Here is a 56,594-nt window from a genome sequence, read left to right on the forward strand (position 1 = left end):
GTGGGCGGCGGGCGGCCCTCGGCGCTCGGCCGATGGGCGCGGGCCAACCCTGACGCGCGACTCCAACTCCGGTACGGCATAGTCTCGCCGCGTGACTCCTGAGGACTTCGCAGACGCCAGGTACATCAGTGTGACCACGTTCCGCAAGGACGGAACGGGCGTCGCCACGCCCGTCTGGTTCGCGGTGGACGACGGTGAACTGGTCGTTTGGACCCGCTCCGACTCCTGGAAGGTCAAGCGGCTGCGCAACGACAGCCGCGTCGTCGTCACCGTCTGCGACGCACGCGGCCGGACGGCGGAGGGCGCACCGAGCGCGGAGGGCACGGCGCGACTGCTGGACGCGGCCGGTACGGCCGCGATCCGCAAACTGCTCGCCCGCAAGTACACCTGGCAGTTCTGGCTGGTCGACTGGCCGGCGATGGTCGTCCGGCTGGGCAAGCGGCCGCACACCGGGATTGCGGTGACTATCTGAAAACAGCGCGTAGCAGCGCCGTAACACGCCTGGGGTCGAATACCTGCGGACCGGAATGTTCCGGGCGGCGGTGGGGCAGGGGCGGCGATGGCGGTGCATCAACTTCCGGTAGAGGCCGGGGTGTTCGCGCGGTACCTGAAGGGTCTGACCGCGCTCCTCGACCGGAGCAACGGCTGGTACGGCATCTTCTGGCAGCGTGACCCCGGCGGTATGCGCGCCTGTCTGGACGGCTTCGAGATCCCGCCCTGGGACGTGGTGGAGGCGCTGATCCACGACCTCGGGGCACGGAGCGGGGCGGCGGTCGCGGAGCAGGAGTACGTCCGCGCGAGACACCTCCACGCGGCGTCCGCGGCGGCTCACGACCGGCGGCCGGGCGGCCGCGAGGCGCTGGGGGAGCGGCTGGAGCTGATGCTCCGGGAAGAGGTGTACGCGACGGGCCGGGCGGAGGAACTGCTGCGCGGCCTGGCGGGCGAGCCGGAGGGCACGCCCGCGGCGGAGCAGCTGGCCAACGAACTGCAGTGGACCCGCGACGACTACGCGCGAGCGACGTCGCGAGTCGCGGAGCTGCGTTCGAGGCTCGGCGCGCTGGACGCGTCGACGCGGGGCCGACGCGGGGCGCCGGGCGTCGCGGAAGGCGGACACGGTCCGGGGCCCGCCGGGAGGGGGACGCCCGAGGGTTATGTTCCCGCGCAGGCCGGTCCGCTTGACGGCTCGTACGGGGCGGACGCCGGGTGGCCCGCGGGCGGGGACGTTTCTGCCGCGCCGGACGCCGGGTACGGTCCGGGGCCCGGGACGCCCGAGGGTTATGTTCCGGCGCAGGCCGGTCCGGTTGACGGCTCGTACGAACCCGACGCCGGGTACGGGCCGGGGGCCGGGTCGCCCGAGGGCTATGTTCCCGCGCAAGCCGGTCCGGCCTCCGGCTGGTACCAGCCGGAGGCAGGCACGGACGTACGGGATACGCCCGCCTCGGACCGCCCGTACGAGGCGTACGAGCGCCCCGGCGAGCCCGTCGTCCCCGACGGCTGGTTCCGGCCCGAGTCGGAAGCCGCCCCGGGCCCGGACGCCCCGAGCGTGCCCGCCGAGCCGCCCCCGACGCCCCCCGCACCCACCGAATCCCCCGCACCCGTGAAGAAGCGGCGTCCCCGTGGCGCCCGGTTCGCCGGGGTCGAGGACGACGGCGAGGAGATCGCCGCCGTGCCCGCACTGCCCGTCGCCGGTGATGCGCCGCGAGGGGCGCGCTACGGCGGCGCGGCCCCCGAAGAGCAGGCGCCCGTCGCCCCCGCCCCGCCCCCCGGAGCGGGCCGGGCCGCCCGGGAGACCGTCGCCGAACTTGGGCGGCTGAGGGCGGAGGGCCGCAGCGGTGAGGCGCACGCTGTGCTGTGCGAAGCCGCCGCCCGTCCCGCCCCCTGGCTGCCCCTCCTCGCCGCTGAGCTGCACCGCGCCGGCCTCGCCGCCGACTGGGCCACCCTGCTCTGGGAGACCGCGTCACAGCCCGCCTTAAGGCTCGCGGCCGCAGCCGGCGCACTCGCCGCGGCCGGCCGCACAGAGGACAGCCGGCAGTTGCTGCGCCAGGGCGTCACCCGCCCCGCCGACGACATCGCCGACGCCGTCCTCACCCTCGAGGACGAGAGCCGGGCACCGGAAGCCCGGGCTCTACTGGCCGCCTTCGTACAGATCCACGCCGCCGAGGACACCGCACATATCGCCGACCGCGACCCCCGTCGCCTCGTGCCGTGGCTGCTCGACGCCGCCCGCGCGATCTCCGCGGATCACGAGCGCGATCTCGTCCATGCGCTGCGCGTCGCAGGTCACCTCGGCACCTGAGGCTTTTCGGTGTGGACCGCTCGGGTGTGAAACAAGATCGACTCTGCGGGTTAACGACGATGGTCTTGCCCCAGTGTGTGACGGGGCTTACGTTCTCCTCCTACGCACGAGTGTCTACGTGCGTAGAGGCTCTCTGACGCCCCGCCGAAGGAGCAGCTCATGGCTAACGTCGTACGCGCCGCACTCGTCCAGGCGACCTGGACCGGCGACACCGAATCCATGATTGCCAAACATGAGGAACACGCCCGCGAGGCCGCCCGCCGGGGCGCCAAGGTCATTGGTTTCCAAGAGGTCTTCAACGCCCCCTACTTCTGCCAGGTCCAGGAGCCCGAGCACTACCGATGGGCCGAGCCCGTCCCGGACGGTCCCACGGTCCGCCGGATGCAGGAGCTCGCCCGCGAGACCGGCATGGTGATCGTGGTCCCGGTCTTCGAGATCGAGGGGGCCGGCTTCTACTACAACACCGCCGCCGTGATCGACGCCGACGGCTCTTATCTCGGCAAATACCGCAAGCACCACATCCCCCAGGTCAAGGGCTTCTGGGAGAAGTACTACTTCAAACCGGGGAATCTGGGCTGGCCCGTTTTCGAGACCGCTGTGGGCAAGGTCGGGGTATACATCTGCTACGACCGGCACTTCCCGGAGGGCTGGCGTCAACTCGGCCTGAACGGTGCCCAGTTGGTCTACAACCCGTCCGCCACCTCGCGCGGCCTCTCGGGGTATCTCTGGCAGTTGGAGCAGCCCGCGTCCGCCGTCGCCAACGAGTACTTCATCGCCGCCATCAACCGCGTCGGCCAGGAGGAGTACGGCGACAACGACTTCTACGGCACCAGTTACTTCGTCGACCCGCGAGGGCAGTTCGTCGGCGACGTCGCCAGCGACAAGGAGGAGGAACTGCTCGTACGGGACCTCGACTTCGACCTGATCGACGTCGTACGACAGCAATGGGCGTTCTACCGGGACCGCCGCCCCGACGCGTACGAAGGGCTGGTGCGGCCGTGACCAGCCTGTACGACCGCCACAAGGCCGTCATCCCCGACTGGGTCGCGCTCTACTACAAGCAGCCCATCGAGATCACCCACGGCGAGGGCCGCCATGTCTGGGACGCGGAAGGCAACCGCTACCTCGACTTCTTCGGCGGCATCCTCACCACGATGACCGCCCACGCCCTCCCCGAGGTCACCAAGGCGGTGAGCGAGCAGGCCGGGCGGATCATCCACTCCTCGACGCTCTACCTCAACCGCCCGATGGTCGAACTCGCCGAGCGGATCGCCACCCTCTCCGGCATCCCCGACGCGCGGGTCTTCTTCACCACCTCCGGCACCGAGGCCACTGACACCGCCCTGCTGCTTGCGACCGGCCACCGCCGCTCCAACCAGATCCTGGCGATGCGCAACAGCTACCACGGCCGGTCCTTCTCGGCGGTCTCCATCACGGGGAACCGCAGCTGGTCGCCCACCAGCCTGTCCCCGGTGCAGACGCTGTACGTGCACGGCGGCGTCCGCACCCGCGGCCCCTACGCCCAGTTGTCCGACGCGCAGTTCATCGAGGCGTGCGTGGCGGACCTGGAGGACATCCTCGGCCAGACCCGTGGCGGAGTCGCCGCGCTGATCGCCGAACCCATCCAGGGCGTCGGCGGCTTCACATCCCCGCCCGACGGTCTGTACGCCGCGTTCCGCGAAGTCCTCGACCGGCAGGGCATCCTGTGGATCTCCGACGAGGTGCAGACCGGCTGGGGCCGCACCGGCGAGCACTTCTGGGGCTGGCAGGCGCACGCCGAGAACGGGCCGCCGGACATCCTCACCTTCGCCAAGGGCATCGGCAACGGCATGTCCATCGGCGGCGTCGTCGCCACCGCCGAGATCATGAACTCCCTGGACGCCAACTCCATTTCGACCTTCGGCGGCTCTCCGGTCACCATGGCGGCAGGCGTCGCCAATCTCTCGTATCTGCTGGAGCACGACCTCCAGGGCAACGCCCGCCGCGTCGGCGGCCTGCTCATCGAGCGGCTGCGGGCCATCGGCGCCGGTGTTCCCGCCGTCCGGGAAGTACGCGGCCGGGGCTTGATGATCGCCATCGAGCTGGTCAAACCAGGCACCGACGAGGCGAACCCCGAAGCGGCATCGGCCGTCCTGGAGGCCGCCCGCGAGGGCGGGCTGCTGCTCGGCAAGGGCGGCGGCCACAACACCAGCGCCCTGCGTATCGCCCCGCCGCTCTCGCTGACCGTCGCCGAGGCGGAAGAGGGCGCCGTGATCCTCGAACAGGCCCTGCACAGCGTATAGATCGACTGCACAAGAGGGAGCGCACAAGCATGAGCAGCACCCGCACCCTGATCCGCGGCGGCCTGGTCATCACGGCCGCGGACGAGGTCCATGCCGACGTACTGATCGAGGACGGCCGGATCGTGGCGCTCGCCGCGCACGGCTCAGCCGTCGCCGACGCCTGGACCGCTGACCGCACCATCGACGCGGCCAACAAGTATGTGATCCCGGGCGGCGTCGACGCGCACACTCATATGGAGCTGCCGTTCGGCGGGACCTTCGCCTCCGACTCCTTCGAGACCGGCACCCGGGCCGCGGCCTGGGGCGGCACCACCACCATCGTCGACTTCGCCGTGCAGTCGGTCGGGCACGCCCTGCGCGAAGGACTGGACGCCTGGTACGCCAAGGCCGACGGCAAATGCGCCATCGACTACGGCTTCCACATGATCCTCTCCGACGTCAACGAGTCGTCGCTGAAGGAGATGGATCTGCTGGTGGAGGAGGGCATCACCTCCTTCAAGCTCTTCATGGCCTACCCCGGCGTCTTCTACAGCGACGACGGGCAGATCCTGCGCGCCATGCAGCGCTCCGCCACCAACGGCGGGCTGATCATGATGCACGCGGAGAACGGCATCGCCATCGACGTCCTGGTGGAACAGGCGCTCGCCGAGGGCCGCACCGACCCGCGCTACCACGGCGAGGTGCGCAAGGCCCTCCTGGAGGCGGAGGCAACCCACCGCGCCATCCAGCTCGCCCGGGTCGCCGGCGCCCCCCTCTACGTCGTCCATGTCTCCGCCGAGGAAGCCGTCGCCGAACTCGTCGCCGCGCGCGACAAGGGGCTCAACGTCTTCGGCGAGACCTGTCCGCAGTACCTCTTCCTCTCCACCGACAACCTCGCCGAGCCGGACTTCGAGGGCGCGAAGTACGTGTGCTCAACTCCCCTGCGGCCCAAGGAACATCAGGCCGCGCTCTGGCGCGGACTGCGGACCAACGACCTGCAGGTCGTCTCCACCGACCACTGCCCCTTCTGCTTCGTCGGCCAGAAGGAACTGGGCCGTGGCGACTTCTCCAAGATTCCCAACGGGCTGCCGGGCGTGGAGAACCGGATGGACCTGCTCCACCAGGCGGTCGTCGACGGACACCTCACCCGCCGCCGCTGGATCGAGGTCGCCTGCGCGACCCCGGCCCGGATGTTCGGCCTCTACCCGAAGAAGGGCACCATCGCGCCGGGCGCGGACGCCGACGTCGTCATCTACGACCCGCACGCCGAGCAGACCCTCTCGGCCGAGACCCACCACATGAACGTCGACTACTCCGCGTACGAGGGCAGGCGGATCACCGGCCAGGTGGAGACCGTGCTCTCGCGCGGCGAGGTGGTCATCGACCAGCGGAAGTTCACCGGCCGGGCGGGACACGGGCAGTACACCCCCCGAGGCACGTGCCAGTACCTGAACTAGGAGCCCCACGTCATGGACTTCGGACTCGTCCTGCAGACCGACCCGCCGGCCTCCGCCGTCGTCTCACTGATGCGACGCGCGGAGCGCAACGGCTTCCGCTACGGCTGGACCTTCGACTCGGCGGTGCTCTGGCAGGAGCCGTTCGTCATCTACAGCCAGATTCTCGAACACACCCAGAAGCTCCACGTCGGACCCATGGTGACCAACCCCGGGACCAGGACCTGGGAGGTGACCGCCTCCACCTTCGCGACGCTCAACGACATGTACGGCAACCGCACGGTGTGCGGCATCGGCCGCGGCGACTCCGCGATGCGCGTCGCGGGCCGCAAGCCCAACACCCTGGCCAGGGTCGGCGAGGCGATCGACGTCATCCGCGACCTCGCCGAGGGCCGGGAGGCCGTCGTCGACGGGCAGCCGCTGCGGCTGCCGTGGGTACGCGACGGAAAGCTGCCGGTGTGGATGGCCGCCTACGGGCCCAAGGCGCTGGCGCTCGCGGGGCAGAAGGCCGACGGGTTCATCCTCCAGCTCGCCGACCCGTATCTGACAGCGTCGATGGTCACGGCGGTACGCACCGCAGCGTCCGACGCCGGGCGCGACCCCGACTCCGTCACCATCTGCGTCGCGGCGCCCGCGTATGTCGGGGACGACCTCGACCACGCCCGCGAACAGTGCCGCTGGTTCGGCGGAATGGTCGGCAACCACGTCGCCGACCTGGTGTCCCGGTACGGCGAGCACTCCGATCTGGTGCCCGAGGCCCTCACCTCGTACATCAAGGCGCGCGAGGGTTACGACTACAGCCACCACGGCCGCGCCGGGAACCCGTCCACGGACTTCGTCCCGGACGAGATCGTCGACCGCTTCTGTCTGCTCGGGCCGGCCGAGGCGCACATCGAGAAGCTGAAGGCGCTGCGCGAGCTGGGCGTCGACCAGTTCGCGGTCTACGACATGCACGACGCGAAGGAATCGACCATCGACGCGTACGGCTCAGTGATCATCCCCGCGCTGAACCGCTGAACCACCGAACCACCGAACCGCCGAAGGAGCCGCCAGCCATGACCGCGACCCTCCCGCCCAGCCCCTCCGAGGGCCCGATAGCCGGCGTGGCGGGTCGCGTCGAGCTCCCGCCCGGCTCGGTACCCGCCGACAGTCGCTTCGTCAACGATGACCTGCTGCCCGTCCCCGTCGCGCAACGCCGCTGGACGACGTACAACTTCGCCGCGCTGTGGGTCGGCATGGCCCACAACATCCCGTCCTGGCTGCTCGCTTCCGGCCTCATCGCCCTCGGCATGGACTGGAAGCAGGCGGTGTTCACCATCGCCCTCGCCAATCTGATCGTGCTCGCACCGATGCTGCTGACCGGGCACGCGGGACCGAAGTACGGCATTCCCTTCCCCGTCCTCGCACGCTCCTCCTTCGGTCTGCGCGGAGCGAATCTGCCGGCGCTGGTGCGGGCCGCGGTGGCCTGTGCCTGGTTCGGCATCCAGACCTGGATCGGCGGGCAGGGCATTTTCATCCTGCTCGGCAAGATCTTCGGCGGCTGGACGAAGGCGGCCGAGGTCGGCGGGCAGCCGTGGACGCTGTGGGTGTGCTTCGTGGTCTTCTGGGCGCTCGAACTGGCCATCATCTACCGGGGGATGGACACGCTGCGGCGGTTCGAGAACTGGGCCGCGCCGTTCGTCATCGTGGGCGCGCTGGCCCTGCTGGTGTGGATCACCGCCAAGGCTGGCGGCCTCGGACCGCTCCTCGACCAGCCTTCGAAGCTCGGCTGGGGCTCCGACTTCTGGCCGGTCTTCTTCCCTTCGCTGATGGGCATGATCGCCTTCTGGTCGACGCTGTCCCTGAACATCCCGGACTTCACCCGCTTCGCCGCCGGCCAGCGCGCCCAGGTCTGGGGCCAGACGCTCGGCCTGCCGACGACAATGACCCTCTTCGCGCTGCTGTCGGTCTTCGTCACCTCCGGCTCGCAGGCGGTGTACGGCGCGGCGGTCTGGGACCCGGTCGCGCTCGCCGCCAAGACCGACAACGTCTTCGGCCTGCTCTTCGCCCTGGTGACCGTGTTGATCGCGACGATCTCGGTGAACATCGCGGCCAACGTCGTCTCACCCGCGTACGACCTGGCGAACCTCGCCCCCAAGCTGATCAACTTCCGTAGGGGAGCGATGATCACGGGCGTCGTCGGCGTCCTGATCATGCCGTGGAAGCTGACCGAGACACCCGAGCTCTACATCTTCACCTGGCTCGGTCTGGTCGGTGGTCTGCTCGGCACGGTCGCGGGCATTCTGATCGCCGACTACTGGATCGTCCGGCGCACCGTCCTCGACCTGGCCGCTCTCTACACCCCGGGCAGCCGCTACTGGTACACCTCCGGCTGGAATCTGCGCGCCGTCGCCGCTTTCGCGGTCGGCGGAGTGCTGGCGGTAGGCGGCTCGCACTCGGCCAAGGGGAAGGGACCGTTCCCTGAGGAGGGACTGATCCCCCTGCTCAAGCCCCTCGCGAACTACGGCTGGGCGGTGGGCCTCGCCGCGGCGCTGGTGCTCTATGTGGCGCTGATGCTGCCGGTTGCGCGCGAGGCCCGGGACTGAGGCCCGGCGCGAGGCGTACGGGCCGCCAGGGGTCAGCGGCTTTCGCGTTGTGCCTCCACGATGTGGCGGAGCGTACGGTCCGCGCCGCTCGCGCGCCGCTGGACGCGTTCGGAGAAGCCCGGGAACTGGCCGCCGATCGCGGTGAGCACCTTCATCTCGGCGGGGGCGACGTTCACTTCGGCCCTGTTCTGCTCGATGGCGCGGACGACGCCCGCGACGACCTGCCGGGGTGAGACCGTGCGCAGCCCCGCGGGCGGCTCCGCTCCGGTCGCCGCGAACATGCCCGCGTCCCGCACGAATCCGGGCTGGACGATCGACACGCCGACCCCGTGCTCGTGCAGATCCTGGCGCAGCGAGAGCGCGAAGCCACGCAGGCCGAACTTTGTGGCGTCGTACAGCGCGGAGTACTTCGTCGCCGTCTTGCCCGACATCGAGCCGACGAACGCCAGATGGCCCCGCCGCGCCTCGACCATCGCCGGGGCCAGCAGCCGCGCGAGGATGGCCGGGGCGCGAAGGTTGACCGAGAGGGCGCGGTCGATCTGGTCCGGGGTGTAGTCCAGCAGCTCACCGCTGGAGGGCAGGGCGGCGTTGGCGATCAGGATGTCCGTGCCGGCGGCCTCGCGGGCGAGCCGTTCCACGTCCCCCGGGTCGGCGAGATCGGCGACGACCGTGCGGGCGCCGTAGCGTTCGGCGAGCGGCTCAAGCGCCTCGGGGCGGCGACCGCTCAGTATCAACTTCGTGCCCATGGCGGCCAGTTCAGCGGCGAGTGCGCCGCCGATGCCGCCGGTGACGCCGGTGAGCAGAACGGTTGCTCCGGTGATGCGCATCTGGTTACCCTCCAGTTCTGTTCGTTCGAACGAACAATAGGGAGGCGGGGCGATCGTGTCCACAGATGAATCCGGCGGACTGGCAGAGCACACACGGGAGTTGGCCGACGGCCGGACGACGTCCGAGGAGCTGGTGAAGAGCGCGTTGGAGCGCATCGAGGCCAGCCAGTCCACCATCAACGCCTTCCGCTGGGTACGCGGCGACGCGGCGCTCGTGGAGGCCAGGGACGCGGACCGGCGCCTCGCGGCGGGGGAGAGGCTGCCGCTCCTCGGCGTGCCCCTCGCCGTCAAGGACGACACCGACGTGGCAGGGCTGCCCACCCTCTTCGGCTGCTGCGGCGAGCTCGCCCCGGCCGCCACGGACGGCGAAGCGGTACGCCGCCTCCGCGCGGCCGGGGCCGTGATCGTCGGCAAGACCAACTCCTGCGAGCTCGGCCAGTGGCCGTTCACCGAGGGACCCGCCTTCGGAGCCACCCGTAACCCCTGGTCCACCGACCACACCCCGGGCGGTTCGTCCGGCGGCTCGGCGGCCGCCGTCGCCGCCGGGCTCGTACCCGCCGCGCTCGGCTCCGACGGCGCGGGATCGGTCCGCATCCCTTCCGCCTGGTGCCACCTCGTGGGCATCAAACCGCAGCGCGGCCGCGTCTCCCTGCACCCCTACGCCGACGCCTTCCAGGGCCTCGCCGTGAACGGCCCGCTCGCCCGCACCGTCGCCGACGCCGCCCTGCTGCTCGACGTGGTGCAGGGCCCGCACCCCAAGGACCTGCACCGCCCGGACGCCATCGACGCCTCGGCCGCGGCCCGCCGCGAGCCGGGCCGGCTGCGCATCGCCCTGGCCTGGCGGCCCCCGCTCACCCTCACCCGCACCGCGCCGCACCCCGAGGTGCGCCGCGCCGTCACCGCGCTCGCCGAGGCGCTCGCCCGCCTCGGCCACCATGTGGAGGAGGCCCGGCCGCGCTACGGCCTGATCGGCCTCGCCTTCGTGCCGCGCGCCACCGCGGGCATCGCGGAGGTCGCCGCCCTGCACCCCGACCCCGCCCTGCTCGACCCGCGCACCCGCCATGCAATGCGCAACGGCCGCCGGCTCAGCGGCCGCGTCGTGCGCGCCGCCCGCGCCCGCGAGGCCCGCCAGCACGCGAGGATCGGGGCGATCTTCGACTCGTCCGGGTTCGATGTGGTTCTCACCCCGACCACCGCGGCCCCGCCGCCGCGCATCGGCGCCTTCGACGGACTCAGCGCCTGGCGCACCGACGCGACGATGGCGGCCGCATGCCCGTACGCCTGGCCCTGGAACGTCCTCGGCTGGCCCGGAGTCAACGTCCCCGCCGGACTCACCGCCGACGGACTGCCCGTAGGCGCCCAACTGCTCGGCCCCGCGGGCAGCGAGGAACGGCTGATCTCGCTCGCCGCCCAACTGGAAGCGGACCAGCGGTGGTACGAGAAGCGGCCGCCCGCCCCGGTGATCCCCGGGAGCGTGCCGGTGGAACAATGACCGCCATGTCCAATCCGGCCCGCTCCGCCACGACCCGGCAGCGCATCATCACCGCAGTCCTGCACATCATCGGCAAGGACGGCGTCGCGGCGGTCACCAACCGGCGGATCGCCAAGGAGGCCGGGGTCTCGCTCGGCTCGGTCACCTACCACTTCGAGACCCAGCACGAGCTGCTGCGCGAGAGCCTGCTGCACTTCGTGCACGAGGAGACCCGCCGCTTTACCGAACTGGCCGACCAGTGCCAGAGCGATGGCGTCGACATCGACGGCGCTGCCAACCTGGCGGGCCAGGTGGCGGGCGGCACCGCCTTCGACAGCGAGCACATCGCGCCCTTCGAGCTGTACGTCCAGGCCGGGCGCGACGAGCGGCTGCGGGAAGCGGCCGCCGAGGCATTCGCCGCGTACGACCGGCTCGCGGCGCAGATCCTCACAGCCCTCGGCGTCCCCGACGCCGAACGCCTCGCCGCGACCACCGTCGCGCTGGTGATGGGCCTTCAACTGCGCAGACTGGCCACGGGCGGCCCGGCCGACGACCTGGTCGACGCGCTGCTGCTGCTCGCGCGGGGAGCGGTCGTCCAGGACGCCGGGCGGGCAGGCTTCTCGGGCGGCTGACCCATTCGCCGGTCTTGCCGTGCGGACGGTGGGACGGCACCGCGAGAATTCACCTCGACGGTGTCGGACCGGGTGTTCCCGAGAGGCTGTGGTGAAAGTGGCCGTCGGCGCATCGGGCGTCACCATCCCGCGGGAACCGGGTGACGGCCCCCGCCGGCGGCGGGGGAAGGGCCGCAGAGGTCTCCTCCGCTCGTGGACGCCCGCCTGGACGGTGGGCCTCTCCCTGCTGCCTCTCGGACTGCTCGCAATGGCCTGGTGGCTGGGCCGCCATGTCCGCCCCAGTGCGGACGAGTGGTGCTTCCTGCCCATCGTGCGTGACCACGGCGTCTCGGGGCTGATCGCGAAGTTCTACGTCACCGACAACGGGAGGATCAGCAATGGCATGCTCATCGGGCTGTACACGAAGTTCCCGGTCGCCGGCCATCAGTGGTTCGCTCTGATCAGCGGTGTTCTCATGCTGGGCCTGCTGTGGGCTCTGACCGTGCAACTGCTGCGCATGGCCGGCCAGACGGCCCCACGCGGAGCGCCGCTGCTCGTGGCGTCCATGATTACGGCGGTCTTCCTCTTCGCCACCCCCAATACGTACAAGACGTTCTACTGGCCTGCCGCATCGGTCTCGCACACCGTGGCTCCGGTGCTGGCGTGCGCGGCGGCCATCCCGTTGCTGCGGGCGCGCAGGCGGCGGGGCCGCATCGCCGCTCTGGCCGTCGTACTGGTGGCGGGGGTCTTCATGGGGACGCTCTCCGAGGAGACATCGGTCGTGGCACTGGTAGTGCTTTCGGGGGTGGTACTGCTCGGCCGCCGGCTCTTCACCGAGCGGGTCCGGGCCTTCGCCCGTGGCTGGTCCCTGGTCGGCATCGCAGGGATCGGCATCGGAACGTTCGTGCTGTTGACCTCCCCGGGGTCGCGCAACCGGCGGGTGCGGTACGGCGCAGAGACCGAATCCATGCTCGCCCCCGAATCGCTGATCGCCTCGCTGCGCGGGTACGTGCACATCCTGGAGACGATCCTCACGACCTGGCAGTACGTGGGAGCGGTCGCGGCCGGAGTGCTGCTGGGCCTGCTGGCGCGAGGCCGGGGCGAGAGGGAAGGGAGCCGGGCGGTCATGCTGCCGTGCCGGCCGCTGCTGCTGACATCCTTCGGCGCACTGGCCTTCATCCTTTCCGGCTACCTCTGCACCGTCATCACCTACCCGGCCTTCGGCGCACGGGTGGTGACCGCGGAGCGGACGTGGAACGACTACCTCTTGCTGTATGTCCTGATGCTCGTGGGCGCCGGCGCCTTCCTGGGACGCGCGCTGCGTCTGCGTGGTCGGCGAATGGGCGTGGCGACGGCAGCAGCCGCGGCGGTGTGCGCCGCGGCGGTGATGGGCCTGCTCGCCCCGCTCCACCACCTGGGCCAGGACATGCAGGTACGGGCTCGCCAGTGGGACCGCCAGGACCAGTGGCTGCGCGAACGGGCGGCGCGCGGCGCGAAGATTCTCCCGTACAAGCCGCTCTCGGTCAGCGGAATGCTGGAGCCGTTCGGCTCGGACGGGCGCAGGATCTGGCCGGCCCGTTGCGTCGCCGACTACTACCACCTGGACCGGGTCACTCATTCGGAGCGGCTCCCCTGACCTGCTCCTGTGAACGCTGCGGGGGTTGCGGCTTGGAACGAGGTGTGGCAATCGCGCCGGAGGTGATGGCCCATCGGGCGAGCAGGAACGAGAGCGGTGCGACGAGGACACCGGCGGCGAGGGCGGCGAGGTTCTCGTCCAGCCCCAGCCTGCTCACGGCGAGATGGAGAAGGATTCCGCCGCCCACGACGTTGGCCGCGCCCGACAGCGGATACCGGGCGAAGGCACGCCAGGTCGGCCGCGTACGGACGGTGACGTAGGAGTTGAGCAGGAACGATCCGGTGATGCTCACCGCGTAGCCCACGACATGGGCTGCCAGATAAGGCATCCAGATGTTCAGCGAGGCGTACACGCCGTAGTAGACGGCCGTGTTGGCGAGGCCGATCGCGACGAAGACGGTGAACTGCCGGAAGGTGCCCCGAGAGTTCATGGCTCCTGCCGCACATGTCCGGCGGCTTCCAGCGAGTTGCCGGAGTTACGGACTGCGGTGGTGTCGTCCGTTTCGCGGACCACATAGTGCGGCCGGCGCTTCGACTCGTGGTAGATCCGGCCCACGTACTCCCCGATGACGCCGAGAGTGGCCAGCTGGATTCCACTGAGCGCGACGATGGCGGTGATCAGTGTCGCGTAACCGGGGGTCTCGACACCGTTCAGTACGACGTTCGCGACGATCCACAGGGCATAGACGAGCGCGGACAGAAAAAGCCAGAGACCGGTGTGGATGGCCAGCCGCAGCGGACGGCTGTTGAAGGAGAGCAGCCCGTCTATGCCGTAGTTGAGCAGACGCCGGCCGCCCCACTTGGACTGCCCGGCAGCTCGCTGGACGTTCTGGTACGTGAAGCTGACCGTGTCGAAGCCGATCCAGGAGAAGAGTCCCTTGGAGAATCGGTTGCTCTCCGGGAGCGACAGCACGCAGTCGACAGCACGACGCGACAAGAGCCGGAAATCGCCCGCCCCGTCAGCGATCTGGACGTCCATGAAGTGGCGTACGAGGCGGTAGTAGGCCCTGCTGAGGGCGGTCCGCAGGGCACCTTCGCCCGTACGGTCGCGCTGGGCTACGACCTGGTCGTAGCCGTGGTGGTGCAGCTCCAGCATGCGGGCGAGGAGCTCGGGGGGATGCTGCAGATCGGCGTCCATGAGGACAACCACGGCACCGCGGGACATGCGCATTCCGGCGAGGATGGCGGATTCCTTGCCGAAGTTCCGGCTGAAGGAGGCGTAGCGCACCCGCGGAGCCGATCCCGCGAGGCTTCTCAGACGATCCATGGTCCGGTCGCTGCTGCCGTCGTCGACGTAGCAGATCTCGAAGGTGACCCCGGTCGGTTCGAGAGCGGTGATCAGAGCGCCATGAAAGGCGTCGATCACTTCGCTCTCGTTGAAACACGGCACGACGACCGAAATGTCGACCATTGCCATCTCGCTCCATGCGCTGGTGTGCGGGTGGCGGCTGCACGGTCGTGGAACGTGTGCGGCCATCTCCAGTGGAGCGCGGTGGCGGGCTGAGGACAGTCCCAGGGACGCCATACGGGTGACCAGAGCTGCGCAGTGGACCATGTCCGCGATCCGCTGCGAGGTGCCAGTACGCGGCGACGAACCGCTGCGGCCGGTTCAGCCGGCGTCGAGGACGAGGTCCACGACCGGGCCGTAGTCGTCTTCCGTCGCGCCACCCAGCGTCGCGTGGGTCGCGATACGGAAGATCAGGGCGCAGATGAGGAGTTGACGCCAGTCGGGCAGATGCGACCACCGGTCGAGCAGCGCGGGATCGGCCTTGTACCAGCACAGCGCGTCGATGGCGACGACCGCGGAGGCGTATGCCGCTGGACGCCAGTAGGGCGGCCAGTCGATGATCGCGGGCGGCCGGCCCGGCTCGAAGATGACATTGCCCAGGAGATCACCGTGGACGATCTGGGCAGGGGCGTCAACGGTGCCGCGCTCGGCGAGGAGGGGCCCCAGCAGGGGGAAGTCCGGAGCCTGTTCGGTCTCCTGCCAGGCCAGCCGGTCCGCGCGGGACCAGGGGGTGTCGCGCATGCCCAGGAAGCGCGGCCTGGGCAGGTGTGCCAGTGCCGCGTGGAAGGCTTCGCCCGCGCGGATGACCTCGTCGGCGCGGTGCGGATCGGTGGATCCGCCGACCAGCCGCCAGGCCTCCCAGCCGTGCGCCGCCCAGGATCCGTCCGTCGCCGGGACCGGGCGGGCGACCCGGAAGCCGGGGGCCTCGGGCAGATGGTGCAGGACGCCCGCGCGCCACGCGGTCTCCTGCTCCATCGCGGTGGGCTTGAGCACCAGCGCGCCGGAGCGCCAGGCCGAGCCCTGGCCGCCGGGGAGGGGAACCGGCGCTGTGGCGGCCCCGAACGCGGCGAGCACGGAAGAGGAGGGAGCGGGGGACAGGCTCATGGCCGGGGAGCGTAGGCGGTTAGCCTGCACGGACGCCGAACATTCTCTCCGTCCCCGATGAATTCGCGGTGCCGCGCGGGCCGTTCTTGAGTACCGGCGAAGTCGATGACCACCAGGGAAGTCGACGAACACTGAAGACGAACACTGAAGACGAACACTGAGATCGATGAGCGCCAGTGAAGGAGCCGCAACCGTGTTGACCACCCGGCCCACTCTCCAGGGCACCTTCGGCATGGTGTCCTCCACCCACTGGCTCGCCTCGCAGTCCGCGATGGCCGTCCTCGAGGACGGCGGCAACGCCTACGACGCCGCCGTGGCAGCCGGGTTCGTCCTGCATGTCGTCGAGCCGCATCTGTGCGGTCCCGCGGGCGAGGTGCCGATCATCCTCGCGCCGGCGGGCGGCGATGTGCGGGTGCTCTGCGGGCAGGGGACCGCGCCGGCCGGGGCGAGCATCGGGCACTACCGCTCGCTGGGACTCGACCTCGTTCCCGGGACCGGGCCGCTCGCCGCCGCCGTGCCGGGCGCGTTCGACGCGTGGATGGTGCTGCTGCGCGACTACGGCACCAAGTCCCTTGCTGAGGCGCTGCGTTACGCGATCGGTTACGCCGAGGACGGGCACGCGCCCGTCGAGCGCGTCGGTGAGACCGTGGAGAGTGTTCGCGAGCTCTTCGAGACCGAGTGGACCTCGTCCGCCGAGGTCTATCTGCCGGGCGGCAAGGCCCCCGCGCCGGGTGAGCTGCTGCGTAACCCCGCGCTCGCCGCGACCTGGCGGCGGCTGATCGCCGAGTCGTCCGGCGGCGGGCGGGTCGCCGAGATCGAGGCCGCGCGGAAGGTGTGGAGCGAGGGATTCATCGCCGATGCGCTGGTACGCCAGGCCGCCCGCCCCACCCTGGACACCAGCGGTGAACGGCACACGGGCAGGCTGACCGCGGCCGACCTCGCCGGATGGTCCGCCACCTACGAAGCCCCCCTCACGTACGACTGGAACGGCTGGACGCTGTGCAAGGCGGGCGGCTGGAGCCAGGGGCCCGTCCTGCTGCAGCAGCTCGCGCTGCTCCCCGACGAGCTGCCGGAGTACGGATCGGCGGAGTATGTCCATCTGCTCGTCGAGGGCTGCAAGTTGGCGATGGCCGACCGGGAGGCCTGGTACGGGGACGCGGACGAGGTCCCGCTGGTCGAGCTGCTCTCGGAGCCGTACAACGCAGGCCGTCGCGCGCTCATCGGCGAGCGGGCCTCCTACGAGCTGCGGCCGGGCAGCCCGGGCGGCCGGACCCCGACGCTGAGCACCCACGCCACGGCGGTGGCATCGGGCGAGCCCTGCTTCGACGCGACGGGGAAACCGGCGCCGGGCGCGGGGGAGCCGACGGTCGCCAGGAGCGGCGCGTCGCCGCGGCCCGGCGAGCCTGACGTCGCGGCGGACGGCTCGACCCGCGGCGACACCTGCCACCTCGACATCGTCGACCGCTGGGGCAACATGGTCGCGGCCACACCCAGCGGCGGCTGGCTCCAGTCCAACCCGGTCGTGCCCGAGCTCGGCTTCCCCCTCGGCACCCGCCTCCAGATGGCCTGGCCGCAGCCCGGGCTGCCGAACTCCCTCACCCCCGGCCGCAGGCCCCGCACCACGCTCACGCCCTCCCTCGCGCTGCGCGACGGCGTGCCCGTGATGGCGTTCGGCACGCCGGGCGGCGACCAGCAGGACCAGTGGCAACTCCACTTCTTCCTGGCCGTCGCACTGCGCCCCGAGGTGCGCGGCGGGCTCGACCTCCAGGGCGCGATCGACGCACCCAACTGGCACAACGACAGCTTCCCCGGCTCCTTCCACCCGCGCGGTATGCGGCCGGGCAGCGTCACCGTCGAGTCGCGCATGGACCCGGCCGTCATCGCTGGGCTGCGGCTGCGTGGCCACGACGTCACCGTCGGTGACGCCTGGTCGGAGGGCAGGCTGTGCGCGGTCGCCAGGGACCCGCGCACGGGCGTGCTGTCCGCCGCGGCGAACCCGAGGGGAATGCAGGGTTACGCGGTGGGGCGCTGAGCCGAGAGAGGGATGTCAGCGGGGCATGCTTTGCTTGACGCATGATCGATGACTTCTTGAACGGTGATCTGTCCGACGTCGAGGAGGCGGTCCGCAAGGCGGCCGCCACCGAGATCATGCCGCGTTACCGCCAGCTCGCCGCACACGAGATCGTCGAGAAGAGCGGGCCGCACGATCTGGTGACCGTCGCCGACCGCGATGCCGAGGAGCACCTCACCGCCTCCCTTACGGCTCTGCTCCCCGGCTCCGTCGTGGTCGGCGAGGAGGCCGTGCATGCGGACCCGTCCGTGTACGAGGCCCTGCACGGCGACGCGCCCGTCTGGATCGTCGACCCGGTCGACGGCACCCGGCAGTTCGTCCGCGGCGAGCCGGGCTTCTGCACGCTCGTCGCCCTCGCCCACCGCGGCGAGGTGCTCGCCTCCTGGACGTACGGACCGGTGCTCGACGAGATGGCGACAGCGATACGGGGCGGAGGCGCCCTCCTGGGCGGCATGCCGCTGCGGGCGGGATCACCGGCGACCGGGGCGGCGCTCAGGGTGGCCATGTCACACCCGGACTACACCACCCCGGACCAGAAGCAGGCGCTGCTCGGCCTGAACGTGGAGGGGGTGCACGCGCGGGCCTGCGGCTCGGCGGGCCTGGAGTATCTGGCCGTGGCGCGGGGCGAGCTGGACGCGGTCGCCTTCTCCTGGGAGAACGCGTGGGATCACGCGGCGGGCCTGCTCCTGGTGACGGAGGCGGGCGGGGCGCACACGACGGTGGCGGGCGAGCCGTTCCGTATCGCGGGCGGGAACGCGCTTCCGTTCACGGCGGCGAGGGACGCGCAGACGGCGGAACGGGTCCGCAGCCTGCTGGCGGGCTGACCGCCCGATACGGGTCTCCCCGGCGTACGAGGTACGAGGCGCGGGTTCCGGTTGCTTGGTCCGGCGCCGGTCGCCCCGGGCGCGGGGCTACGAGGCGTGGGTGGCCCCTGGGCGCGGGGGTACCAGGCGCGGGTTCCGGGTCGCCGTACCGGCCGGTCCGGCAGTCCGCCCAGACCCGCTGCACCCGGTCCAGGTCGCGCAGGATCCAGTCCACCCGCATTTCGTCCACGGACAGCCACGCGCCGCCGTTGACCCACGGGCCCCAGCCTCCGGGCCCGGCGACCTCCACCGGTCGACCGGTCACCTCCGCGGCGAGGGACGCCAGAGCTCCGGTATCCACCGAACCGCGGTAGTAGACGCCCAGGTCCCAGTCGGAGTCCGGGCGGTGCGATCCGCGGGCACGGCTGCCGCCCAGCGCCACCGCACGCACCCCTCGTACCGCCGTGAGCTGCTGCGCCATCGCTTCGATCCTGGAATTCATCGCGCCGGACACTACCCCCGCCCCAGCCGTCGGCGCCCCGGAATATCCTGGGGACCTTGGCCATCGGCTGACAAAGGAGTCCGAAGGTGCCGTCGATGCTCGATGCCGTCGTCGTGGGGGCGGGACCCAACGGACTGACCGCCGCTGTCGAACTGGCCCGCCGTGGCTTCTCCGTGGCGGTGTACGAGGCCATGGACACGATCGGCGGCGGAGCCAGGACCGAGGAGCTCACCCTCCCCGGCTTCCGCCACGACCCGTGCTCCGCGGTCCACCCGCTCGGCATCGGCTCGCCGGCCTTCGCCGCCATGCCGCTCGCGCGGCACGGCCTGGAGTGGCTGCACCCCGAACTACCGCTCGCCCACCCCTTCCCGGACGGTACCGCCGCGGTGCTGAGCCGCTCGGTCGGTCAGAGCGCGATGTCGCTGGGAGCCGGTGACGCCGGGGCGTACCGCCGGCTCGTCGCCCCGTACACCGGCCACTGGGACACCCTCGCCGCCGACTTCCTGCGCACTCCCTGGGACGGCCTGCCCCGCGACCCGTACCGCCTGGCGCGCTTCGGGCTGACCGCGCTGCAGCCCGCGACCTGGGTCTCGCGCCGTTTCGAGGGCGAGCGGGCCCGTGGCCTGTTCGCCGGGCTCGCCGCCCACGCCATCGCCCCCACCAGCGGTTTCGCCACCGCCGGCATCGCCCTGTGCTTCGCGTTGGCCGCGCACGAGAAGGGCTGGCCGGTGCCGCGCGGCGGATCCCAGGCGATCTCCGACGCGCTTGCCTCGTATCTGCGCGAACAGGGCGGTGAGATCCATACGGGCACGGAGGTGAAGCGGCTCGACGAGCTGCCCCCGGCCCGGGCGTACATCTTCGACACTTCGCCGACCGCGCTCGCCAAGATCGCCGATCTCGGCCAGGCGTATCAGCACTATCGGTACGGCGCCTCCGCGTTCAAGATCGACTATGCCCTGTCGGGTCCGATGCCGTGGACCGCGAAGGAGGCCCGCGTGGCCGGGACGGTGCACCTGGGCCCCACCGCCGGTGAGATCGAGACGGCCCTCAGCGCGGCCGTCGCGGGTGTCGCCCCCCGGGTGCCGTTCCTGATCACCTCCCAGCCGACGGTGATCGACCCGTCCAGGGCCCCGGCGGGCAAGCACGTCCTATGGGCATACGGGCATGTGCCGAACGGCTGGGAGGGCGACGCCACCGAGGCCGTCGAGCGCCAGCTGGAACGCTTCGCGCCCGGTTTCCGCGACCTCGTGCTGGCCCGCGCAGTCGCGGGGCCGCCCCAACTCGCGCACCGCAACGCGAATTATGTCGGCGGGGACATCGCCTGCGGGGCGTTCTCGGGGCTCCAGACGCTGATCCGCCCCAAGCTCGCCCGCGTCCCGTATGCCACCGCGCACCCCTCGGTCTTCATCTGCTCGTCCGCCACTCCGCCGGGCCCCGGCGTGCACGGCATGTCGGGCCATCACGCGGCGAAGGCGGTGTGGAGGCGACTTCGGGCAGCCGGGTGACCCCCACCGGGGAGATGATGTCGGTATGACACAGGAGCCGCCCGTCATCGTCCTCGTACGGGGAGACATCACCCGGCAGCATGTCGACGCCATCGTCAATGCCGCCAACTCCTCACTCCTCGGCGGCGGGGGAGTCGACGGCGCCATTCACCGCCGCGGCGGTCCCGAGATCCTGGCCGAGTGCCGCGCCCTGCGCGCCTCGCACTACGGCAAGGGCCTGCCCACCGGCCAGGCCGTCGCCACCACCGCGGGCCGCCTCGACGCCCGCCATGTGATCCACACCGTGGGCCCGGTATGGCAGGCGACCGGCAGCGACCCTTCGCTTCTTGCCTCCTGCTATCGCGAGTCCCTCCGGGTCGCCGACGAACTGGGTGCGCGGACGATCGCGTTCCCGGCCATCTCCACCGGTGTATACGCCTGGCCGATGGAGGATGCCGCCCGCATCGCGGTCGAGACGGTGCGGGGCACAGAGACCGCGGTGGAAGAGGTCCGGTTCGTTCTCTTCGACGATCAGGCGTACGCGGCGTTCGCCGCGCACACCTGATCACGGTGGTGCGGGACCGCGGCCCGGCCTTCAGCCGAGCGCCCGGTCGAGGTTGAAGGCCGCGCTGATCAGCCCCAGATGCGTGAACGCCTGCGGGAAATTGCCCCCCTGCTCGCCCGTGCGGCCGATCTCTTCGGCGTACAGGCCGAGGTGGTTGGCGTAGGTGAGCATCTTCTCGAAGGCCAGCTGGGCGTCTTCCAGGCGCCCGGCGCGGCTGAGCGCCTCGACGTACCAGAAGGAGCAGATCGAGAACGTGCCCTCCTCGCCCCGCAGCCCGTCCGGGCTGGCCTGCGGGTCGTAGCGGTAGACCAGCGAGTCGGAGACCAGTTCCTCGCCCAGCGCGTCCAGTGTGGAGAGCCATTTCGGGTCGGTCGGGGAGATGAACTTGGCCAGCGGCATCATCAGTACGGAGGCGTCGAGGACGTTGCCGTCAAGATGCTGGACGAACGCGTTCCGCTCGGCCGACCAGCCACGCCGCATGATCTGCCGGTAGATCGTGTCGCGTGCCCCGGCCCAGCGCACCATGTCGGCCGGCAACCCCCGGCGCTGCGCCATCCGCATCGCCCTTTCGATCGCCACCCAGCACATCAGCCGCGAGTAGAGGAAGTCCTTGCGCCCGCCCCGGGTCTCCCAGATGCCCTCGTCGGGCTTGTCCCAGTTCTCGCAGACCCAGTCGACCAGATCGCAGACGGTGTCCCAGTGCGCGCTGGAGATCGGCTCTCTCCACTTGTCGTAGAGGTAGACCGAGTCGATGAGTGCGCCATAGATGTCCAGTTGCAGCTGGCCGACGGCGTCGTTGCCGACGCGCACGGGGCCGGAGCCCCAATGGCCCTCGAGATGGGGCAGCTCGCGCTCGGGCAGGTCGCAGCTGCCGTCGATGCCGTACATGATCTGCAGTGGGCCGATGCTGGGGTCCGAGCGGTGGAGGTGCTCGGTCATGAAGTTCATGAAGGCCTGGGCTTCGTCGGTGAAGCCCAGCCGGAGCATCGCGTAGACGCAGAAAGCCGCGTCGCGCATCCAGACGTACCGGTAGTCCCAGTTCCGTTCGCCGCCGATCTGCTCGGGCAGGCTCGTCGTCGGCGCGGCCACGATGGCGCCGGTCGGCGCGTAGGTGAGCAGTTTGAGCGTCAGCGCGGAGCGGTGGACCATCTCGCGCCAGCGGCCGCGGTAACGCGACCTGGACAGCCATCGCCGCCAGTACCGCACGGTGGCCTCGAACAGTTCCTCCGCCTCGGCGACGGCACAGCCCCGCGGGGTCACCTCGCCCCCGACCTGGTCGAGCGCGAAGACCGCGCTCTCACCTTCGTGCAGCTTGAACAGGGACCATGCGTCCCGGCCGTCGTGCTCGACCGCCACGCTGGACGTCAGTGCAAGGGTGAGCGAGGCCGACTCGAAAACCGGGCAGCCGTGCTCGGTACGGACGGTGTGCGGCTCGGTTCCGTAGCCGAAGCGGGGTGACACGTAGGCATGGAAGGGCAGTGATCCGCGGACGCAGACCACCCTGCGGATCAGCCGGTGCCGGCTGGCCTCGCGCGAGTCGTCGACGATCGGCATGAAGTCCTGGATCTCGCCCACCCCGTCCTCCGCGAAGAAGCGAGTGATGAGCACGTTGGTGTCGGGGAAGTAGAACTGCTTTGTGCGGGTCGGCACGTCAGGGGCGAGCTCGAAGGAGCCACCCTTCTCGGCGTCGAGGATCGAGGCGAAGACGCTGGGCGCGTCGAAACGGCCGCAGCAGTACCAGTCGATCGTGCCGTTCGTCCCCACCAGCGCGGCACTGCGCAGATCCCCGATCAGCCCGTGCTCGGAGACCGGCAGATACCGGGGACTGCCGGCGCTCCCGGGGCCGCGCGCCGCACCGGGGGCTTCTTCGGTCATGCGGGCCTCAGCAGTCACGGGTCCTCCCTCTGCTGCGGCGTTGTATATACCTGTACGTCCGCATTTCAACGTCCGCATTTCATACTAAGACGCACAGGGCGGCGTCACCCGGGATGGGTGGCGCCGCCCCCGCAGCGGCAGTGCCGTTCCGAGCGGCCGCGCAGGCGGACCCGCAGGCCTTCGAGGCGGCCCTGGCCGGGCAAGGATGATGTCGTATTCTCGCCAGCCCCGACCTCCCTCGTGCAAGATGCTTGAGCCATGCACACCGACACCGAGCGCTGCGTACGTGCCGTCCAGTCGAAGGACGCCCGCTTCGACGGCTGGTTCTTCACGGCCGTGCTGACCACTCGGATCTACTGCCGCCCCAGCTGCCCGGTGGTGCCGCCGAAGGTCGAGAACATGACCTTCTACCCGAGCGCCGCCGCCTGCCAGCAGGCCGGCTTCCGGGCCTGCAAGCGCTGCCGCCCCGACACCAGCCCCGGCTCGCCGGAGTGGAACGCCCGCGCCGACGCCGTCGCCCGCGCCATGCGTCTCATCCGTGACGGCATCGTCGACCGCGAGGGCGTGCCGGGCCTCGCCTCGCGCCTCGGCTACTCCACCCGCCAGGTCGAGCGCCAGTTGCTCGCCGAACTGGGCGCCGGACCGCTCGCCCTGGCCCGCGCACAGCGCGCCCAGACCGCGCGCCTGCTCATCGAAACCACCGGCATCCCCATGGCCGAAGTCGCCTTCGCGGCCGGTTTCGCCTCCATCCGCACCTTCAACGACACCGTCCGCGAAGTCTTCGCGCTCGCCCCGGGCGAACTGCGCACCCGCGCCGCCCGCAGCAGGTCCACACCCCCGCGGACCCCCGGCGTGATCGCGCTGAGGCTGCCGTACCGCGCACCGCTCAACCCGAGCAACCTCTTCGGACACCTCGCCGCGACGGGTGTCCCCGGCGTCGAGGAGTGGCGGGACGGCGCCTACCGCCGCACCCTGTCCCTCCCGTACGGACACGGCATCGTCGCACTCACCCCGCACCCCGACCACATCGCCTGCCGGCTCTTCCTCACCGACCCGCGCGACCTCACCATCGCGATCAGCCGCTGCCGATGGATGCTCGACCTGGACGCCGATCCGGTCGCCGTCGACGACCAGCTGCGTACGGATCCGCTGCTCGCGCCGCTGGTCGACAAGGCACCCGGCCGGCGGGTGCCGCGCACCGTCGACGCGGCGGAGTTCGCGGTACGGGCGGTACTCGGCCAGCAGGTCTCCACCGCCGCGGCCCGTACCCATGCCGCCCGGCTGGTCACCGCGCACGGCCAGGCGATCGACGACCCCGAGGGCGGCCTCACCCACCTCTTCCCGTCGTCAGCCGCTCTGGCGGCGCTGGACCCGCAGACGCTGGCCCTGCCCCGCAGCCGCCGCACCACTTTGACGACCCTCGTCGGCGCGCTGGCCGACGGCTCGCTGCGGCTCGGCCTCGACAGCGACTGGGGCGAGGCCCGCGCCCAGCTGATCGCGCTGCCCGGCTTCGGCCCCTGGACGGTCGAGGTGATCGCGATGCGGGCACTCGGCGACCCCGACGCGTTCCTGCCGGGTGACCTCGGGATGCGGCGCGCGGCGGCCGATCTCGGTCTGCCCTCCACGCCCGTCGCACTCACCGAGCGGGCCGCCGCCTGGCGGCCCTGGCGCGCGTACGCCGTCCAGTACCTCTGGGCCACCGACGACCACCCCATCAACCACCTCCCCGCTTAAGGAAGTCCGGTGAAACAACACACCGTCACGGACAGCCCGTACGGCCCGCTCACCCTCGTCGCCACCGACGGCGTGCTCAGCGGCCTCTACATGACCGCGCAGCGCCACCGCCCCGACGAGGAGACGTTCGGCGAGCCGGACCCCGCTCCCTTCGGCGAGACGATCCGCCAGCTCGACGCGTACTTCGCCCGGGATCTCAAGGAGTTCGACGTGCCGATGCGGCTCGAAGGGACGCCCTTCCAGCGGGACGTGTGGAACCAGCTGCGGCAGATCCCGTACGGCGAGACACGCACATACGGACAACTGGCCGACGCGCTCGGCAATATCGGGGCCTCCCGCGCGGTGGGTCTGGCCAACGGCAAGAACCCGATCGGGATCATCGTCCCGTGCCACCGGGTCATCGGCTCGACGGGCAGCCTCATCGGCTACGGCGGCGGGCTCGACCGCAAACAGCGGCTGCTGGCCTTCGAGAGCGGCGCGTCGGACGACTCGCTGTTCTGAGAACGGGGGCTCCTTCCCGGACGCCGGTCCTCGCTGACCCCGGCCCTCAGTCGCCCGAGGGGCTCGAGTTCAGCCGCCTCAGCAGCGAGGGCAGCGCCATGCCGATCGGCTCGCGGACGACCTCGTCCGCCAGTTCGTCGTAGGGGGTCGGCTCGGCATTGACGATCGCGAGCCGCGCGCCGTGCTCCGCGGCGATCCCCGCGAGCGAGGCCGCGGGCTGCACCTGCAGGCTGCTGCCGACCGCGATGAAGACCTCGCTGGCCTTGGCGATCGCCATCGCCTCGGCCAGCACCGCCGGATCGAGCCGCTCCCCGAACATCACCGTCGCCGACTTCAGGATCCCGCCGCACGCGCGACACGGCGGGTCCTCCTCGCCGGCCTCGACCCGCTCCAGCGCCTGGGCCATCGGTGAGCGGGCGTGGCATCGGGTGCAGGTCACCGTCCGTGCCGTGCCGTGCAGTTCGAGCACCTTGCGCTCGGGCATGCCCGCCAACTGATGCAGCCCGTCGACGTTCTGGGTGATCACCCGGACCTCGACCCCGGACTGCCGGTCCAGCTCGGCGACGGCGAGATGCGCGGCATTCGGCCGGGCGCGCCACGCCGTGCTGTCGCGCCGCATCCGCCAGGAGCGGCGGCGTATCTCCGGGTCGCCCATGTAGTAGTCGTACGTGACGAGCTTCTCGGCCTCCGGATCGCGCCGCCACAGGCCCTTCGGCCCGCGGTAGTCGGGGATGCCGGAGTCCGTGGAGATGCCGGCGCCGCTGAGGATCGCGACGAGAGTCATGCCGCGAGCGTACGCAGCGGGCCCCCGCGGCGGCGAGCCGATTTGGTGTCAGGCGGGCGGTCGGCCGTTCTCCAGCTCCACCGTCCCGGTGCCCGCCTCCAGCGCGTCGAGAGCGGCCAGCACCCGGTGGCCGAGCGATCCCAGCAGGTGCTCGCGGATGTCGTCACGGGACACCAGCCGCCAGGAGACCAGCTCCTCCTCCTGCAGCCGGATCGTCTTGATCCGGGCCTCGGTCAGCACTCCGCCGTCGTACACATACGCGGCGATCGGGGGCCGCGCCGCCCCCGGCACCCAGTCGACCGCCAGCAGCGCGCCGAGCTCCACATCGAGCCCGATCTCTTCGAGCGTCTCCCGCCGCGCCGCCTGCCGCGGGGTCTCGCCCAGGTCCGACTCGACGGTCCCGCCGGGCAGCGCCCAGCCCTCGCGGTAGTTGGGCTCGACCAGCAGCACGCGCCCCTGGCCGTCACGGAAGAGAACGGCGGCTCCGGCGAGGATGCGGGGAAGGGACGCGATGTACGTGGCGTAGTCAGAGGTGGTCACTCGGGAAAGCGTAATGGGGGTCAGGGATCAGCCCGTGGGGCCCGGCGGGAGTCTGCCGGCGGAGTCCGCCGCCAACCGGACCGTACGCTCGGCCAGTTCACTGATCCTTACGCCGTCGAACCCGAACACCGCGCTGCGCACCCGGTCCTCCAGGGGCTCTGTCCACTGTGCGGGGATCGCGGCGGCGCCGCACAGCACACCGGCCACCGAGCCCGCGGTCGCTCCGTTGGAGTCGGTGTCCAGTCCGCCGCGGACCGTGAGAGCGATGGTGGAGGTGAAATCGCCGGCGCCGTACAGCAGGCCGGCGGTGATGACGGCCGCGTTCGGAACGGTGTGGATCCAGCCCAGGCGGCCCGTCTGCTCGGCCATCTCGGTGAGCGTGTCGGACCAGGGGGTTCCAGAGGCGTGCAGAGCGATGGTGTGGCGTACCGCGCGGGCTAGGCGGCAGCTCGCCGGGATGCGTTCCAGCGCCGTGTCGATCGCCTCGCGCGGGCCGTTCGCGGTGAAGGCGGCGGAGATCATGGCGGCTGCCCACATCGCGCCGTACACACCGTTGCCGGTGTGCGAGAGGACCGCGTCGCGGCGGGCGAGCCCGGCGGCGCGGTGCGGGTCGCCGGGGCAGGTCAAGCCGAAGATGTCGGCGCGGATGAGTGCGCCGATCCACTCCTGGTAGGGATTGTCGTGGGTGGCGGTGAGCGGGGGTTTGAGCCCGTTCGCGAGGTTGCGGTAGGCAGCCCGCTCCGCGGTGAAGGTCTGCAGGAACGGGAGGTGCAGCAGCCACGCGTCCCCAACCTGCTCCGTGGTGAAGCCGAAGCCGTGGGTCTGCAGGAGATGAAGGCCGAGGATCGTGTAGTCCACGTCGTCGTCGCGGCAGCTGCCGTGGATCCGGCCCCGTACGCACTGGCGCCATTCGGGACGCAGCTCGAACTCGCCCTCGTCCGCGTCCGGCGGGGGCTCGGGAAGGTAGTCGGTGAGCGGGAGGGCGCCGGTGCGGCGCAGATAGCGGTCGATGCGCTCGCGGGTCCAGTAGTCGCCGCGCTCGACGGGCTTGCCGAGCATGTTGCCGCAGACTCTGCCCAGCCAGCCGCCGTGGATCCGGTCGGCGAGCTCCGAGTGAGGTAGGCCCATAGGTCCGGTTTACCGAAATGCCGCCGGCTCCGCGCGGTGATGGGTGGCAGGCCGTCCGGCCCGGCGGATAGGGTCGGGGCGGCGCGACTGCCTGTTCGAAAGCAAGGGATAGCAAGGTGACGGACGGAGCAGTTATTCAGCCCGCGCACGTGCTCGTCGCGGCTGACAAGTTCAAGGGCTCGCTCACGGCCGTACAGGTCGCGGAGCGGGTGACGGCGGGGCTGAAGCGGGTGGTGCCCGGTCTGGCGGTCGAGTCCCTGCCCGTCGCGGACGGCGGCGACGGCACGGTCGCGGCGGCGGTGGCGGCGGGGTTCGAACGCCGCGAGGTCCGGGTGAGAGGGCCGCTCGGGGAGCCCCTGACCGCGGCTTACGCCCTGCGGGACGGCACCGCCGTGGTGGAGATGGCGGAGGCGTCGGGCCTCCAGCACCTCCCGGCGGGTGTGTTCGCGCCGCTCACTTCAACGACGTACGGCTCGGGCGAGTTGCTGCGGGCCGCGCTCGACGGAGGGGCGCGGACGATCGTCTTCGGCGTCGGCGGCAGCGCGACGACGGACGGTGGCGCGGGCATGCTCGCGGCGCTCGGCGCGCGCTTTTTGGACGCGGCCGGCGATCCGGTCGGCCCGGGCGGCGGCCCTCTGCGTGACCTGGCGTCCGCGGACCTGTCCGGCCTCGACCCGCGCTTCAAGGACGTGGAGCTGGTCCTCGCGAGCGACGTGGACAACCCGCTGACGGGGCCGAAGGGGGCGCCGTCGGTGTACGGCCCCCAGAAGGGCGCGAGCCCCGAGGACGTCGCCACGCTGGACGCGGCGCTCGCCCATTACGCCTCGGTTCTAGAGGTCTCCGTCGGCCCGAAGGCCGCTGAGTACGCGCTCTCGCCCGGCGCGGGCGCGGCGGGCGGGATCGGCTACGGCGCGCTGGTCGCCCTCGGCGCGAGCTTCCGGGCCGGTATCGAGGTCATGCTCGACGTGCTCGGCTTCGCCCCGGCGCTGGAGCGGGCGACGCTGGTGATCACGGGCGAGGGCTCCCTCGACGAACAGACCCTCCACGGCAAGGCCCCGGCCGGCGTGGCGGCGGCGGCCCGGGCGCGGAACATCGAGGTGGTGGCGGTCTGCGGCCGCCTTGCCCTGCGGCCCGAGGCGTTGGGCCGCGCGGGCATCCGGCGGGCGTACGCCCTGACGGAACTGGAGCCGGACGCGGCGCGGAGCATGTCGCAGGCGGGACCGCTGCTGGAGCGGGTGGCGGAGAACATCGCGAGGGATTTCCTGAGGTAGAAGGGCCCTGGGCGGGGGTCCTTCCCCAGCCCCCGGGCAGCCCGGAAGACGCGGGACATGACGAGGGCCCGGGTGCGGATCGCACCCGGGCCCTCACCTTGCGTATGCACTGCTCTAGGGGAGCTGAGCAGTCCTTGCCTCGCGGCTCTCGCGGCGGTTGTCGCGGAACGTGTTCACACGGCGCGCCGTCGCGAAGAGCGGGATCGTGGCCGCCATCACGATCTGCAGTGCGCAGCCGGTCTGGAGAAGCACCTGTCCGCCCGGGGCGTCGAACGCCCAGGCCGCCAGCATCCCCATCGCGGCGACGATCCAGCCGAGCATCGCCACCGCGAGGACACCTCGCGGCTTGGGGTACTCGACCCGGCTCACCATCAGCCATGCCGCGCCGATGATGGCCAGCAGCGTCGGGATGAACGGCAGCTCGAGCAGGACGATCGAGACGACCGTGAGCGCACCGAAGGGGCTCGGCATGCCCTGGAACATGCCGTCCTTCATGGTCACGCACGAGAATCTGGCAAGCCGCAGCACCACCGCCAGCAGCACCACGATCGCGGCCACCGCCGAGACCTTCTGCTGGGCGTCGTCCGCGACCATTCCGTACACGAGCACGAAGTACGCCGGGGCCAGCCCGAAGCTGATCAGGTCGGAGAGGTTGTCCAGCTCCGCACCCATCGGCGAGCTGCGCAGCTTGCGCGCCACGAGCCCGTCACAGAGATCGAAGATCGCAGCCAGCAGCATCAGGATCACGGCGGTGGCGGCGCTGTTGCGCGCCATGCCGCTCTCGTTGCTGCCGGTGAGGTGCGGGATGAGGATGCCGGTGGTGGTGAAGTACACCGCCATGAAGCCACACGTGGCGTTACCGAGCGTGAGGGTGTCCGCTATCGACAGCCGCAGCGAGAGCGGCATGTCCTCCGCGTCGTCCTCGTCCGCCGCCTCGGCGGCCCAGCCCGCCTGTGTGTCAGGATCAATCACGGTCAATTCGAGTCACCCCCGCGGTCGTGGTCTGTCCGACCTCGACAGCGACGTCCACACCTTCCGGAAGGTAGATGTCAACGCGCGATCCGAAGCGAATCAGCCCAATGCGCTCGCCCTGCTCGACCTTGGTCCCCTGCGGGATGTACGGGACGATGCGGCGGGCGACAGCGCCCGCGATCTGCACCATCTCGATGTCGCCGAGCTCGGTGTCGAAGTGCCAGACAACGCGCTCGTTGTTCTCGCTCTCCTTGTTGAACGCCGGCACAAAACCGCCGGGGATGTGCTCGACGGACGTCACGGTGCCCGCGAGGGGAGCGCGGTTCACGTGGACGTTCAGCGGGCTCATGAAGATCGCGACGCGGGTACGTCCGTCCTTCCACGGCATGATGCTCTGCACCACACCGTCGGCGGGGGAGATGACCCGGCCCTGGGCGATCTCTCGCTCGGGGTCGCGGAAGAACCACAGCATGCCCGCCGCGAGCGCGGTGGCGGGCACGGCGATGGCCGCGGCACGCCTCGAACGGCGCGAGCGGGCCAGGCTGAGTGCAGCGGTGGCGATGGTCGGCAGAAGCCACGGCGATGCTCCGCGAGCAAGGCGTCCCTTGAGGAAACCGTCGCGTGGTGCAGAGGTTTGGCTGTGGGGCATGGATGACCTTCGTAGCGGATGATGCCGCGCTGGCAACGGGGGACGGCGGCTTTCCCGCGATGTTATCGGGTGTGAGCCACAACTGGGAAAGCCGTCAGCCGAGTCGGCGGCCGGAAGATGATCACAGGTTGTGATCACCTTAGCGGCCGTATCGACTCAAGTGCGGCAATCAACCCTGGAAGCGGTACTCCTCGAGCAGCCGACGACCAATGATCATTTTCTGGATTTCGGCGGTACCCTCACCGATCAGCAGCATCGGAGCCTCACGGTAGAGGCGCTCGATTTCGTACTCCTTGGAGAAGCCGTAACCGCCGTGGATACGGAAGGCGTCCTCGACGACTTCCTTGCAGTACTCGGAGGCGAGGTACTTCGCCATCCCTGCCTCCAGGTCATTTCGCTCCCCGGAGTCCTTTTTGCGTGCCGCGTTCACCATCATCGCATGGGCGGCCTCGACCTTGGTAGCCATCTCGGCCAGCTTGAACTGAATCGCCTGGTGCTGGGCGATCGCCTTGCCGAAGGTGTGACGCTGCTGGGCGTACGAAACGCCCAGCTCGAAGGCGCGCTGCGCCACGCCGCAGCCACGGGCCGCGACATTGACGCGGCCGACCTCGACGCCGTCCATCATTTGGTAAAACCCTCGGCCGGTGGTGCCGCCGAGTACCCGATTGGCCGGAATGCGCAGTCCGTCCATGATGAGCTCGGTCGTGTCGACGCCCTTGTAGCCCATCTTGTCGATCTTCCCGGGGATGGTGAGGCCCGGCCGGACCTCTCCGAAGCCGGGCTCCTTCTCGACGAGGAAGGTCGTCATCGACTTGTGGGGGGCGGTGCCCTCCGGGTGTCCTTCGTCACTCCGGCACAGAACGGCGACCAGATTGGACGTTCCGCCGTTCGTGAGCCACATCTTCTGGCCGGTCAGGACGTAGTCGTCGCCGTCCTTGACGCCCTTGGACGTGATGGCCGACACGTCGGAGCCCAGAGCCGGCTCGGACATCGAGAACGCGCCGCGCACCTCGCCCAGCGCCATCCGGGGGAGGAAGGTGTCCTTCTGCTCCTGTGTGCCGTGCTGCTTGAGCATGTACGCCACGATGAAGTGCGTGTTGATGATGCCCGAGACGGACATCCAGCCGCGGGCGATCTCCTCGACGCACAGCGCGTACGTGAGCAGCGACTCGCCCAGACCGCCGTACTCCTCCGGAATCATCAGCCCGAACAGGCCGAGTTCCTTGAGGCCTTCGACGATCTGCGTCGGGTACTCGTCGCGGTGCTCCAGCTCGGTCGCGACCGGGAGGATCTCCTTGTCGACGAAGTCCCGCACGGTGGCCAGGATTTCCTGCTGGACGTCGGTCAGACCGTGAGTCTGGGCGAGTCGGCTCATGGTTACTTCTCCTGCGTCTTCTTCGGAGTGTCCAGCAGCTCCGGTCGGCCGGGCTGCTCGCCGCCGCGCTCCTTGATGTACGTCTCGGTCGGGACCATCACCTTGCGCCTGAAGACGCAGACGAGGGTGCCGTCCTGCTTGTAGCCCTTGGTCTCGACGTAGACGATTCCACGGTCGGTCTTCGAGCGGGACGGGGTCTTGTCGAGGACCGTCGTCTCACCGTAGATCGTGTCACCGTGGAAAGTCGGCGCGACGTGCTTGAGCGACTCGACCTCCAGGTTGGCGATGGCCTTGCCCGAGACGTCCGGGACCGACATGCCGAGGAGCAGCGAGTAGATGTAGTTGCCCACGACGACGTTCTTGCCGAAGTCCGTCGTCTTCTCCGCATAGTTGGTGTCCATGTGGAGGGGGTGGTGGTTCATGGTGAGCAGACAGAAGAGGTGGTCGTCGTACTCCGTGACCGTCTTCCCGGGCCAGTGCTTGTAGACGTCCCCGACGGTGAACTCTTCGTAGGTGCGGCCGAACTGCATGATGCTTACGCCTCCGGAGCTTCGAACTTGGACGTGCGCTGCATGCCGGCCGCCCGCCCCTTGCCCGAGATGACGAGGGCCATCTTGCGGCTGGCCTCGTCGATCATCTCGTCGCCGAGCATCGCCGAGCCCTTCTTGCCGCCCGCCTCGGAGGTGAAGTACTCATACGCGTCGAGGATCAGCTCGGCGTGGTCGTAGTCCTCCTGCGAGGGCGAGAAGACCTCGTTCGCGGCGTCCACCTGCCCGGGGTGCAGCACCCACTTGCCGTCGAAGCCGAGAGCCGCCGCACGGCCGGCGACCTCGCGGTAGCCGTCGACGTTCTTGATCTGCAGGTAGGGCCCGTCGATCGCCTGGAGGTTGTGGGTCCGGGCGGCCATCAGGATCCGCATGAGGATGTAGTGGTACGCGTCCGCCGGGTAGCCGGGCGGCTGCTCGCCCACGACCAGGGACTTCATGTTGATCGACGCCATGAAGTCGGCCGGGCCGAAGATGATCGTCTCGACACGCGGCGAGGCGGCCGCGATCTCGTCGACGTTCACCAGGCCCTTGGCGTTCTCGATCTGCGCCTCGATGCCGATCTTCCCGACCTCGAAGCCCATCGTCTTCTCGATCTGGGTGAGCAGGAGGTCGAGCGCGACGATCTGCTGGGCGTCCTGGACCTTCGGCAGCATGATGCAGTCGAGGTTGGGGCCGGCGCCCTCCACGACCGTCACCACGTCCCGGTACGTCCACTCGGTCGTCCAGTCGTTGACCCGTACGACCCTGGTCTTGCCCGTCCAGTCGCCCTCGTTGAGGAACTTCACGATGGTGTGCCGGGCTTCCGGCTTGGCGAGCGGCGCGCAGGCGTCCTCCAGGTCCAGGAAGACCTGGTCGGCAGGCAGGCCCTGGGCCTTCTCCAGGAAGCGCGGGTTCGAGCCGGGAACCGCTAGGCACGAGCGACGCGGGCGGAGACGGTTGACGGTCATGCGGGGACCTCCAGAGGGTCGAGCTTGTTCGCTTTCCGGATCTCGTCGACGATACGGCCGATGATCTCGGTAATGCCGAAGTCCTTCGGGGTGAAGACGGCGGCCACACCCGCCGCCTTCAGATCGGCGGCGTCGGCGTTCGGGATGATCCCGCCGACGATCACCGGAATGTCCGCCGCGCCGGCCTCGCGCAGCCGGTCCAGTACATCCGGCACCAGCTCGCCGTGCGAACCGGACAGGATGGACAGGCCCACACAGTGCACGTCCTCCGCGAGGGCGGCGTTGACAATCTGCTCGGGCGTCAGCCGGATGCCCTGGTAGACCACCTCGAAGCCGGCGTCACGGGCGCGTACGGCTATCTGCTCGGCGCCGTTGGAGTGCCCGTCGAGCCCGGGCTTGCCGACCAGCAGCCGCAGCCTTCCGCAGCCGAGCTCGGTGGCCGTACGGGACACCTTCTCCCGTACGACGGCGAGCGGGGTGCCCGCCTCGGCGGTCACCGCGACGGGTGCGCTGGAGACGCCCGTCGGCGCGCGGAACTCGCCGAAGACATCCCGCAGCGCCCACGACCACTCGCCGGTCGTGACACCCGCACGGGCGCACTCCACGGTCGCGGCCATGAGATTCTCGGACCCCGCGGCGGCCTTCTTCAGGGCGGCCAGGGCATCGGTCGCCCTGCCCTCGTCGCGGTTGTCGCGCCACTCGTGGAGCTTGGTGACGACGCGCGCCTCGTTCGCCGGGTCGACGGTCATGATCGCCGTGTCGAGGTCGGCGGTGAGCGGGTTCTGCTCGGTGGTCTCGAAGATGTTGACGCCGATGATCTTGTCGTCGCCGGCCTCGATCCTGGCCCGCCGCTCGGCGTGCGAGGAGACCAGCTGCGACTTGAGATAGCCGGACTCGACGGCCGCCATCGCGCCGCCCATCTCCTGTATCCGGCCGATCTCGGCGAGGCACTCGGTGACCAGGGACTTCACCTTGGCCTCGATGACGTGCGAGCCCTCGAAGATGTCCTCGTACTCCAGCAGATCGCTCTCGTGCGCCAGCACCTGCTGGATGCGCAGCGACCACTGCTGGTCCCAGGGGCGCGGGAGCCCCAACGCCTCGTTCCAGGCGGGGAGTTGCACGGCCCTGGCGCGTGCGTCCTTGGAGAGGGTGACGGCCAGCATCTCGAGGACGATGCGCTGGACGTTGTTCTCCGGCTGGGCCTCGGTCAGACCCAGGGAGTTGACCTGGACGCCGTAGCGGAAGCGGCGCTGCTTTTCGTCCTCGATGCCGTAACGCTCGCGGGTGACCTGGTCCCAGATGCGGCCGAAGGCGCGCATCTTGCACATCTCCTCGACGAAGCGGACGCCCGCGTTCACGAAGAAGGAGATACGGGCCACCACGTCGCCGAACTTCTCGGCGGGCACCTGACCGGAGTCCCGGACCGCGTCCAGTACGGCGATCGCCGTGGACATGGCGTACGAGATCTCCTGGACCGGAGTGGCTCCCGCCTCCTGCAGGTGGTAGCTGCAGATGTTGATCGGGTTCCACTTGGGGATGTTGGCCACCGTGTACGTGATCATGTCGGTGGTCAGGCGCAGCGAAGGACCGGGCGGGAAGACATGCGTCCCGCGCGACAGATACTCCTTGACGATGTCGTTCTGCGTCGTCCCCTGGAGCTTGGTGACGTCGACGCCCTGCTCCTCGGCGACCACCTGGTAGAGCGCCAGCAGCCACATGGCGGTGGCATTGATGGTCATCGAGGTGTTCATCTGGTCCAGGGGGATGTCCTGGAACAGCCGCCGCATGTCGCCGAGGTGCGAGACGGGGACCCCGACCCGGCCGACCTCGCCGCGGGCGAGGATGTGGTCGGGGTCGTAGCCCGTCTGCGTCGGCAGGTCGAATGCGACGGACAGGCCGGTCTGCCCCTTGGCGAGATTGCGCCGGTACAGCTCGTTGGACGCCTCGGCGGTCGAGTGACCGGCGTACGTCCGCATGAGCCAGGGCCGGTCCTTCTGGCGCTCAGTCATCTGTGAAACCTCAGACATTCCTGAAGCGGTTGATGGCGTCGATGTGCTTCTCGCGAAGCTCCTCGTCGCGCACGCCCAGGCCCTCGCCCGGGGCGAGGGCGAGCACGCCGACCTTGCCCTGGTGGAGGTTGCGGTGCACGTCGTACGCCGCCTGGCCGGTGTCGTCGAGCGAGTAGACCTTCGACAGGGTCGGGTGGATCTTGCCCTTGGCGACCAGCCGGTTCGCCTCCCACGCCTCGCGGTAGTTGGCGAAGTGCGAGCCCACGATCTTCTTCAGCGACATCCACAGGTAGCGGTTGTCGTACTCGTGGTTGTAGCCCGACGTCGATGCGCAGGTGACGATGGTGCCGCCCTTGCGGGTGACGTACACGCTGGCGCCGAAGGTCTCGCGGCCGGGGTGCTCGAAGACGATGTCCACGTCCTCGCCGCCGGTGAGTTCACGGATGCGCTTGCCGAAGCGCTTCCACTCGCGCGGGTCCTGGTTGTGCTCGTCCTTCCAGAACTTGTAGTCCTCGGCGTTGCGGTCGATGATCGCCTCGGCGCCCATCGCGCGGCAGATGTCCGCCTTTTGCGGGCTGGAGACCACACAGATCGGGTTGGCTCCGCCGGCCAGTGCGAACTGGGTGGCGTACGAACCCAGTCCGCCGCTCGCGCCCCAGATCAGGACGTTGTCGCCCTGCTTCATGCCCGCGCCGTTGCGCGAGACGAGCTGGCGGTAGGCGGTGGAGTTGACGAGGCCGGGCGCCGCCGCCTCCTCCCAGCTGAGGTGCTGGGGCTTGGGCATCAGCTGGTTGGACTTGACGAGCGCTATCTCGGCGAGGCCGCCGAAGTTGGTCTCGAAGCCCCAGATGCGCTGCTCGGGGTCGAGCATCGTGTCGTTGTGACCGTCGGACGACTCCAGCTCGACGGACAGGCAGTGCGCGACAACCTCGTCGCCCGGCCGCCAGGCGTTGACACCGGGGCCGGTGCGCAGCACGACGCCCGCGAGGTCGGAGCCGATGACGTGGTACGGCAGGTCGTGCCGCTTGGTGAGCGGCGAGAGCCTTCCGTACCGCTCCAGGAAGCCGAAGGTGGACACCGGCTCGAAGATCGAGGTCCAGACGGAGTTGTAGTTCACCGAGCTGGCCATGACGGCCACCAGGGCCTCGCCCGGGCCGAGCTCGGGCACGGCCACGTCCTCGACATGGAGGGACTTGCGCGGGTCCTTGTCGCGGCTGTCGACGCCGGCGAACATGTCGGCCTCGTCCTTGTGCACGGTCACCGCGCGGTACGAGTCGGGGATGGGCATTGCGGCGAAGTCGGCGGGCGTGCTGTCCGGCGACTGGATCGCGTCCAGGATTTCCTTCACGGGGTGCCTCCGGCGAAGCGCGTTGCGGGAACGCTGAGGGGAAACGTCGGGATGCTGCTGTGGAGGTGTGCCGTCGGTTCGGCTGGTGGTGCTGTGGCAGCGCTGGTGGGCGCGGGAGGGTGCCTGTGACGCAGGCGTCCGGGCGCGCAATCACGATGGTTTGCGGGGACAGCCGACGTACGAATGGTCTCTGCACGCCGGCCGCCCGGACACCTTCAACGTATGGCACGCTGTGCCAGCTCGCAAGACACTGGGTGCCAGGAATTTCTCTCAGTTGTCATCTGGCGGGCACGTATGAGCAACAACGGCCGCCCCGAGAGGGGCGGCCGTAACCTTGCGTAAATGTTTGTGTGCGGTCGGCTCGTACGCTCCGCTTCAAGCCTCTCCGGCGATTTGAGGAGCCGGGGGCGCGGGGGCCGGGGCCCCCGCGCGGGGTCCGGGGCCGGAGCCCCTGGGGTCAGCCCTGGCGGTCGCCCAGAGCCCGCTCGATGGTGCGCATGACCTCGTCGAGCGATGCGTCGGTACGGGCCACCGTCACCAGTACGTCGCCGCTGGTGCGCGTCGACACGGCCGCCGGGCCGGTCCGCTCGGTCCGCTCGCTCGGCGCGGCGGTCGAGCGGCCCGCTCCTATGCCCGAGCCGAACGTGTCGCGGACGATCGAGAACGCGTGGTCCAGCTGAGCCTCCACATCGCCCTGGCCCCCCGCGCGCAGCCAGCGGCGCAGCACATGGTTGTGCGCGGTGACGACCGCGGACGCGGCCACCTCCGCCAGCAGCGGGTCGTCGTTGCCGACATGGTGGTCGCGCTCGTCGAAATGGCCCAGCAGATAGCGCGTGAACAGCCGCTCGTAGCGGGCCACCGAGGCGATCTCCCGCTCCCGCAGGGTGGGCACCTCGCGGGTGAGGCGGTAGCGCTCCACGGAAACGGCGGGGGAGGCCGCGTACATCCGCATGACCTCCTTGATGCCCCGGCACACGGTGTCCAGCGGGTGCTCGTGGGCCGGGGCCGCGTTCAGCACCGCCTCGGCGCGTACGAGCGTGTCGTCGTGGTCCGGGAAGATCGCCTCTTCCTTGGAGCGGAAGTGGCGGAAAAAGGTCCGGCGGGCGACCCCGGCCGCGGCGGCGATCTCATCGACCGTCGTCGCCTCGTACCCCTTGGTCGCGAACAGTTCCATCGCCGCCGCCGCCAGCTCGCGCCGCATCTTGAGGCGCTGTGCGGCGGCGCGACTGCCCGCGGCGCTTTCCGGAGCGTCCGGCGTCGCTTTGGCACGGGTGGGCTTGGCGGGCTGGGGCATGAGCTGAACGTACTGCATTCGTGCAGCGGAACGCGCCTGCGGGTTGGGGTCGCCCCCACTCGCGGCGGGATGCGGACCGTCCGAAGGATCGAGCAGTCCGCCCCAGCCCGCGGTGCGATCAGCGCCGGGCATATTCGCGGAAGCCACGCCCCGTCTTCCGGCCAAGGCAGCCCGCGGCGACCAGATGCTCGAGCAGCGGCGCGGGAGCCAGGCCCGGGTCGCGGAACTCGCGGTGCAGAACCTTCTCGATGGCGAGCGAGACATCGAGCCCGACCACATCGAGGAGCTCGAAGGGGCCCATCGGATAGCCGCCGCCCAGCTTCATCGCGGTGTCGATGTCGTCCAGCGTCGCGTAGTGCTCCTGGACCATCTTGATCGCGTTGTTCAGGTACGGGAAGAGCAGGGCGTTCACGATGAAGCCGGCCCGGTCGCCGCAGTCCACCGGGTGCTTCTTGATCTTCGTGGTCACCGTGCGGACGGTGGCGTGGACCTCGTCGGAGGTCAGGACCGTACGGACCACCTCGACCAGCTTCATCGCCGGCGCGGGGTTGAAGAAGTGCATGCCGATGACGTCCTGCGGGCGCGAGGTGGCGCGGGCGCAGGCGACGACGGGCAGCGACGAGGTGGTGGTGGCGAGCACCGCGCCCGGCTTGCACACCTTGTCGAGGGTCGCGAACAGTTGCTGCTTGATCTCCAGATCCTCGGCCACCGCCTCCACCGCGAGGTCGACCTCGGCGAACGCGTCGAGCGAGCCGGCCGGGGTGACGCGGGCCAGCGTCGCCTCGCGGGCCTCGGCGGTCATCCGGCCCTTGTCGACCGAGCGGGCAAGGGACTTGGCGATACGGGACTTCGCCGTCTCCGCCTTCTCCAGGCCGCGGGCGGCGAGCACCACGTCGTAACCGGCCTTGGCGAAGACCTCCGCGATGCCGCTCGCCATCGTGCCGGAGCCGGCGACGCCGACCGAGTGGACCTCGCGGCCGGCCGCCGCCTCGGCCGCCGGCTGCGGGGTGAGGGCATCGGGGACCAGGTCCGAGGTGCCGGGGCCGGCGTAGGTGTAGAAACCGCGGCCCGACTTGCGGCCGGTCAGGCCCGCCTCGCTGAGCTGCTTGAGGATGGGGGCCGGGGCGTGCAGGCGGTCGCGGGACTCGGCGTACATCGCGTCCAGGACGGTACGCGCGGTGTCGATGCCGATCAGGTCGAGCAGCGCGAGCGGGCCCATCGGCAGCCCGCAGCCCAGCTTCATCGCGGCGTCGATGTCCTCGCGGGAGGCGTACTTCGCCTCGTACATCGCGGCGGCCTGGTTGAGATAGCCGAACAGCAGCCCGTCAGCGACGAAACCGGGCCGGTCGCCGACCGCGACCGGCTCCTTGCCGAGCTCGCGGGCGAGCGCGGTGACGGCCTCGATGGCGCGCGGCGAGGTCAGCACCGAGGAGACGACCTCGACCAGCTTCATCGCCGGTGCCGGGTTGAAGAAGTGGAGGCCGAGCACGCGCTCGGGGTGGGCGGAGTCCGCGGCCAGCCGGGTCACCGAGAGGGCGTTGGTGCCGGTGGCGAGGATGGTGCCGGGGCGCACGACGGAATCCAGCGCGCGGAAGACCTGCTGCTTGGCCTCGTACGACTCGGACACGACCTCGATCACGAGATCGGCGTCGGCGGCGGCCTGCAGATCGGAGAAGGTGCGGAAGCGGGCGAGGGTGTTGCGCCGCTCCTCCTCGGTGATCCGCTCTCGCTCCACAGCGCGGGCGGTGGAGGCTTCGAGCGCGGTGACGGCCTGGTGGGCGGCGGCGTCGCTGATGTCGATGCCGATGACCTCGTGGCCGGCCCGGGCGAGCACTTCGGCGATGCCGGTGCCCATGGTGCCGAGACCGACGACGGCAATGGTGTGGAGAGGGGTGTCCATCGGGGGACTCCAGGGTGAGTGACGACTGAGGAGGGCGCGCGCGGGCGAGAACGCCAAGGGGCGCGGGGCACACAATTGCGTGGCCTGGTACAGCGCCGACGGACTCTGTCCCGGAGTCGCGTCGTACTCACGCATGTGCAGAACTCGTGTGCAGAACTACCGAACCGACAAGCACTCGCGGTGGCTGCGTCACCAGGCCACCGTGAGCTGTGCGGGGGTTACCCGCTCACTTGAGGTTAACTCGCGAGTAACGAGCGCGCCAGACCTGGCCGGGTGTGATCTGGATCGCGGCGTCATCGCCGATACGCTGGCCGCCATGGATGAGGAGTTACGGTCGCTGGCGCGGCGGCTGCGGGGCGAGTCGGGCGGCTCGGCGGCGTACGAACGGCTGCTGGTCACGGAGGATCAGGAGGAGCTCGCCGGAGTTCTCACCGAATATGAGCGGCCCCTGTGGGCACGGGAGATCGCGGCCTACCGTCTCGGCTGCGCGGGGGATCGGCGGGCCTTCGAGGCGCTGGTGCTGCTCCTGAACCACCGCGACCCGGAACGTTGCGTCTCGGCGGCCCACGCCCTGTCCCGCCTGGCGGACCCCCGCACCGCCCGCGCGGCGGCGGCGCTCGCCACGAATGAGCTGCGCGTCGCCTACGCCCTGGTCCCGGTCCGGCTGCTCACCCGCCTGCGGGCCCCGGAGTCGGTCCCAGCGCTGATCACGGTCCTCGCCCGCCGCCTGACCCCGGGCGACCCCCACTGGCGCCTGGCCCTGGCCTGCGTCGAGGGTCTGGGTGCCCTGGGCGACAAACGAGCGGCGACCGTCCTCCGCTCGGCCACCACGCACCCCCGTCTGATGGCGGGGGCGGAAGCGGCACTGGCCCGCCTGGGCTGAGGGCCAGGCGCTCCTTTGCGGCAGGCGCGGAGCGGGAGCAGGCCCGGCTCCCGCCGTCACCGCGTCAGCGCGCTGGCGTACCGCACCTCCGGAACCACGACCCCGTTCACCTCGAACGGTTCCTCCGCGCCGTCCGGCGCGAAGCCCGCCTTCTCGTAGAAGCGGCGGGCGCGCGCGTTCTCCTCGAGGACCCAGAGCGTCATCCGCCCGAAGCCCGCGGCCATCGCTCCGCCCGTCAGCTCTGTCATCAGCGCCCGCCCCACCCCCGTGGAGACCTGCTCCTGCAGCACATACAGCGCGTACAGCTCGCACTGGTCGGCCGTCGCGTCCTCGTCCCGGCTCGGTCCGCAGCACCCCCACCCGACCACCTCGCCATCCCGCTCGGCCACCACATTGGTCAGCCGGGAGTGGCCCTTGGCGAGGAATTCACGGCGCCTCGCCGCGTCCTCCTCCACGCTCATCGTGTCCAGATACGACTGCGGCATCAGCCCTGCGTACGCGTATCGCCAGCCTTGAACGCGGACCCTGGCGACCGCATCGCAGTCGTCCAGGACCATCTCGCGGATCCGTACGTCCATCGGTTGGCCCTACTCCCCGACCAGCGCGAACGCCTCGATCTCGACGAGCAGTTCGGGCCGGAACAGCGCCGCGACCTGGACCGCTGAGCTCGCCGGGAGCCGCCCCGCGTCGATCACCTCGTCGCGCGCGGCCCGGACCGCCGGGAGGTGTGCCACATCGGTGACGAAGTACGTCAGCTTGACCACGTTCTCGAAGGTGGCGCCCGCCGCCGCCAGACAGCGGCGGAGGTTTTCGAAGACCTGCCGAGCCTGCGCCGCCGGGTCGCCCTCGCCCACCACGTTGCCGCCCTCGTCGAAGGCGCACTGTCCCGATATCGCGACGAACCGCCCGGTCCCCCAGACGACATGGCTGTAGCCAGTGCCGGGGGCGACGCCTTCGGGGGCCTTCACGTGGGTGAGCTCGATAGTCATGCGGTCATCCTCGCGCACGCCACTGACAATCGGCCGCCGGCCTCAGAGCAGGGTGAGTTGGGTCGGTTCAGGCCTCACAGGATCCGGCTCCGGAGGCATCGGGATACGCCGCGGCACTCCCCGGTCCGCCGGGCCTATCCCGAACTCCGCTGCCAGTTCGTGGACAAGGCGGGTGATCCGGCGCTGGTACCACTTCGGCGCGTATGCCCCCTCCGCGTACAGCCGCTCGTACCGCCGTACCAGCTGCGGATGGTGCTGCGTCAGCCATGCCATGAACCACTCGCGCGCGCCGGGCCGCAGGTGCAGCACCAGCGGGGTCACCGACGTCGCCCCGGACGCGGCGATCGCGCGTACCGTCGCGCGGAGCTGGTCCGGATGGTCGCCGAGGAAGGGGATGACCGGCGCCATCAGCACCCCGCAGCCGATGCCGTGATCGGTGAGAGTGCGTACGACTTCGAGGCGGCGCTCGGGCGATGGCGTGCCCGCCTCGACCGTGCGCCACAGCTCGCGGTCCGTGAAGCCGACGGAGACCGAGATCCCGACCTCCGTCACCTCCGCCGCCTGCCGCAGCAGATCCAGGTCGCGCAGGATCAGCGTGCCCTTGGTGAGGATCGAGAACGGATTCGCGTGGTCTCGCAGAGCCGAGATGATGCCTGGCATCAGGCGGTAGCGCCCCTCGGCCCGCTGATAGCAGTCGACGTTCGTCCCCATCGCGACATGCGCGCCCTGCCACTGTCGAGAGGCCAGCTGCCGGCGCAGCAGCTCCGGCGCGTTGATCTTCACGACGATCTGGGAGTCGAAGCCGAGTCCGGTGTCGAGGTCCAGATAGCTGTGTGTTTTGCGGGCGAAGCAATACACACAAGCGTGCGTGCAGCCCCGGTAGGGGTTGACGGTCCACTCGAACGGCATCCGTGAGGCGCCCGGCACCCGGTTCAGGATCGAACGGGCGCGGACCTCGTGAAAGGTGATGCCGCGGAATTCGGGCGTGTCGAAGGTCCGGGTCGTCACCGCTGACATACCGAAAAGCGCGGTGTCCCCGGCCGTGGTGGGGTTCTCGACCAGATTGTCCCAGCGCATGGCGCCTCCTCGGTAGCAGTGGCCACATAATAGAACACATGTTCCCTTGATCGCTGCTACCCCAGTTTTTGTCCGCGGCTCCCGAGGTGGTTGGCTGGCGGCGCACCTACGAAGACGCGCACCCCGAAGAACCGAGTGCTGGAGGAACAGGAATGGCGCAGGTCGAGGCCACCACGGAACGGATCATCTCGGCGGACGCGGAGAAGGTGTTCGACGCGCTGGCCGACTACGAGAACACCCGCGCGAAGCTTCTGCCCGAGCACTTCAGCGAGTACGAGGTCCGGGAGGGCGGTGACGGCGAGGGCACCCTCGTCCACTGGAAGCTCCAGGCCACCAGCAAGCGCATCCGCGACTGCCTGCTCGAAGTGACGGAGCCGACCGACGGCCAGTTGGTCGAGAAGGACCGCAACTCCTCCATGGTCACCACCTGGACCGTCACCCCGTCCGGCGAGGGGAAGTCCAGGGCCGTCGTCACCACCGTCTGGAACGGCGCCGGCGGCATCGGCGGATTCTTCGAGAAGACCTTCGCCCCCAAGGGACTTGGGCGGATCTACGACGAGTTGCTCGCCAAGCTGGCCGCCGAGGTCGAGAAGTAGCCTGCCGGGATTTTCTCGAGCTCACCGATTCGAGTGGTTTTCCGTACGGGGTCTGTTGTACGCCGTAGGGGCTCCGACCGGCGCTTAAGCCGCTCACTCAGGCTTCCCACAGCAACTCGTCGCGCTTGCCCGCAGTTGTCGCGTAATGCGAGAAATGGGCCCGCGCAGGCGCGACGAGGGGAGCATGCACGTGGGCGGGATCACTCTGGTGAAGGACGAGCCGACGGCTCCGGCCGCGGCCGTACCGCCTCCGCATGCGGATCAGGCCGGGGCACCCGCGCTCAGCCCGCGCCGCGTACGCCTCGTCTTCTTCGGCCTGATGCTCGCCCTGCTGCTCGCCGCGCTCGAGCAGATGATCGTCGCCACCGCCCTCCCGAAGATCGTCGGCGAGCTCCAGGGCCTGGAACGGATGCCCTGGGCGATCACCGCCTACCTCCTCACCGCCACCATCGGCCTGCCGATCTACGGCAAACTCGGCGACCTCTTCGGCCGCAAGGGCGTCTTCCAGTTCGCGATCGTCGTCTTCGTCATCGGCTCCGCGCTTGCGGGCTGGTCCCGCAGCATGGACGAACTCATCGCTTTCCGTGCCATCCAGGGCATCGGCGCCGGCGGTCTCCTGATCGGTGTGCAGGCGATCATCGCGGACATCGTCCCGGCCCGGGAGCGCGGCCGGTTCATGGGACTCATCGGCGCGGCCTTCGGACTCGCGTCGGTCGCGGGCCCGCTGCTCGGCGGCTTTTTCACCGACCATGTCTCCTGGCGCTGGTGCTTCTACTTCAACGTCCCCTTCGGCGTGCTGACCCTGCTCGTCGTCACCGTGGTGCTGAAACTCCCCAAACCCGCCGCGCGCGCCCGGCTCGACGTTCTCGGCGCGCTGTTCCTCGCCGCCGCCTCCACCTGCCTGGTGCTGCTGACCAGTTGGGGCGGCACGGAGTACGCCTGGGGCTCGCGCGTCATCCTGGGACTGGCGGCCGGGGCGGCGGGAACCATCCTGCTCTTCATCGTCGTTGAGCACTTCGCCCCCGAACCGATCATCCCGCTATGGCTGTTCCGCGACTCGATCTTCAACATCACGAGCCTGGTCGGCGGGGTCGTGGGCGTCGCGCTCTTCGGCGCGGCCGGCTATCTGCCGACCTTTCTGCAGATGGTCGACGGCGCCAGTGCCACCGAGTCCGGGCTGCTGATGCTCCCGATGATGGGCGGCATCGTCGCCGCCTCGATCGTCTCCGGCCGGCTCATCAGCCGTACCGGCCGCTACAAGGTCTATCCCGTGCTCGGCAGTGCGATGTCGGCGGCCGGCATGTGGCTGCTGTCGCGGCTCGAGGCCGACACGCCGCGGCTGGAATACAGCATCTGGCAGGCCGTGCTGGGCGTCGGCATCGGACTGGTGATGCCGGTCCTCATCCTCGCCGTGCAAAACGCCGTGCCGCCCGCCGACCTCGGCGTCGCCACCAGCGCCAACAACTACTTCCGGCAGATCGGCGGCAGCGTCGGCGCCGCCGTCTTCGGCACGCTCTTCGCCGCCCGCCTCACCGACGCGCTGGCCGACCGCCTCCCGGCCGGCGCGGGCCTGCCCGACCCGGCATCCATCACCCCGCAACTGGTCCACGCGATGCCGCCCGCCCTGCGCGACGGTTACATCCAGGCGTACGCGGACGCGATGCCACGGATCTTTCTCTACCTGGTGCCGGTGCTCGCGCTCGGCCTCTTCATCGCCTTCTTCCTCAAGGAGAAACCGCTGGTGTCCTACAACGCATCCGCCCCGGAGACCGCATCCGTACCGCAGGCCCGCAGCGCACCCGCGTACACCTCGGGCGTCCCGGTCTGCGGCATCGTCCAGCACCACGACGGCAGCACAGTCCCGCGCGCCGCCCTCACCCTCATCGACGTACAGGGGCACCAGATCGGGCGCGGCGCGAGCGGCGAGGACGGGCGGTACGCACTGAGCGTGCCGGGGGCCGGCTCGTACGTCATGATCGCGGCGGCGGCCGGGCACCAGCCACAGGCGGTCACCGTCACCGTCGGAGAGCGGCCGGTCGACCTCGACGTGGTCCTCGGCGGCGCGGGCCGGCTCGCCGGGACCGTCGTGACGGCGGACGGCACGCCTGTGCGGGACGCGGCCGTGACGCTGACCGACGTACGCGGCGATGTCGTCGCCACCGCCCGCAGCGGCCGCGAAGGCGGCTATGTCATCACGGAGTTGGTGGCGGGGGAGTACACCCTCGCCGCGAGCGCCCCCGCCTTCCGGCCCGCGGCGCTACCGGTGAGCGTGCAGGCGGCCCGCGAGACCCGGCAGGACGTAGAGCTGGCGGGCGGAGCGGTGCTGCGGGGCACGGTGCGGGCCGGTGACGGCCGCCCGGTCGAGGACGCGCGCGTCACACTGCTGGACGCGGCCGGCAATGTGGTGGACACCCTCACCACGGGCCCCGACGGCACCTTCCGCTTCGTCGACCTGTCATCGGGTGAGTACACGGTGATCGCGGCGGGCTATCCGCCGGTGGCGACAGTCCTGCAGGTCGCGGGCGGCGGACGCACCGAACGCGATCTTCAGCTGGGGCACGAGGACTGAATACCGATCAGTTCTGCGCGGGCGCACGACCCATCCCGCCTCCGTTGCCCCGTCAGTGGTCGGGCCCGGCGACGAGCGGCCGCGGCGTGCCTGTCGGCCTGCGCGCGTGGCGGCGTGCTGAAGGACCGAACGCCGCGTGAAGGAATGAGCCGGGCGCTTGTCGGGGTAACCCAGGAGCGATAGACCGATCTTGACGTCGTGTCACATCCCTGGGAGCTGGTCATGAGCGTGACGAGTCGGTACAAGGATGCCTGGGAAGGCTTCTGGAGTGAGGCTTCCGACGAGCCGGGAGCCGTCTTCTGGGACGCGGAGCCGGCCCTGACCGCGGGAATCCATCTCGCGCTCTACGAACCGCATGTGACGGAACCCGAACTGACCCTGGTGGATCTGGGCTGCGGCAATGGCACACAGACCCGCTTCCTCGCCGACCGCTTCCCGCGTGTCCTCGGGGTGGACCTGTCGGCGGCCGCCATCGAACTCGCCGGAAGACAGGACAAAGTAGGGCAGGCGCGGTTCCGGGAGATCGACGCGGTGGACGGGGCCGAGGTGGCGCAGCTGCACGCCGAACTGGGCGACGCCAATGTCTATGTACGCGGAGTGCTCCACCAGTGCGACCCCGAGGACCGGCAGGACCTGGCCGACACCGTCGCCACACTGGTGGGGGAGCGCGGGCGGGCCTTCGTGGTCGAGCTCGCTGAGGCCGCCGGGCAGAAGCTGATGGGCCTGGCGCAGTCGCCGTCGGGGCTGCCGCCGAAGCTTCAGCCGGTCTTCCGGCACGGGCTCGTGCCGGGGGCGGTGGCCGACGCCGAGCTGGTGGAATTCTTCGACAGTGCCGGGCTCGACGTGCTCGCGAGCGGTGAACTTCCGCTGACGACAACGGAGTATGCGGCGGACGGATCACGGGTCGAGCTGCCATCGAAATGGCTGGTCCTTGGCCGGAACGGGTGATGCAGGAGGTGTGACCCCCGGGTAGTTATCCACAGGGCTGGCCCGGCTGCCGGGCGACGCGTACGGTTCCAGACATGAAGATCCTCATCAGCGCCGACATGGAAGGCGCCACCGGTGTGACCTGGCCGGCTGACGTGCTGCCCGGCACTCCCCAGTGGGAGCGCTGCCGGACCATGTTCACCTCCGATGTGAACGCAGCGGCCCTCGGCTTCTTCGACGGCGGCGCCGATGAGGTGCTCATCAACGAAGCGCACTGGAGCATGCGCAATTTGCTGCTGGAGGGGCTCGACGAGCGGGTAGCGATGCTCACCGGCAAGCACAAGTCGCTGTCGATGGTGGAGGGCGTGCAGCACGGCGACGTGGACGGCATCGCGTTCGTCGGCTACCACACGGGGGCCGGCGCGGAGGGTGTGCTCGCCCACACCTACCTCGCCAACTCGATCACGGGCGTCTGGCTGGACGGCGCGCGGGCGAGCGAGGGCCTGCTCAACGCCCATGTGGTCGCGGAGTTCGGCGTGCCGGTGGTGCTGGTGACCGGTGACAACCTGACCTGTGTGGACGCCGACGGCTACGCGCCCGAGGCCCGCAAGGTCGCGGTGAAGGACCACGTCTCGCGGTATGCGGCGGTGTGCCGCACCCCGGGCCGTACCGCGTCCGACATCCGCGGCGCCGCGAAGGAGGCGGCGGCCCTCGCCATTCGGCACGAGCCGGTGCGGGGCGGCCCGTTCACCGTGGAGCTGGAGTTCGACGCGGAGCATCTCGCGGCGGCGGCCACCGTAGTGCCGGGCGTGGCAGGGAGCGGCGAGCGTCGCGTCGCGTACACCAGCGGGACCATGTATGAGGGCATTCGCACCTTCAAAGCGGTCACGACGATCGTCTCGGCGGCAGTGGAGGAGCAGTATGGCTGACGTGACAACGCCCATCGACGGCCAGGCTCTCGACGAAGTGGTGACCTTCACCTCCGAGCTGATCCGCATCGACACCACCAACCGCGGCGGAGGCGACTGCCGGGAGCGGCCCGCCGCAGAGTATGCCGCCGAGCGGCTGGCCGGCGCCGGCCTTGAACCCACCCTGCTGGAGCGCACCCCGGGTCGTACCAATGTCGTCGCGCGGATCGAGGGCACCGACCCGTCCGCCGACGCCCTGCTCGTCCACGGCCATCTGGACGTGGTGCCCGCCGAGCCCGCCGAATGGTCCGTGCACCCCTTCTCCGGGGAGGTCCGGGACGGGGTGGTGTGGGGCCGCGGCGCGGTCGACATGAAGAACATGGACGCGATGGTCCTCGCGGTTGTCCGGGCCTGGGCGCGCGCCGGCGTCAGGCCCCGGCGCGACATCGTGATCGCGTACACCGCCGACGAGGAGGCAAGCGCCATCGACGGCGCGGGCTTCCTCGCCGACCACCATGCCGGCCTCTTCGAGGGGTGCACGGAAGGGATCAGCGAGTCCGGGGCCTTCAGTTTCCACGCCGGCCCCGGGATGACGCTCTACCCGATCGCGGCCGGGGAGCGCGGCACGGCCTGGCTCAAGCTCACCGCGCACGGCAGGGCCGGACACGGCTCCAAGGTCAACCGGGCCAACGCCGTGAGCCGGCTCGCCGCTGCCGTCGCCCGGATCGGCGAGCACCGGTGGCCGGTGCGGCTCACGCCGACCGTGCGGGCCGCGCTGGCCGAGCTCGCCGTGCTGCACGGCATCGAGACCGATGTGGACGCGGACCATTTCGACGTGGACGCGCTGATGGCGAAGCTGGGGCCGGCCGCCGCGCTGGTCGAGCCGACTGTGCGCAACAGCACCAACCCGACCATGCTGGAAGCCGGTTACAAGGTCAATGTCATTCCGGGGCAGGCCACCGCGTACATCGACGGGCGGATGCTGCCCGGCTGCGAGGCCGAGTTCGAAGAAACGCTGGACCTGCTGACCGGACCTGACGTCGAGTGGGAGTTCCACCACCGCGAGGTGGCTCTGCAGGCTCCCGTCGACTCCCCGACGTTCGCCAAGCTGCGCGCGGCCGTGATGCGTTTCGACCCGGGCGCGCAAGTCGTGCCGTACTGCATGCCGGGCGGCACAGACGCCAAGCAGTTCTCCCGGCTCGGCATCACCGGCTACGGTTTCTCGCCGCTGAAGCTTCCTGCCGGCTTCGACTACGCGGCAATGTTCCACGGGGTCGACGAGCGCGTTCCGGTCGACGCGCTGCACTTCGGTGTGAACGCTCTCGACCACTATCTGCGGTCCGCATAGGGGGAGTCGGTAATGGTACCCACGGGAGCCTACGGAACCTGGCCGTCACCCATCGACGCGGCGCTCGCCGCCTCGCACGACGGGCGCCCGGAGTTCCTCGGCATGGTCGCCGACGAAGTGTGGTGGACCGTGCCACGTCCCACCGAGGGCGGCAGACGAGCCCTGATTCGCCGGCGGGCAGATGGCGGCGAGGAGTCGGTGCTCCCCTCCCCGTGGAATGTTCGCAGCAGAGTCATCGAGTACGGCGGGCATCCCTGGGCCGGAGCCGGCCGCGCCGAGAGCGGTCCGCTCCTCGTCTTCGTCCACTTCCCCGACCAGCGGCTGTACGCCTATGAGCCCGATGTGCCCGACGCCGTGCCGCGCCCCCTCACCCCGGTGTCGGCGGTCGGCGGTGGGCTGCGCTGGGCCGACCCGCAGCTCCGTCTGGAGCGAGGCGAAGTCTGGTGCGTACTGGAAGAGTTCACCGGCGAGGCCGCCACGGACGTACGCCGAGTGATCGCGGCCGTGCCGCTGGACGGCTCGGCGGCCGAGGACCGGGGGGCGGTGCGGGAGCTCTCCGACGACAGGCACCGATTCGTCACCGGGCCGCGGCTCTCACCGGACGGGCGGCACGCCGCCTGGATCGCCTGGGACCATCCGCAGATGCCCTGGGACGGCACGGTCGTGATGCTCGGCGAGGTGACGGCGGGGGGCCCGTTCGGTGGCGCGCGGCAGGTCGCCGGGGCCACGGACGAGTCGGTTGCTCAGGTCGACTGGGCCCCGGACGGCTCGCTGCTCTTCGTCTCCGACCTCGGCAACTGGTGGGAGTTGCAGGGGGTCCGGCTGGAGGCGCTGGTCTCCGGAGTCGCGCCCAAAGTCCCGCCCGGAGTGGGGCCCGAGGTCGTGCCTGGGGTGGGGCCGGGGCCCGGCGTCGCGCCCGCGGTTCTGCCCGGGGCCGTGCCGAGCACCGGCCTCTGCCCGGGCCGCGGGGAGGAGTTCGGCGGGCCGCTGTGGAAGATCGGCCTCAAGTGGTTCCACCCGCTGGACAACGGGCTGATCGCCGTTATCCACGGCAAGGGCGCCACTGCCCTGGGGATACTCGACCCGGAGACCGGCGAGCTCGTCGACGCCCCGGGGCCGTGGACCGAGTGGGCCTCCACCCTCGCCGTGCACGGCGACCGGGTCATCGGGGTCGCGGCCAGCCCCCGCAGTGCCTACGAGGTCGTCGAGCTCGACACCGCCACCGGGCGGACCAGGGTGATCGGCTCGGCCCACGACGACCCGGTGGACCCGGTGTACTACCCGGAGCCGCAGATCCGCACCTTCACCGGCCCCGACAACCGGGAGATCCACGCCCATATCTATCCGCCCCACAGTCCCGACCGGATAGCGCCCGACGAGGAGCTACCGCCCTTCGTGGTGTGGGCGCACGGTGGCCCCACCAGCCATGCACCGCTCGTCCTCGACCTGGAGATCGCCTACTTCACCTCACGCGGCATCGGCGTTGCCGAGGTCAACTACGGCGGCTCGACCGGGTACGGCAGGGAGTACCGCGACAGGCTGCGTGAGCAGTGGGGCGTCATCGACGTCGAGGACTGCGCGGCCGTAGCCGAGGCGCTGGCCGCCGAGGGCACGGCCGACCCGGCCCGGCTCGCCATCCGCGGCGGCAGCGCGGGCGGCTGGACCACCGCCGCCTCGCTCACCACCACCGACGTCTACGCCTGCGGCACCATCATCTACCCCATCCTCGACCTGGTGAGCTGGGCCACCGGTGAGACCCACGACTTCGAGTCGCAGTATCTCCAGTCGCTGGTAGGTCCGCTGGCCGAAGTCCCGGGCCGCTACCGCGAGCGCTCGCCGCTGCAGCACAGTGACCGGATCAGCACCCCGTTCCTGCTGCTCCAGGGCCTGGACGATGTGATCTGCCCGCCCGCGCAGTGCGAGCGCTTCCTGGCGCGGATGGCGGGTCGCGGCATCCCGCACGCGTACATCGCCTTCGAGGGCGAGGGCCACGGCTTCCGCAGAGCCGAGACCATGATCCGCGCACTCGAGGCCGAACTGTCCCTGTACGCCCAGACCTTCGGCATCCCCCACCCCGACGCCCCGCTGCTGGAGCTCAAGAAGTGACCCGCACGCCCCTGACGCCCCTGACCCGCCCGGCGCGACTGCGGCCGGGGGCCAAGGTCGCCGTCGTGGCGCCCAGCGGTCCCGTGCCGGGCGAGCGGCTCGACGCGGGCCTGGAGATCCTGCGCGGCTGGAACCTGGACCCGGTCGTACTGCCTCATGTCCGCGACCAGCACCCCGAGTTCTGGTATCTCGCGGGGGCCGACCGGGACCGCGCCCGCGACCTGACGGAGGCATGGTGCGACCCGTCGGTCTCCGCCGTCATCTGCGCCCGCGGCGGCTACGGCGCCCAGCGCATGGTCGACCTGCTCGACTGGACCGCGATACGCGCAGCCGGCCCCAAGGTCTTCGTCGGCTACAGCGATGTCACAGCCCTCCACGAGGCCTTCGCCGTCCGGATGGGACTGGCCACCCTGCACGGCCCGATGGTCGGCGCCGCCACCTTCCTCAAGGACGCCCCCACCCAGGAGTCACTGCGGGCCACGCTCTTCGAGCCCGAGTCGGTACGCACCCTGGGCCTGGACACGGCCCGCACGATGGTCCCCGGGCGCGCCCGGGGCATCACACTCGGCGGCTGCGTCAGCCTGCTCGCCGCCGACCTGGGCACCCCGCACCCCAGGCCGTCCGCCCGCGGCGGTCTGCTGCTGATCGAGGACGTGGGGGAGGAGGACTACCGGCTCGACCGAGTTCTCACCCAACTGCTGCGCTCCGGCTGGCTGGAGGGTGTTGCCGGGGTCGCGCTCGGGTCATGGGCGCAGTGCGGTCCGTACGAACAGGTGCGGGCGGTGCTGCACGACCGGCTCGGGGGCCTTGGCATACCGGTCGTCGAGGAGCTGGGTTTCGGGCACAGCCCGACCGCGCTGACGATGCCCCTCGGGGCGCCGGCGGTGCTGGACGCCGACGCGTGCACGCTAACGCTGGATGAACCCGCGCTGATCTGAGGCCTAGACCGTGCCGGGGTCCTGGACCGTGCCCCGCTCCCGCAGCGCCGCGTATCCCGGCCGGATCACCTCGTCGATGAGGCGGCGGCGCTCCGGCAGCGGCAGGAACGCCGACTCGACCGCGGCGACCGTGAACTCCTCGAAGACCTCGGTGCCGTAGCCGAAAGCGTCCACCATGTGCTGGAACTCCTGGCTCATGGTGGTGCCGGAGACCAGGCGGTTGTCCGTGTTGAGCGTGATACGGAAACCGAGGCGGCGCAGCAGGTCGATGGGGTGCGTGGCGTAGTCCTTCGCCGCGCCCGTCTGGAGGTTGGACGTCGGGCAGACCTCCAGGGCGATGCCGTTGTCGCGTATGTACGCGGCCAGGTGGCCCAGGTCCGCCGTGCCGTCGTCGTGCACCGTGATGTCGTCGGTGATGCGAACGCCGTGCCCGATCCGCTCGGCGCCGCAGATCTGCACCGCCTCGTGGATCGACTCGGCGCCGACGGCCTCGCCCGCGTGGATCGTGAAGTGGCAGTTGTGCCGCTTCAGATGCTGGAAGGCGGCCAGATGGCGGGCCGGCGGGTTGCCGATCTCACCGCCCGCGATGTCGAAGCCGGCGACCCCGCGCTCGCGGTGGGCTACCGTCAACTCGGCTATTTCCAAGGAGCGTTCGGTGTGGCGCATACCGGTGAGCAGGGCGCGGACCGTGATCCGGCCGCCGGTGCGGCGCTCGCCCTCGCGCAGGCCCGCGTTGACCGCGTCGACGACCTCGTCGAGGGTCAGGCCGCGCTCCAGGTGTTGCTCGGGGGCGTATCGCACCTCCGCGTAGACGACCCCGTCCGCCGCCAGGTCCTCGGCGCACTCCGCCGCGATGCGCTCCAGCGCCTCGGGGGTCTGCATCACCGCGCAGGTGTGGGCGAAGGTCTCCAGGTAGCGCTCCAGCGAGCCGGAGTCCGCGGCGTCGCGGAACCAGGTGGCGAGCGCGGCCGGGTCCTCGGTGGGCAGCTCGCGGTAGCCGCACTCCCGTGCCAGTTCGATGATCGTGGCGGGGCGCAGGCCGCCGTCGAGGTGGTCGTGGAGGACGGCCTTGGGCGCGCGGAGGATGTCAGACAAGTGCATGCACCGGGAGTGTACGCCACGTCTGAGGGACACGCCGTGACGGCGGTCTCCTCTCCGGCGCCGCGGTCAGTTCGACTGGAGTACGGGCATGGCGGGCGCACCGGTAGGCAGCATGTGCTTCGCCGCCAGGATCGGGATGTCACCGACCCGGACCACCTGCGTGACCAGCACCGCAGGGGTGTCGGGCGCCCGGCCCAGCTGCTCGCCGCGCCGCTGCCCGAGGAGGGTCGCGGTCACCCCGCTGTGACCGGTCAGCGCGACCCCGCGGGAGGCCGCGGCCAGCACCGCGAGCATGGAGGTGGCCGGAGCGGGCGTGGTCCGCAGCGCCTCGGCGAACGCCGGATGCTCCCGCTCCAGGACCTCTTCGGCGGCCGCCCACTCCTGGCTGAGCGCCGCCGCCGTGCCGTCCCCCGTCAGCAGCGACTCCCAGAAACGCAGCTCCGCCCTGGCCGGCGCGAGCAGATGCTGGGTGGTGAAGTCGGTGGGCTCCTCCACCGCGCGCAGCAGTGGCCGCACCCGGAGCGGCGAGCCGGTGGACAGCAGCTCCTCCAGGGGCTGGATGTACTCGTAACCCCGCCGCAGCGGGCGGTCGTTGACCGTCCGCCCGACTCCTCGGCGGACCGAGAGCAGTCCGTCCTCCTGGAGCAGCAGCAGCGCCTCGCGCAGGGCGGGCCTGCTGACCCCGAGCTCGGTCGCGAGCCGGGGCTCCGACGGCAGTGTGGAGCCCGGGGGATAGGTGCCCTCGTGGATGGCGTCGGCGATGCGCTCGTACAGAACGACGACTGGCCTCCGCTGTTGCCCGCTGACTGCCATTGGCCCTCCTCGGCTCACTTGTCAGCAAGCTATGCGAGCCCGAGCGGTGGGGCAAACGCCCGCTGGATCCGGGATGAGCTGCGATTTGTCGGCCATCGGGAATTCGCGGTGAGCAGGGCGAGTCCTCTATGCGCGTAGAGTTCACCAGGTAGGAGGCTACTTGTCTGACAAGGCGGTGCTGTCTGGCGGCGGTGACTCCCAAAGATGCGCCCGGCTGTCCTCGCCCACCACTGAACCCGAGGTCGGGTGGGTGATCCGCACCGTCCAGCTGCCGCGCTACCTCTCGGACGCGCCGCTCCGAAGCCGGGTGACCGCCGCGACCAACAAGTTTGAGGCGTTCAACGGCTTCTCGGACCGGGTGCGCTTCAGTCAGCGCGGAGTTCACGTCGCTGGTGGCCAACCTGGTGATCTTCCCCAACACCCTGGGCATCGCGGACGTGGTCCGCCGGCTCCAGGCCGAGGGCTGGATCATTGACCCGCTGGACCTCGCCCGGATCTCCAGCGGGCGCGGGTTGGTCATGCGACGGATGCCGTGTCGTGTCCCGAGGGTCAGTCCCGTCACCGTTCCAGCGCGCTCATCAGGGACAGGCGCGGCCGGTCTGCAGGGTGGTGACAGCCGCGGTGATGATGGTGTCGAGCCTGTCCCGGGTATTCGCCAGGTTGCTGATCTGGGTGTCGATGCGGTCCCGCTCCGCCGTCAGCCGGTCGAGCAGCTCGGGCGTCACCTCACCGGTCACGACGCACGGCAGAAGTTCCACGATCGACCTGCTCGGCAGCCCTGCCCCGTACAGCTGCTGGATCAGCAGTACGCGGTCGACGGCGCTGTCCGGATAGTGCCGTTGCCCGCTGGGGCTGCGTTCGGAGGCGAGCAGGTGCTGCTCTTCGTAGTACCGCAGCGCTCGCACGCTCACGCCTGTCCTGGTGGCGAGTTCCCCGATGCGCATCGCGCCTCCCTTGCCTGTCAGGGTCCGACATTCCTACCCCTGACGTCAGCGTAAGGGGCGGCCCCTTCGATCAAGGCCGGATCCAGCGGAAGAGGGCAGCGGCACCCGGTCTCGGCGGCAACTGCGGCGTCCTATCCGCGTACCGCCGCGTACCTTCCCGTCCCCAACATGGCCGTCTACGCGGCAGCCAAGGCGTTCGTGCTGAGCTTCACCGAGGCCCTGTGGCAGGAGTCCCGTGGCACCGGGTTGCGCGTGCTCGCACTGTCTCCCGGCGCGACCAGCACCGAGTTCTTCGACGTCCTCGGCACCAACGCCCGCGGACGGCGGCTCCAAACGCCAGCCCCCTGGGGAGGTCGTGGCGACGGCGCTGCGGGCCCTTGACCGCCGCACACCACCGCCGAGCGTCGTCTCCGGCCGACTCAACCGCGTGATGGCGAGCCTGGGCCGGGGGTTGAGCAGGCGTCGTGCGGTCCTGCTCATGGGATCCATGACCGCCGCACACTAGGGTCTGGCTCTTCGAGCAGGTAGTTCGGCGTGCTGCCGCGCTCAGCAGGGGGACGCCGCCGTCATGCTGCCCACCAGCACGCCGCCGGAGCCCCGAAGATCCACCGCACGCACCGCGCCCGTCGCCTCAAAGGGAGGCCCGAGGACCGGGACGGGCGCGCCTGTCCCGGTCCTCGGGCCTGCGGACGCGAAGCCGTGGCTTCGGCGATGCCGTGATCGGCGTGGCGCGCGTCACACCTTCTTGCCTCTGACGTCAGCGTCAGCTTTTAGCGTGATCGATGGAGGGCCTGCGGGCCGGAGAATCCACCGAGAGAAGGACGAGATGTCGTCGTACGACGAATACACCAGTCTGCGCGTGGCGATCGACGCGGGCGTGGCCCATGTCACGCTCGACAACCCGCCGGTCAACATGCTCGACACGGCACTCATCAACGAACTGCACGACTTCGCCGGGGCTGTCCGCGGGGACGAGCAGGTGCGCGTGATCGTGGTGCAGAGCGCCGACCCGGACTTCTTCGCCGCCCACGTCGACCTGAGCTTCATGCTCAAGCCGGAGACCTTCGCAGAGCTGGCCAACCCGAACGCTGTCGCCGGCGGCGACGAGTCGCTCCTCAATCCCATGCAGAAGCTGATGCTGCGCTTCCGCACGCTGCCGCAGGTGACGATCGCCAAGCTCGCCGGGCGCCTTCGGGGCGGCGGTAACGAGCTGGCGATGGCACTCGACATGCGCTTCGCCGCCAAGGGGCGGACATGGCTCGCCCAGCCCGAGACCCGGATGGGCATCATCCCCGGTGGCGGGGGCACCCAGCTGCTGCCCCCGCTGGTGGGGCGCGCCAGGGCTCTGGAAGTGATCCTCGGCGGGAACCTGTTCGACGCGGAGGTGGCCGAGCGCTACGGCTGGATCAACCGCGCGCTCCCGGCCGAGGAACTCGACGGCTTCGTCGACGCACTCGCCCGGCGCATCGCGGCGCTGCGCCCGGAACAGATCGCCGCGGCCAAGGCGGCGGTCGGGGCCGCATCGACCAGCGGCGGGCACCTGCTGGAGGGGCTCGGCGAGGA

The 56,594-nt window shown here is 70.4% G+C and carries 51 protein-coding genes and 1 pseudogene (1 of these 52 running past the window's edge); 28 read left to right on the forward strand and 24 right to left on the reverse strand.

The features are described from left to right. Positions 1-91 precede the first annotated feature (91 nt). The 7 genes from J7E87_RS29680 (at position 92) to J7E87_RS29710 (ending at position 8,596) form a co-directional block, all read left to right on the forward strand. A complete protein-coding gene (locus J7E87_RS29680; protein WP_215097688.1) occupies positions 92-472 on the forward strand; it encodes a PPOX class F420-dependent oxidoreductase in 381 nt (126 codons plus the stop codon). A gap of 87 nt (positions 473-559) precedes the next feature. After that, complete coding sequence (locus J7E87_RS29685) at positions 560-2,296, forward strand: hypothetical protein (RefSeq protein ID WP_215097689.1); 1,737 nt, start codon at positions 560-562, stop codon at positions 2,294-2,296. Between the two features lie 159 nt (positions 2,297-2,455). Then, on the forward strand, positions 2,456-3,298 hold the full coding sequence (locus J7E87_RS29690; RefSeq protein ID WP_215097690.1) for a nitrilase-related carbon-nitrogen hydrolase: 843 nt from the start codon (positions 2,456-2,458) through the stop codon (positions 3,296-3,298). After that, positions 3,295-4,578 (forward strand): aspartate aminotransferase family protein, encoded by a 1,284-nt coding sequence (locus J7E87_RS29695; RefSeq protein WP_215097691.1) that lies wholly within the window; start codon positions 3,295-3,297, stop codon positions 4,576-4,578. The genes J7E87_RS29690 and J7E87_RS29695 overlap by 4 nt, the downstream gene beginning before the upstream one ends. Positions 4,579-4,607: 29 nt before the next feature. Continuing rightward, positions 4,608-6,014 (forward strand): dihydropyrimidinase, encoded by a 1,407-nt coding sequence (gene hydA, locus J7E87_RS29700; RefSeq protein ID WP_215097692.1) that lies wholly within the window; start codon positions 4,608-4,610, stop codon positions 6,012-6,014. A gap of 12 nt (positions 6,015-6,026) precedes the next feature. Then, positions 6,027-7,028, forward strand: coding sequence for a TIGR03842 family LLM class F420-dependent oxidoreductase (locus J7E87_RS29705; protein WP_215097693.1), 1,002 nt, complete (start codon positions 6,027-6,029; stop codon positions 7,026-7,028). Positions 7,029-7,066: 38 nt separating this feature from the next. Further along, positions 7,067-8,596 (forward strand): NCS1 family nucleobase:cation symporter-1, encoded by a 1,530-nt coding sequence (locus tag J7E87_RS29710; protein WP_215097694.1) that lies wholly within the window; start codon positions 7,067-7,069, stop codon positions 8,594-8,596. Positions 8,597-8,628: 32 nt separating this feature from the next. Here J7E87_RS29710 and J7E87_RS29715 read toward each other — a convergent pair whose 3' ends face one another. Beyond that, complete coding sequence (locus J7E87_RS29715) at positions 8,629-9,423, reverse strand: SDR family oxidoreductase (protein WP_215097695.1); 795 nt, start codon at positions 9,421-9,423, stop codon at positions 8,629-8,631. Positions 9,424-9,478: 55 nt separating this feature from the next. Between J7E87_RS29715 and J7E87_RS29720 the strand changes: the two genes are divergently transcribed. The 3 genes from J7E87_RS29720 (at position 9,479) to J7E87_RS29730 (ending at position 13,141) form a co-directional block, all read left to right on the forward strand. After that, on the forward strand, positions 9,479-10,915 hold the full coding sequence (locus J7E87_RS29720) for an amidase (protein ID WP_215097696.1): 1,437 nt from the start codon (positions 9,479-9,481) through the stop codon (positions 10,913-10,915). A gap of 5 nt (positions 10,916-10,920) precedes the next feature. Beyond that, a complete protein-coding gene (locus J7E87_RS29725) occupies positions 10,921-11,526 on the forward strand; it encodes a TetR/AcrR family transcriptional regulator (RefSeq protein WP_215097697.1) in 606 nt (201 codons plus the stop codon). Positions 11,527-11,623: 97 nt separating this feature from the next. Continuing rightward, a complete protein-coding gene (locus J7E87_RS29730) occupies positions 11,624-13,141 on the forward strand; it encodes a DUF6056 family protein (RefSeq protein ID WP_215097759.1) in 1,518 nt (505 codons plus the stop codon). On the opposite strand, the gene J7E87_RS29735 is transcribed toward J7E87_RS29730, so the two are convergent. The 3 genes from J7E87_RS29735 to J7E87_RS29745 form a co-directional block, all read right to left on the reverse strand. Continuing rightward, positions 13,116-13,571, reverse strand: coding sequence for a GtrA family protein (locus J7E87_RS29735; RefSeq protein WP_215097698.1), 456 nt, complete (start codon positions 13,569-13,571; stop codon positions 13,116-13,118). The genes J7E87_RS29730 and J7E87_RS29735 overlap by 26 nt on opposite strands. After that, complete coding sequence (locus J7E87_RS29740) at positions 13,568-14,551, reverse strand: glycosyltransferase family 2 protein (protein WP_215097699.1); 984 nt, start codon at positions 14,549-14,551, stop codon at positions 13,568-13,570. The genes J7E87_RS29735 and J7E87_RS29740 overlap by 4 nt, the downstream gene beginning before the upstream one ends. A 198-nt stretch (positions 14,552-14,749) precedes the next feature. Then, positions 14,750-15,532: a TIGR02569 family protein gene (locus tag J7E87_RS29745; protein ID WP_215097700.1), complete on the reverse strand. Its 783-nt coding sequence runs from the start codon at positions 15,530-15,532 to the stop codon at positions 14,750-14,752. Positions 15,533-15,725: 193 nt separating this feature from the next. Between J7E87_RS29745 and J7E87_RS29750 the strand changes: the two genes are divergently transcribed. Together J7E87_RS29750 and J7E87_RS29755 are read left to right on the forward strand one after the other, a co-directional pair. Beyond that, the gene (locus J7E87_RS29750; RefSeq protein WP_308313122.1) at positions 15,726-17,564 is read left to right on the forward strand and encodes a gamma-glutamyltransferase; all 1,839 of its coding nucleotides are present in this window, start codon (positions 15,726-15,728) and stop codon (positions 17,562-17,564) included. A 41-nt stretch (positions 17,565-17,605) separates the two neighbouring features. Further along, entirely contained in the window at positions 17,606-18,427 is an 822-nt protein-coding gene (locus J7E87_RS29755; protein WP_215097702.1) for an inositol monophosphatase family protein, read from the forward strand. Between the two features lie 145 nt (positions 18,428-18,572). On the opposite strand, the pseudogene J7E87_RS35605 reads toward J7E87_RS29755, so the two are convergent. Further along, positions 18,573-18,908, reverse strand: a pseudogene (locus J7E87_RS35605) (nucleotidyltransferase family protein); the annotation flags it as partial. Between the two features lie 86 nt (positions 18,909-18,994). On the opposite strand from J7E87_RS35605, the gene J7E87_RS29765 reads away from it, so the two are divergent. Further along, positions 18,995-20,413: an NAD(P)/FAD-dependent oxidoreductase gene (locus J7E87_RS29765; RefSeq protein ID WP_215097704.1), complete on the forward strand. Its 1,419-nt coding sequence runs from the start codon at positions 18,995-18,997 to the stop codon at positions 20,411-20,413. 25 nt (positions 20,414-20,438) lie between these two features. After that, the gene (locus J7E87_RS29770) at positions 20,439-20,957 is read left to right on the forward strand and encodes an O-acetyl-ADP-ribose deacetylase (RefSeq protein WP_215097705.1); all 519 of its coding nucleotides are present in this window, start codon (positions 20,439-20,441) and stop codon (positions 20,955-20,957) included. Between the two features lie 30 nt (positions 20,958-20,987). Here the strand turns inward: J7E87_RS29770 and J7E87_RS29775 are convergent, their stop codons facing one another. After that, entirely contained in the window at positions 20,988-22,832 is a 1,845-nt protein-coding gene (locus tag J7E87_RS29775; RefSeq protein ID WP_215097760.1) for a glycoside hydrolase family 15 protein, read from the reverse strand. A gap of 258 nt (positions 22,833-23,090) precedes the next feature. Between J7E87_RS29775 and J7E87_RS29780 the strand changes: the two genes are divergently transcribed. Both J7E87_RS29780 and J7E87_RS29785 read left to right on the forward strand, forming a co-directional pair. Further along, a complete protein-coding gene (locus J7E87_RS29780; RefSeq protein WP_215097706.1) occupies positions 23,091-24,566 on the forward strand; it encodes a DNA-3-methyladenine glycosylase 2 family protein in 1,476 nt (491 codons plus the stop codon). A gap of 9 nt (positions 24,567-24,575) precedes the next feature. Continuing rightward, positions 24,576-25,067: a methylated-DNA--[protein]-cysteine S-methyltransferase gene (locus J7E87_RS29785; RefSeq protein ID WP_308313123.1), complete on the forward strand. Its 492-nt coding sequence runs from the start codon at positions 24,576-24,578 to the stop codon at positions 25,065-25,067. Between the two features lie 46 nt (positions 25,068-25,113). On the opposite strand, the gene J7E87_RS29790 is transcribed toward J7E87_RS29785, so the two are convergent. From J7E87_RS29790 to J7E87_RS29800, 3 genes are read right to left on the reverse strand one after another with little or no spacing between them, the layout of a single operon-like run. Further along, complete coding sequence (locus J7E87_RS29790) at positions 25,114-25,851, reverse strand: Sir2 family NAD-dependent protein deacetylase (RefSeq protein WP_215097707.1); 738 nt, start codon at positions 25,849-25,851, stop codon at positions 25,114-25,116. A 48-nt stretch (positions 25,852-25,899) separates the two neighbouring features. Continuing rightward, entirely contained in the window at positions 25,900-26,391 is a 492-nt protein-coding gene (locus J7E87_RS29795; RefSeq protein ID WP_215097708.1) for an NUDIX hydrolase, read from the reverse strand. 27 nt (positions 26,392-26,418) lie between these two features. Continuing rightward, positions 26,419-27,519: an ADP-ribosylglycohydrolase family protein gene (locus J7E87_RS29800; RefSeq protein ID WP_215097709.1), complete on the reverse strand. Its 1,101-nt coding sequence runs from the start codon at positions 27,517-27,519 to the stop codon at positions 26,419-26,421. 116 nt (positions 27,520-27,635) lie between these two features. Between J7E87_RS29800 and J7E87_RS29805 the strand changes: the two genes are divergently transcribed. Then, positions 27,636-28,790 carry a glycerate kinase gene (locus J7E87_RS29805; protein ID WP_215097710.1) on the forward strand — a complete coding sequence of 385 codons (1,155 nt, stop codon included), beginning with the start codon at positions 27,636-27,638 and terminating at the stop codon, positions 28,788-28,790. 114 nt (positions 28,791-28,904) lie between these two features. Here the strand turns inward: J7E87_RS29805 and pssA are convergent, their stop codons facing one another. The 9 genes from pssA to J7E87_RS29850 all read right to left on the reverse strand — a co-directional run bounded on the left by pssA (position 28,905) and on the right by J7E87_RS29850 (position 39,832). Continuing rightward, positions 28,905-29,762, reverse strand: coding sequence for a CDP-diacylglycerol--serine O-phosphatidyltransferase (gene pssA, locus J7E87_RS29810; protein ID WP_215097711.1), 858 nt, complete (start codon positions 29,760-29,762; stop codon positions 28,905-28,907). Continuing rightward, positions 29,755-30,411, reverse strand: coding sequence for a phosphatidylserine decarboxylase (locus tag J7E87_RS29815; RefSeq protein WP_215097712.1), 657 nt, complete (start codon positions 30,409-30,411; stop codon positions 29,755-29,757). Before J7E87_RS29815 ends, pssA begins: the two co-directional genes overlap by 8 nt. Before the next feature lie 169 nt (positions 30,412-30,580). Then, positions 30,581-31,786, reverse strand: coding sequence for an acyl-CoA dehydrogenase family protein (locus tag J7E87_RS29820; RefSeq protein ID WP_215097713.1), 1,206 nt, complete (start codon positions 31,784-31,786; stop codon positions 30,581-30,583). A gap of 2 nt (positions 31,787-31,788) precedes the next feature. Further along, a complete protein-coding gene (locus J7E87_RS29825) occupies positions 31,789-32,316 on the reverse strand; it encodes a MaoC family dehydratase (protein ID WP_215097714.1) in 528 nt (175 codons plus the stop codon). 5 nt (positions 32,317-32,321) lie between these two features. After that, positions 32,322-33,281 (reverse strand): CoA ester lyase, encoded by a 960-nt coding sequence (locus J7E87_RS29830; protein WP_215097715.1) that lies wholly within the window; start codon positions 33,279-33,281, stop codon positions 32,322-32,324. Continuing rightward, positions 33,278-35,290: a protein meaA gene (locus tag J7E87_RS29835; protein WP_215097716.1), complete on the reverse strand. Its 2,013-nt coding sequence runs from the start codon at positions 35,288-35,290 to the stop codon at positions 33,278-33,280. Before J7E87_RS29835 ends, J7E87_RS29830 begins: the two co-directional genes overlap by 4 nt. Positions 35,291-35,300: 10 nt before the next feature. Continuing rightward, complete coding sequence (gene ccrA, locus J7E87_RS29840) at positions 35,301-36,638, reverse strand: crotonyl-CoA carboxylase/reductase (RefSeq protein WP_215097717.1); 1,338 nt, start codon at positions 36,636-36,638, stop codon at positions 35,301-35,303. Positions 36,639-37,095: 457 nt separating this feature from the next. After that, positions 37,096-37,932: a TetR family transcriptional regulator gene (locus J7E87_RS29845; RefSeq protein WP_251018203.1), complete on the reverse strand. Its 837-nt coding sequence runs from the start codon at positions 37,930-37,932 to the stop codon at positions 37,096-37,098. A 118-nt stretch (positions 37,933-38,050) separates the two neighbouring features. Continuing rightward, a complete protein-coding gene (locus J7E87_RS29850; protein WP_215097719.1) occupies positions 38,051-39,832 on the reverse strand; it encodes a 3-hydroxyacyl-CoA dehydrogenase family protein in 1,782 nt (593 codons plus the stop codon). 316 nt (positions 39,833-40,148) lie between these two features. On the opposite strand from J7E87_RS29850, the gene J7E87_RS29855 reads away from it, so the two are divergent. After that, positions 40,149-40,715 (forward strand): adenylosuccinate lyase, encoded by a 567-nt coding sequence (locus tag J7E87_RS29855; RefSeq protein ID WP_215097720.1) that lies wholly within the window; start codon positions 40,149-40,151, stop codon positions 40,713-40,715. A 56-nt stretch (positions 40,716-40,771) separates the two neighbouring features. On the opposite strand, the gene J7E87_RS29860 is transcribed toward J7E87_RS29855, so the two are convergent. Genes J7E87_RS29860 through J7E87_RS29870 form a run of 3 tightly spaced genes read right to left on the reverse strand, consistent with a single transcriptional unit; the run spans position 40,772 to position 42,781 of the window. After that, positions 40,772-41,293 carry a GNAT family N-acetyltransferase gene (locus J7E87_RS29860; protein WP_215097721.1) on the reverse strand — a complete coding sequence of 174 codons (522 nt, stop codon included), beginning with the start codon at positions 41,291-41,293 and terminating at the stop codon, positions 40,772-40,774. Between the two features lie 9 nt (positions 41,294-41,302). Then, on the reverse strand, positions 41,303-41,704 hold the full coding sequence (locus J7E87_RS29865; protein WP_215097722.1) for a RidA family protein: 402 nt from the start codon (positions 41,702-41,704) through the stop codon (positions 41,303-41,305). Positions 41,705-41,746: 42 nt separating this feature from the next. After that, entirely contained in the window at positions 41,747-42,781 is a 1,035-nt protein-coding gene (locus J7E87_RS29870) for an Rv2578c family radical SAM protein (protein WP_215097723.1), read from the reverse strand. A 152-nt stretch (positions 42,782-42,933) separates the two neighbouring features. Between J7E87_RS29870 and J7E87_RS29875 the strand changes: the two genes are divergently transcribed. The 7 genes from J7E87_RS29875 to J7E87_RS29905 all read left to right on the forward strand — a co-directional run bounded on the left by J7E87_RS29875 (position 42,934) and on the right by J7E87_RS29905 (position 52,173). Further along, positions 42,934-43,377, forward strand: a complete 444-nt coding sequence (locus tag J7E87_RS29875) for an SRPBCC family protein (RefSeq protein ID WP_215097724.1) — start codon at positions 42,934-42,936, stop codon at positions 43,375-43,377. 190 nt (positions 43,378-43,567) lie between these two features. Further along, positions 43,568-45,946 carry an MFS transporter gene (locus J7E87_RS29880; RefSeq protein ID WP_308313124.1) on the forward strand — a complete coding sequence of 793 codons (2,379 nt, stop codon included), beginning with the start codon at positions 43,568-43,570 and terminating at the stop codon, positions 45,944-45,946. A 222-nt stretch (positions 45,947-46,168) separates the two neighbouring features. Then, positions 46,169-46,894 (forward strand): class I SAM-dependent methyltransferase, encoded by a 726-nt coding sequence (locus J7E87_RS29885; protein WP_215097726.1) that lies wholly within the window; start codon positions 46,169-46,171, stop codon positions 46,892-46,894. Positions 46,895-46,968: 74 nt separating this feature from the next. Then, positions 46,969-47,802, forward strand: coding sequence for a M55 family metallopeptidase (locus J7E87_RS29890; protein ID WP_215097727.1), 834 nt, complete (start codon positions 46,969-46,971; stop codon positions 47,800-47,802). Beyond that, a complete protein-coding gene (locus J7E87_RS29895) occupies positions 47,795-49,129 on the forward strand; it encodes a M20/M25/M40 family metallo-hydrolase (protein WP_215097728.1) in 1,335 nt (444 codons plus the stop codon). The genes J7E87_RS29890 and J7E87_RS29895 overlap by 8 nt, the downstream gene beginning before the upstream one ends. Before the next feature lie 12 nt (positions 49,130-49,141). Next, positions 49,142-51,235, forward strand: a complete 2,094-nt coding sequence (locus tag J7E87_RS29900) for a prolyl oligopeptidase family serine peptidase (protein ID WP_215097729.1) — start codon at positions 49,142-49,144, stop codon at positions 51,233-51,235. Continuing rightward, positions 51,232-52,173: an LD-carboxypeptidase gene (locus J7E87_RS29905; RefSeq protein ID WP_308313125.1), complete on the forward strand. Its 942-nt coding sequence runs from the start codon at positions 51,232-51,234 to the stop codon at positions 52,171-52,173. Before J7E87_RS29900 ends, J7E87_RS29905 begins: the two co-directional genes overlap by 4 nt. A 3-nt stretch (positions 52,174-52,176) precedes the next feature. Here J7E87_RS29905 and J7E87_RS29910 read toward each other — a convergent pair whose 3' ends face one another. Both J7E87_RS29910 and J7E87_RS29915 read right to left on the reverse strand, forming a co-directional pair. Further along, the gene (locus J7E87_RS29910; protein ID WP_215097730.1) at positions 52,177-53,274 is read right to left on the reverse strand and encodes an adenosine deaminase; all 1,098 of its coding nucleotides are present in this window, start codon (positions 53,272-53,274) and stop codon (positions 52,177-52,179) included. Positions 53,275-53,340: 66 nt separating this feature from the next. After that, positions 53,341-54,087 (reverse strand): GntR family transcriptional regulator, encoded by a 747-nt coding sequence (locus J7E87_RS29915; protein ID WP_215097731.1) that lies wholly within the window; start codon positions 54,085-54,087, stop codon positions 53,341-53,343. 250 nt (positions 54,088-54,337) lie between these two features. Between J7E87_RS29915 and J7E87_RS36615 the strand changes: the two genes are divergently transcribed. Next, a complete protein-coding gene (locus tag J7E87_RS36615; RefSeq protein WP_374195242.1) occupies positions 54,338-54,562 on the forward strand; it encodes a Tn3 family transposase in 225 nt (74 codons plus the stop codon). Between the two features lie 103 nt (positions 54,563-54,665). Here J7E87_RS36615 and J7E87_RS29925 read toward each other — a convergent pair whose 3' ends face one another. Continuing rightward, positions 54,666-55,031: a MerR family transcriptional regulator gene (locus J7E87_RS29925; RefSeq protein ID WP_215097733.1), complete on the reverse strand. Its 366-nt coding sequence runs from the start codon at positions 55,029-55,031 to the stop codon at positions 54,666-54,668. Positions 55,032-55,199: 168 nt separating this feature from the next. Between J7E87_RS29925 and J7E87_RS36290 the strand changes: the two genes are divergently transcribed. Both J7E87_RS36290 and J7E87_RS29935 read left to right on the forward strand, forming a co-directional pair. Next, a complete protein-coding gene (locus J7E87_RS36290) occupies positions 55,200-55,412 on the forward strand; it encodes an SDR family NAD(P)-dependent oxidoreductase (protein WP_308313126.1) in 213 nt (70 codons plus the stop codon). 445 nt (positions 55,413-55,857) lie between these two features. Then, positions 55,858-56,594: the 5' portion of an enoyl-CoA hydratase/isomerase family protein gene (locus tag J7E87_RS29935; protein WP_215097734.1), read on the forward strand. It continues 136 nt past the right edge of the window; the window shows 737 of its 873 coding nt (coding positions 1-737); the start codon lies at positions 55,858-55,860; its stop codon lies off the right edge, out of view.

It is taken from the genome of Streptomyces sp. ISL-1, assembly GCF_018614585.1.
GTDB classification, from domain to species: Bacteria; Actinomycetota; Actinomycetes; order Streptomycetales; family Streptomycetaceae; genus Streptomyces; species Streptomyces maoxianensis.

What these genes read in the sequence shown, in the direction of transcription:
- J7E87_RS29705 (WP_215097693.1), top strand. Translation starts at nt 6,027, where the DNA reads ATGGACTTCGGACTCGTCCTGCAGACCGACCCGCCGGCCTCCGCCGTC.
- J7E87_RS29925 (WP_215097733.1), bottom strand. Translation starts at nt 55,031, where the DNA reads ATGCGCATCGGGGAACTCGCCACCAGGACAGGCGTGAGCGTGCGAGCG.
- J7E87_RS29870 (WP_215097723.1), bottom strand. Translation starts at nt 42,781, where the DNA reads ATGCGCTGGGACAATCTGGTCGAGAACCCCACCACGGCCGGGGACACC.
- J7E87_RS29890 (WP_215097727.1), top strand. Translation starts at nt 46,969, where the DNA reads ATGAAGATCCTCATCAGCGCCGACATGGAAGGCGCCACCGGTGTGACC.
- J7E87_RS29690 (WP_215097690.1), top strand. Translation starts at nt 2,456, where the DNA reads ATGGCTAACGTCGTACGCGCCGCACTCGTCCAGGCGACCTGGACCGGC.
- J7E87_RS29825 (WP_215097714.1), bottom strand. Translation starts at nt 32,316, where the DNA reads ATGCAGTTCGGCCGCACCTACGAAGAGTTCACCGTCGGGGACGTCTAC.
- J7E87_RS29745 (WP_215097700.1), bottom strand. Translation starts at nt 15,532, where the DNA reads ATGAGCCTGTCCCCCGCTCCCTCCTCTTCCGTGCTCGCCGCGTTCGGG.
- J7E87_RS29855 (WP_215097720.1), top strand. Translation starts at nt 40,149, where the DNA reads ATGGATGAGGAGTTACGGTCGCTGGCGCGGCGGCTGCGGGGCGAGTCG.
- J7E87_RS29740 (WP_215097699.1), bottom strand. Translation starts at nt 14,551, where the DNA reads ATGGTCGACATTTCGGTCGTCGTGCCGTGTTTCAACGAGAGCGAAGTG.
- J7E87_RS29770 (WP_215097705.1), top strand. Translation starts at nt 20,439, where the DNA reads ATGACACAGGAGCCGCCCGTCATCGTCCTCGTACGGGGAGACATCACC.
- J7E87_RS29845 (WP_251018203.1), bottom strand. Translation starts at nt 37,932, where the DNA reads ATGCCCCAGCCCGCCAAGCCCACCCGTGCCAAAGCGACGCCGGACGCT.
- J7E87_RS29885 (WP_215097726.1), top strand. Translation starts at nt 46,169, where the DNA reads ATGAGCGTGACGAGTCGGTACAAGGATGCCTGGGAAGGCTTCTGGAGT.
- J7E87_RS29865 (WP_215097722.1), bottom strand. Translation starts at nt 41,704, where the DNA reads ATGACTATCGAGCTCACCCACGTGAAGGCCCCCGAAGGCGTCGCCCCC.
- J7E87_RS29915 (WP_215097731.1), bottom strand. Translation starts at nt 54,087, where the DNA reads ATGGCAGTCAGCGGGCAACAGCGGAGGCCAGTCGTCGTTCTGTACGAG.
- J7E87_RS29860 (WP_215097721.1), bottom strand. Translation starts at nt 41,293, where the DNA reads ATGGACGTACGGATCCGCGAGATGGTCCTGGACGACTGCGATGCGGTC.
- J7E87_RS29725 (WP_215097697.1), top strand. Translation starts at nt 10,921, where the DNA reads ATGTCCAATCCGGCCCGCTCCGCCACGACCCGGCAGCGCATCATCACC.
- J7E87_RS29790 (WP_215097707.1), bottom strand. Translation starts at nt 25,851, where the DNA reads ATGACTCTCGTCGCGATCCTCAGCGGCGCCGGCATCTCCACGGACTCC.
- J7E87_RS29755 (WP_215097702.1), top strand. Translation starts at nt 17,606, where the DNA reads ATGATCGATGACTTCTTGAACGGTGATCTGTCCGACGTCGAGGAGGCG.
- hydA (WP_215097692.1), top strand. Translation starts at nt 4,608, where the DNA reads ATGAGCAGCACCCGCACCCTGATCCGCGGCGGCCTGGTCATCACGGCC.
- J7E87_RS29775 (WP_215097760.1), bottom strand. Translation starts at nt 22,832, where the DNA reads ATGACCGAAGAAGCCCCCGGTGCGGCGCGCGGCCCCGGGAGCGCCGGC.
- J7E87_RS29710 (WP_215097694.1), top strand. Translation starts at nt 7,067, where the DNA reads ATGACCGCGACCCTCCCGCCCAGCCCCTCCGAGGGCCCGATAGCCGGC.
- J7E87_RS29820 (WP_215097713.1), bottom strand. Translation starts at nt 31,786, where the DNA reads ATGAGCCGACTCGCCCAGACTCACGGTCTGACCGACGTCCAGCAGGAA.
- J7E87_RS29850 (WP_215097719.1), bottom strand. Translation starts at nt 39,832, where the DNA reads ATGGACACCCCTCTCCACACCATTGCCGTCGTCGGTCTCGGCACCATG.
- J7E87_RS29735 (WP_215097698.1), bottom strand. Translation starts at nt 13,571, where the DNA reads ATGAACTCTCGGGGCACCTTCCGGCAGTTCACCGTCTTCGTCGCGATC.
- J7E87_RS29685 (WP_215097689.1), top strand. Translation starts at nt 560, where the DNA reads ATGGCGGTGCATCAACTTCCGGTAGAGGCCGGGGTGTTCGCGCGGTAC.
- J7E87_RS29800 (WP_215097709.1), bottom strand. Translation starts at nt 27,519, where the DNA reads ATGGGCCTACCTCACTCGGAGCTCGCCGACCGGATCCACGGCGGCTGG.
- J7E87_RS36290 (WP_308313126.1), top strand. Translation starts at nt 55,200, where the DNA reads ATGGCCGTCTACGCGGCAGCCAAGGCGTTCGTGCTGAGCTTCACCGAG.
- J7E87_RS29715 (WP_215097695.1), bottom strand. Translation starts at nt 9,423, where the DNA reads ATGCGCATCACCGGAGCAACCGTTCTGCTCACCGGCGTCACCGGCGGC.
- J7E87_RS29830 (WP_215097715.1), bottom strand. Translation starts at nt 33,281, where the DNA reads ATGACCGTCAACCGTCTCCGCCCGCGTCGCTCGTGCCTAGCGGTTCCC.
- J7E87_RS29900 (WP_215097729.1), top strand. Translation starts at nt 49,142, where the DNA reads ATGGTACCCACGGGAGCCTACGGAACCTGGCCGTCACCCATCGACGCG.
- J7E87_RS29780 (WP_215097706.1), top strand. Translation starts at nt 23,091, where the DNA reads ATGCACACCGACACCGAGCGCTGCGTACGTGCCGTCCAGTCGAAGGAC.
- J7E87_RS29910 (WP_215097730.1), bottom strand. Translation starts at nt 53,274, where the DNA reads ATGCACTTGTCTGACATCCTCCGCGCGCCCAAGGCCGTCCTCCACGAC.
- J7E87_RS29895 (WP_215097728.1), top strand. Translation starts at nt 47,795, where the DNA reads ATGGCTGACGTGACAACGCCCATCGACGGCCAGGCTCTCGACGAAGTG.
- J7E87_RS29815 (WP_215097712.1), bottom strand. Translation starts at nt 30,411, where the DNA reads ATGCCCCACAGCCAAACCTCTGCACCACGCGACGGTTTCCTCAAGGGA.
- J7E87_RS29835 (WP_215097716.1), bottom strand. Translation starts at nt 35,290, where the DNA reads ATGACTGAGCGCCAGAAGGACCGGCCCTGGCTCATGCGGACGTACGCC.
- J7E87_RS29875 (WP_215097724.1), top strand. Translation starts at nt 42,934, where the DNA reads ATGGCGCAGGTCGAGGCCACCACGGAACGGATCATCTCGGCGGACGCG.